The following is a 43,448-nucleotide window of genomic DNA, read 5'->3' as shown; positions in this document are numbered from 1 at the left end:
ATCACTCCGGGCTTTCTCGTCTTCAGGAACCGCTGCGGGACATCAGAACGTCTGGTTCATCTCGCGCGTCGTGTGGAACGTCACCTGAGGCCAGTGCTTCATCGTGGTCTCGAGGTTGTAGATCGACGTGGCGAGGTAGACCTGGTTGCCGTTGACGTCGGTCGCGAGGCGCGCGCCCTGCTCAGCCTCGAACTCGCGCTTAGTCTTGTCGTCGGGGAACGAGAGCCAGCGCGCCGTCGAGACGTCGGTGGACTCGTAGAGCGCATCGACCTTGTACTCGTCGGCGAGGCGCTGCGCGACGATCTCGAACTGCAGCTGACCGACGGCGCCGAGGAGGATGTTGCCGAATTCGCCGGTGAAGACCTGAATGGCGCCCTCTTCGCCGAGCTCCTGCAGGCCCTTCTGGAGCTGCTTCGCCTTGAAGGGGTCCTTGCTGCGCGCGGCGCGGAAGAGCTCCGGCGCGAAGTTCGGGATGCCGGTGAACTGCAGGCGCTCGCCCTCGGTGAGCGTGTCGCCGATGTGCAGCTGCCCGTGGTTGTAGATGCCGATGATGTCGCCCGCCACCGCGTCGGTCATGATGACGCGGTCCTGCGCCATGAACGTGAGCGCGTTGGGGATCTTCATCTCGCGGTCCTCGCGGCAGTGCTTCACCTTCATGCCGGGCTGATAGCGGCCCGAGCAGACGCGGAAGAAGGCGATGCGGTCGCGGTGGCGCGGATCCATGTTGGCCTGGATCTTGAAGACGAACCCGGTGAAGGGCGTCTCGGTCGGCTCGACCATGCGCACGCCGGCGTCGCGCGGCTGCGGCGCGGGCGCCCAGTCCACGAGAGCGTTGAGCACGTCCTCGACGCCGAAGTTGTTCACGCCGGAACCGAAGAAGACCGGGCTCTGCTCGCCCGCGAGGAACTTCTCGAGCGAGAAGGGTTCGGTCGCGCCCTCGACGAGCTCGATCGACTCGCGCACGTAGGGCATCTCCATCGGATAGAGCTCGTCGAGCTCGGGGTTGTCGAGCCCCTCGATGAGCTCGCGGTCGGCCGTCAGGCGGTCCTCGCCCGGCGTGAAGCGCACGAGGTGGTTCTTCAGCAGCGAGAAGACGCCTCTGAAGGTCTTGCCCATGCCGATCGGCCAGGTGATCGGGCAGCACTGGAGCTTGAGCACGTGCTCGATCTCGCTCAGCAGGTCGAGCGGATCGCGCACCTCGCGGTCGAACTTGTTGATGAAGGTGATGATCGGCGTACGGCGCATGCGGCAGACCTCAAGGAGCTTGATGGTCTGCGCCTCGACGCCCTTGGCCGCGTCGATCACCATCACCGCCGCATCGACGGCCGTGAGCACGCGGTAGGTGTCTTCCGAGAAGTCCTCGTGGCCCGGGGTGTCGAGCAGGTTGATCACGTGGTCGCGGTAATGGAACTGCATCACCGAGCTCGTCACCGAAATGCCGCGCTGCTTCTCGACCTCCATCCAGTCCGAAGTGGCGTGGCGGGAGGCCTTGCGGCCCTTGACGGCGCCGGCCATCTGAATGGCGCCGCCGAAAAGCAGAAGTTTTTCCGTGAGCGTCGTCTTGCCGGCGTCAGGGTGGGAGATGATGGCGAAGGTGCGGCGTTCTGCAACGTCCCGCACGAGCGCCGGATTGGGACTCGTCATGCGTGGAGAGCGAGAAAAGGAGGTTTGTCCGGCGCCTGCGGAGAGCGCCGGGAGGGGAAAGGCGCTCATTTTAGTCGCAAATTCCGCGGGTTCCGGGCGAACGGGGCGCCCGGGCGGCGCCCCGAGAAGTCGTGCGGGACCGCACGAAACAATTCGTTACCGGCGTCATTAGAATGAAGCCGTTTGTGCATCCGCATCAGAGGATTACTTTCGATGAGCTACTTCCCCTCCTGGAAGCTGAAGACTTCCGGCATCATCGCGCCCGACGAACGTCTCTCGGCCGGGCAGACGCTCGCGCTCGGCGTGCAGCACGTCGTCGCCATGTTCGGCTCCACCGTTCTCGCGCCGCTTCTCATGGGCTTCGACCCGAACCTCGCGATTCTGATGAGCGGCCTCGGCACGCTCATCTTCTTCGTGCTCGTGGGCGGGCACGTACCGAGCTACCTCGGCAGCTCCTTCGCCTTCATCGGCGTGGTGATCGCGGCGACGGGCTACGTCGCCGGCTCCGGCCACAACCCGAACATCCCGGTCGCCCTGGGCGGCATCATCGTCTGCGGCCTCATCTACTGCGCCGTCGGCCTGATCGTCATGAGCACGGGCGTGAAGTGGATCGAGCGGCTCATGCCGCCCGTGGTCACCGGCGCCGTGGTCGCCGTGATCGGCCTCAACCTCGCCCCGACGGCCGTCAAGAGCGTCGGTCCGACGGACTTCGACGCCTGGATCGCCATCCTCACCGTGATCTGCGTGGGCGGCGTGGCCGTCTACACGCGCGGCCTCGTGCAGAAGCTCCTCATCCTCGTGGGCCTCGGCCTCTCCTACGCGATCTACGCCGTGCTCACGAACGGCCTCGGCCTCGGCGCGCCGATCGACTTCGCCAAGATCGGCGAGGCGGCCTGGTTCGGCATTCCACACTTTGAGACCCCGGTCTTCACGACCTCGGCGATCACGCTCATCGCCCCGGTGGTGATCATCCTCGTGGGCGAGAACCTCGGCCACATCAAGGCGGTGACGGCCATGACGGGCCGCAACCTCGACCCGTACATGGGCCGCGCCTTCCTCGGCGACGGCATCGCGACGATGTTCTCGGCGAGCTTCGGCGGCACGGGCGTGACGACCTACGGCGAAAACATCGGCGTGATGGCCGCGACGCGCGTCTACTCGACGCTGCTCTTCCCGGTCGCCGCGGTCTTCGCGATCATCCTCGGCTTCTCGCCCAAGTTCGGCGCCGTGATCCAGACGATTCCGCAGCCGATCCTCGGGGGCACCTCGATCGTGGTCTTCGGCCTGATCGCCGTCGCGGGCGCCCGCGTCTGGGTGGTGAACCACGTCAACTTCGGCGACAACCGCAACCTGATCGTCGCCGCCGTGACGCTCATCCTCGGTGCGGGCGACTTCACGATCCACCTCGGAAACTTCACCCTGGGCGGCATCGGCACGGCGACCTTCGGCGCGATCATCCTCAACGCGCTCATGGAGCTCGGTGAACGCTGGGTGAGCGGCACCCCCGAACCCGAACCCCACGAAGCGCAGATCGAAGAGAAGCAGGACTGACGTCCCCGCTTGGCCTCCCTTTTGAAGGCGAAGCCCCCGGACCGCGCTGCGGCGCTCCGGGGGCTTCGCCGCTTCATCGGCCGCGCTTCAAGCCGGCGAAGGCGGCGCCGAGCGCCGTCTGCGAGGGCTTGCCGGCATCCTCCTTCCTGCCACCCCGACGCGCACCGCGCGCCGCGCCCGGCTGGGGACCGGCCGCGCCGTCCGAGCGCATCGAGAGCGAGATGCGCTGGCGCGGCACGTCCACGTCTAGGACGGTGACGCGCACGACCTGCCCGACGCGCACCTCGTCGCGTGGATCCTTGACGAAGTGGTCGGCGAGCGCGGAGACGTGCACGAGGCCCGAGACGTGCACGCCCACGTCCACGAAGGCACCGAAGGCGGCGACGTTGTTGACGACGCCCTCGAGCTTCATGCCCGGACGCAGGTCCTCGATCGTCTGGATCTCGTCCTTGAACTCCGCAGTCTTGAACTCCGCGCGCGGATCGCGCTCGGGCTTCTCAAGCTCGCGGATGATGTCGATCACCGTGGGCGCGCCGAACTTGTCGTCGGCGAAGTCCTGCGGGCGGATGCGGCGCAGCAGCGCCTCGTTGCCCATGAGTTCGCGCACGCTCCCGAGGCCGAGCTGCCGGGCCATGCGAGCGACGAGGCCGTAGGACTCGGGATGCACGCCCGTGCCGTCCAAGGGGTTGGCGCCGCGGTGGATGCGCAGGAAGCCCGCCGCCTGCAGGAAGCGTGCGGCGCCGAGATAGGGCACCGACTTCAGGGCCTCCCGGTCGCGGAAGGCGCCGTTCGCCTCGCGGTAGGCGACGATCTCCTGCGCGACGCGGCGCGTGAGGCCCGCCACGTGCGAGAGGAGCTGCGGGCTCGCCGTGTTGACGTCCACGCCGACGAAGTTCACGCAGTCCTCGACCACGGCCGAGAGACGGCGCTCGAGCTTCTGGTGGTCCACGTCGTGCTGATACTGGCCGACGCCGATCGCCTTCGGGTCGATCTTGACGAGCTCGGCGAGCGGATCCTGCAGGCGGCGCGCGATCGAGACGGCGCCGCGGTAGCTCACGTCGAGTCCGGGGAGCTCCTCGCCCGCGAGCTCCGAAGCGGAGTAAACCGAGGCGCCCGCCTCGCTCACGATGACGCGCACGCACTTCGCCTCAGGATGCTCGCGGAACACCTCGCCCACGACGGCGGAGGTTTCGCGGCTCGCCGTGCCGTTGCCGATCGCGACGAAGGCGGCCTTGTAGCGCGTGACGAGGGCGGCGAGCTTGAGCTTGGCCGTCTCCTTCTCGCCTTCCGAGCGGTGCATCATCAGCACGTCGTGGGCGAGCACGCGGCCCGTGGCGTCGATCACCGCGGTCTTCACACCGGTGCGGAAGCCCGGATCGAGCCCCACGACCGTGTGGTGCCCCGCAGGGGCGGCGAGAAGCAGATCCCTCAGGTTGTCGCCGAAGACGGTGATCGCCGTGTCTTCGGCGCGCTCGCGAAGCTCCTCGAGCAGGTCCGTCTCAATGGCGAGGCGCGACTTCACGCGCCACGTCCAACGCACGACCGAGAGGAGCCACTCGTCGGCGGCGCGCCCCGTGCGGCGGATGCCGAGCGCATCGGCGAGCCGCGCCTCGGCCGGATGGGGCGTGAGCGCCTCCTCCTCGGGCGAGAGCCCCACGGCGACGGAGAGAAACCCCTCGCGGCGGCCGCGCAGAACGGCGAGCGCGCGGTGCGAGGGGATCTTGTCGAGCCGTTCGCGGTAGTCAAAGTAGTCGCGGAACTTCTCCGCCTTGTCCTTTTCGGCCTCGACCACGCGGCTCACCAGTTCGCCGCGGTTCGCCATGAAGGCGCGCAGCGCCTCGCGCACCTCGACGTCGAGGCTGAAGCGCTCGGCGAGGATGTCGCGGGCGCCGTTGAGCACCGCGGCGGCGTCGGCGAAGCCCGCCTCGGCGTTGACGAAGGCGGCCGCCTCGGCGGCGGGATCGAGCGAGCGGTCGGCGAGAAGCCGGTCGGCGAGCGGTTCGAGCCCGGCCTCGCGGGCGATGACGGCGCGCGTGCGCCGGCGGCTCTTGTAGGGCGCGTAGAGGTCCTCGAGGGCCTGCTTCGTGTCGGCCGCCTCGATCGAGGCGCGCAGTTCGTCGGTGAGCTTGCCGGCCGTCTCGACGGCGGCGAGCACGACGTCGCGGCGGTCCTCAAGCTCGCGCAGGTAGACGAGGCGCTCCTCGAGCGTGCGCAGCTGCGCGTCGTCGAGTCCCCCCGTCGCCTCCTTGCGGTAGCGGGCGATGAAGGGAACGGTGGCGCCGTCGTCGAGCAGTCTGGCGGCGGCCTCCACCTGATGCGGCCGGCAGGAGATCTCTTCGGCGATGCGGGCGCAGATGCGCGCGGGAAGCATTTCTGTCATGGATGCGTGCGGGTGTTGCGGAGGACAAGAAGCGCCCGGGAGGGCGGACCTCCTGCGGGCGCGTTGACGATGAAGGCGCAAGGCCTTCGAAGGGAGTGCCTGGGGGAGCGCTCAGGCCGGACGGCCGGAGGCGTGCTCCTCGATGAGATCCTCGAGGATCTTCGAGAGGATGCTGCGGTCCTTGCTCTCGTAGGCGAGGCGGCGCAGCTGCGCGAGCTGACGCTCTTCGAGCGACGTCTCGGGCGCCTCGGGCCGGTCCTCGTGATAGGTGAAGCGCACGAAAAGCGAGCCCGGCTCGGGCTCCTCGATGGTCATCGTGAAGTCAGAAGCGGGCCGCGGGCCGTCGGCCTCGACGTGCGCGCGGTAGTCACCCGCGGCGGTGAGCTCGATGCGCTCCTCGAAGACGAGCGCGCCGAAGCGGATCTCCCGGCCGAAGACGACCGACCCGGGCTCGGCGCCGACCGTCTCGGACGAGGTGATGCGCGAGCCGCTCACCTCCTCGATGTAGTGCTCGGGATGTCGGGCGAAGCCGGCGATGCCGCGCGCGAGCGCTTCACGCGTGAGCTGGAAGGGAAGCTCCGGAATGGAGGCGCGGATGATGTGTTCGTGAAACTTCATGACGCAATGGTGTCCGTTCAAAAGATTCAGCGACGCTGCGGTCCGCGCAGGCGCCCCTCGAGCCACTGGCTGTAGCGCGAGATGATGAAGCTCGAGGAGAAGTAGACGAGCGCGATGAAGGCGTAGCCCTCGATGAAGTAGGGGCGCCAGTGCGCGTCGCCCAACGCGAGCTTGAGGCTACCCGTGAGGTCGTACATCGACACCACCATCACGAGCGAGGTGTCCATGAAGCAAGAGAGCAGGCTGTTGACAAAGGCCGGGATGATCGCGACCAGAGCCTGAGGCAGGATGACGTGCACGTAGCACTGCCGCTCGGTGAGGCCGAGCGAGCGCGCGGCGGCGAACTGCCCCCGGGGAATGGTTTGCAGGCCGCCCCTCACCGTCTCGGCCGTGTAGGCCGCCTGGAAGAGCGTGATGCCGACGGCGACGCGCCAGAAAGCGTCCGCCTTGAGCCATTCGGGCAGCAGGAGCGGGAAGACGAAGGAGGCGACGAAGAGCACCGTGATGAGCGGCACGCCGCGCACGAGCTCGATGTAGCCCGTGGAGAGCGCGGAGACGATCGGCAGCCGGCTGCGGCGCCCGATCGCGAGGAGGATGCCGATCGGCGAGGAGGCCGCCATGCCGAGCAGCGTGAGGATCACCGTGAGCGGAAGGCCGCCCCACATGTCCGTGCTGATCGGCTCGAGCCCGAAGACGCCGCCGGTCATCAACGTGAAGAAGACCGCGAAGGCGGCAACCCAACCCCAGAGGATGAACCGCGCGCCGCGGCGCGTCCAGAGCGCGGGCAGCGCGCTGACGCAGAGCATCAGCACGATGAGAATGGTGGCGACGGCCGGACGCCACTGCAGCTCATAGGGGAAGCGCCCGAAGATGATGAGGCGCCACTTTTCGGCGACGAACCCCCAGCAGGCGCCCGAAGCGCGCCGGCAGGCGTCGAGGTCGGCCTGCCAGACGGCGTCCCAGACGGCCCACTTGAAGACCCAGGCGCACGCGAGGAGAACCGCCGCGCCGAGAACGACCGAGACGATCCCGGCGGGAATCGAATAAAAGCAGCTGCTGCGGATCCGCTCGAGGACTCCGCCCGGCACGCCCACAACCTGTACTTCCGGCATGTCGGACTCCTTTACTGCGGCGCGCGCATGATGCGCGCGTTGAAGCGGTTCATCACGAGCGAGATGACGAGGTTCACGGTGAGGTAGACCGCCATGATGAGGCAGATCACCTCAAGCGACTGCCCGGTGACGTTCATCACGGTCGTGCCGACGTTCACGAGGTCCGGATAACCCACCATCACGGCGAGCGAGGAGTTCTTCGTGAGCGTCATGTACTGGCTCGAGAGCGGCGGAACGATGAGGCGCATCGCCTGCGGGAAGACCACGTAGCTCACCGTCTCGGTGCGGCGCAGGCCGAGCGCGGCCGCGGCCGCCCACTGTCCCGGGCGCACGGAGAGGACGCCCGCGCGGACCACCTCGGCGATCATCGCCGAGCTGTAGAGCGTGAGGCCGAGCCAGAGCGTGAGGAATTCCGGCGTGAGCTGCGCGCCGCCCGACATGGAGAAGCGCGTCGCCCGCGGATGGTTCCAGCCGAAAAGCGCGCCGCAGGCGGCCCAAACGGCCACGAAGGCGAGCGCGAAGACGACGATGCCCGTCGTCGTCGCGACGAGCCCGGTCTCGCGGCGCCGCACGAGGCGCGCGGCGATCCAGGCGAAGACGAGTCCGGCGGCGGCCGCGGCCCCCGCCGCCCAAGGCGCCTGAGGCACCGCGTAGAGGAGCCCGGTCTTCGAGAGGAAGACCCAGTCGCCCAGATGGAAGGCCTGCCGCACGCCCGGCAGAAGCTCCGTCACGGCGAGGTAGAGCGCGAGGAGAAGCACGAGCAGCGGAATGTTGCGGTACGCCTCGACGTGCGCGGCGCCGAGGAGCCGCACGATGCCGTTGCGCGAGAGGCGCATGAGGCCCACCACGACGCCGAGCACGGTCGCCGTGACGATCGTGAGGGCGGAGACGCGCAGCGTGTTGAGGATGCCGACGAAGAAGGCCTTCCAGAGCGGATCGTTCGCGGAGTAGACGACGAGCTGGTCGCTGATCTCAAAGCCCGCGCGGTTCATCAGGAAGCCGAAGCCGCTCTTGATGTTCTTCGCTGCGAGGTTCGCCTCGACGTTGGCCGCAAGCACGGCGACGAAGGCGACGAGAAGGAGGATCAGCGCGGCCTGGAGCGTGTACTCGCGCCGGCGGCGCACCTTTTCACGCTCGATCCAGGCCTGGTCGCCCGGCACGATGCTGAAGGAGTCTCTGGCAAACATGGACTGCGGGAGGAGGAAAAGCGAAGAGGCCCCAAGCTGCTGACGGCTTGGAGCCCCGGAAACGAGATCCGCCCCGGCCTAGCGGGGCGGACGCCGCCTCATTTTATCGGATCGGCATGGCGTACATCAGGCCGCCGTCCGTCCAGAGCTTGTTCATGCCGCGGGGCAGGTTGAGCGGCGTGGCCGGACCGAAGTACTTCGTCCAGGATTCGCCGTAGTTGCCGACCTGCTTAATGATACGGTAGGACCAGTCCTTGTCCAGGCCGAGCATGCGGCCCATGTCCTCGCCCGAACCGACGAGGCGCATGACGTTCGGGTTCTTCGAAGTCTTGCGCATCTCATCGACGTTCGCCTGCGTCACGCCGAGCTCCTCGGCGCCGAGGAAGGCCATGAAGGACCAGCGCACGATCTCAAAGAACTCCCAGTCGCCGCGGCGCACGGCCGGCCCGAGGGGCTCCTTGGAGATCGTCTCGGGGAGGATGTCGAACTTCGAGGGGTCCTGGGCGATGGTGCGCACGCCCGCGAGGTCGGACATGTCGGTCGTGTAGACGTCGCAGCGGCCCGAGAGGAACGCGCTCTGCGTCGCTTCGGTCGTGTCGAAGACGACGGTCTTGTACTGCATGCCGTGCGAGTGGAAGTAGTCGGCCGTGGTTTTTTCGGTGGTGGTGCCCGTCTGCACGCAGACGGTGGCGCCGTCAAGCTCCTTCACGCTCTTCACGCCGAGGGACTTCGGAACCATGAAGCCCTGGCCGTCGTAGTAGGACACCGTGACGAAGACGTTCGCCGTGCCCGCGTCGCGCGTCATCGTCCAGGTCGTGTTGCGCGCGAGCATGTCGATCTCGCCCGAGGCGAGCGCGGCCATGTGCTGCGTCGAGGAGAGCGGAACGTACTTCACCTTGTCGGCGTCGCCCAAAACCGCAGCGGCGACGGCGCGGCAGGTGTTGACGTCGAGGCCCTGCCAGCGGCCCTGGCTGTCGGCGCTCGAGAAGCCCGGAGCGGACGTGTTGACGCCGCAGACGAGCTGATCCCTCGCCTTGATCTTGTCGAGCGTGGCACCCGCATGGGCGGGGGCGACGGCGGCGCAGGCCGCGAGGGCGACGGCGGCGGAGAGAAGCTTGATCTTCATTTTTTCTTCCTGATCGTGTGCGGGCCGGAGCGTCCGGTCCGGCGGACTCCGTTCCGAGGCGAAGTCCAGTTCAAGGTGCCGTCCGGCACGGCGGCACGGCGGCGGATCCGCGCGTCCGCTCCCGCAGGAGCGGATGAACGGCCGGTCGTGCGAGTGTACACAGGAAACGGCGCCGGCGCGCCCGGGCGCGCCGCTCTGGAGTTCTTCCGGGAGGCGGACGGTTCGGAGGCCAACGGACATAAAATACCGCCAAAAAACAGGTGGTTAATAGTCCATTCATGCTAAAATTCATGATCTGCGTCTAATCCAGGCGGTCCTCCTTCGCCGCCGGACGCCTCCATCAACAACCCTGCTCCTGCCTATCCTGCCTATGAATTCCCTGCCGCAAGTCGTCGGCCTGATGTGCCTCGTCGTGCTCAGCGCCTTCTTCTCCTCCGCCGAGATCTCCCTCGCATCCGCGTCGAAGACGCGCCTGCAGACGCTCGCCGACGACGGAGACCGACGTGCGGCGATGGTGCTTGAACTGCAGTCCCATCCGGGACAGTTCTTCTCGGCCCTGCAGGTGATGATCAACGCCACGGCGCTGCTCGGCGGCGTGATCGGCGACGCGGCCTTCTCGCCCTTCTTTTCCTGGCTGTTCGCGGAGGTTCTCCCCGGCCGGGACATGGGCAACGTGAGCTTCATCCTCTCGTTCATCATCGCCACGGCGCTCTTCGTGATCTTCGCGGACCTGCTGCCCAAGCGCCTCGCGATCGCCCGTCCCGAGGCGATCGCCATGTTCGTCGTGCGCCCGATGAACGTCATCATCAAGCTGCTCCGCCCGATCGTCTTCGTGCTCGAGCGCCTCTCGGACGCCTGCATCCGCTCGCTCGGCATGCCCACCAAGCGCCAGGAGACCATCACCTCCGAGGACATCCTCGCGCAGGTGGGCGCGGGCACCGCGGCGGGCGTGATCGCCCCCGAGGAGGAGACGGTGATCCAGAACGTCTTCGAATTGGAGAGCCGCCTCGTTCCCTCGGCCATGACGGCGCGCGAGAGCATCGTCTACTTCACGCTCGACGAGACCGACGAGAGCATCCGCGCGAAGATCGCCACCGTGCCCTACAACCGCTTCCTCGTCTGCGACAAGGACCTCGACCACGTCGTGGGCTTCGTGGACTCCAAGCACCTGCTGCGCCGCGTGCTCGAGGAGCGCCCGATCGTCTTCCAGGACCCCGAGCTCCTGCAGGGCGTGCAGTTCATCCCCGACTCGCTTACGCTCTCCGAAGTGCTCGACGTCTTCCAGCGCACGCACTCCGACTTCGCGGTGATCCTCAACGAGTACGCGCTCGTCGTGGGCATCATCACGATCAACGACATCATGTCCACGGTGATGGGCGACCTCGTCACGAACGAGGACGACGTGCAGATCATCCAACGCGACGACGACACGTGGCTCGTGGACGGCGCCACGCCGATCGACGACCTCGAGCATGCGCTCGAGATCGACGAGCTGCCCGAAGACAGCGCCTACGAGACGGTGGCGGGCTTCATGATGTACATGCTGCGCAAGATTCCGAAGCGCACCGACAAGGTCGTGCTCGCCGACTACACGTTCGAGGTGATGGACGTGGACAACAACAAGATCGATCAGGTGCTCGTCACCCGCACGAAGAAGAAGCCTGCGGAGAAGCCCGCGGAAAAGCCCGCCGACGCCGGCTGATCTCTCGGGACCCTCGTGCTCAAGAAAAAAATCCCGCGCCGGCCGGTAGGGCCGCGCGGGATTTTTCATGGGTGCGCCCGAAGCGCCGTCACTCTTCGGAGACGCGCTTGCGGCGGGTCGAGGTCGAGCTCTTCTTCGCCGGGGCGGCCTTCTTCGCGGCCGTGCGGCGCGCGGGCTTCTTCTCCTCGGCGGCGGCCTCCGCGGGGGCGGCCGTCTCCTCGCCCTCCTTGGACTCCTTCTCGCGCTTCTCGAACTCGAAGCCGACCGTCTTCTTCTTCGGATCCCAGACGAGGTAGGCCTTGAAGGGCCGGTTGGTGCGCTTCGAGATGAAGTCGTTGATGAGCGGCGTGCGCCCTTCGGCGAGCAGCGTAGCGATCTCCTCGTGGGAGATCGTGCGCTGAAGGATGGTCTTGCCCATGCGGAAGGTGCACGTGCGCGGTTCGTTCACGGCGTGCTCGCAGACGTAGGTGTCGTTGATGTCCACCACGCGGCCGCGGCAGAGCGGGCAGTCGCCCACGACCGGCGCCGAGGCGAGCTCGGTCGCGTCGATCTCGGGACGCTCCTCAAACTCGAAGCGCAGCCCCCACTCGCCCGTATCGGGATCCTTCGCGAGCACGAGTTCGCTCTCGAAGGGGAAGCCGCGGCGGCTCACGAACCCCGAGAGGGGCCCGATGCGGTGGTTGGCGAGAAGTTCCTCGACCTCTCCCGCCTCGAACGCGCGCCCCGAGGGATGCTTGGGGAGCGAAAAGTAGCACGCGGGGTTCGTGCAGGCGAAGCGCCGGTAGTTCTCGACGATCTCGCCGCCGCAGGCCGGGCAGCGGTTCTTGAAGTGGATCGGATTGACGATCGGCACGCTGTCGCCTTCGTACTGCTTGGCGACGGCGACCATGTTCTTCGTCATCTCGCGGATTTCGGCCATGAAGGCGTCGCGCGAGCCCTCGCCGCGCTCGATCTGCGCGAGCTTGTACTCCCACTCGGCGGTGAGCCGCGGCTGCGTGAGCTCGTCGATGCGCAGGCCGCGCACGAGTTGCATGAGCTGGAAGGCCTTGGCGTTGGGCACGAGCACGCGCTCTTCGCGGCGCAGGTACTTCTGCTCGATCAGGCCCTCGATCGTCTGGGCGCGCGTCGCCGGCGTGCCGAGGCCTTTTTCAGCCATGGCGTTGCGCAGCTCGCCGTCGTCGAGCTTCTTGCCGGCGGACTCCATCGCCGAGAGGAGCGTCGCGTCAGAGTAGCGCGCGGGCGGACGGGTCTGGTCGGCCGTGGTCTCGATGCGCTCCGTGAGGACGGTCTCGCCGTTTGTGACGGGCGTGAGGTCGCTCTGCGTGCGGCCCACCTTGCCCGCGACCTCGAGCCAGCCCGGCTTCACGAGCACCTTGCCCTCGGTGAGGAAGGTCTCCCCTTCGACCACCGTGCGGCGGGTGGTGACGTTGAATTCGGCGGGCGGATAGAAGACCGACATGAAGCGGCGCACGACGAGGTCGTAGATCTTCTGCTCGGGCTCGTCGAGGTCCTTCGGGATCTCGCCCGTCGGGATGATCGCGAAGTGGTCGGAGATCTTGCTGTTGTCGAAGACGCGCTTGTCGCCCGGCTTCACCCAGCCGTTCGTGAGGATCTGCGCGGCGAAGCCGTCGTAGGCGGCGAGCTTCTGCAGGTGCGAGAGCGTCTCCTTCACCGTCGGCGCGTAGTCGTCGGGGAGCGCGCGCGAGTCGGTTCGCGGATAGGTGAGGACCTTGAAGCGCTCGTAGAGGCGCTGCGCGAGGTTGAGCGTCATCTTGGCGGGGAAGCCGAAGCGGCTATTCGCCTCGCGCTGCAGCGACGTGAGGTCGAAGAGCGCGGGCGAGCTCTGCGTGGAGCGCTTGCTCGTCTCGGTGACGACACCCTCGCGGCCGCGGCACTTCTCGACGATCGCCTCCGCGTCGGCGGCGTTCCAGATGCGCTCGGCCTTGAGTTCGGCGGGGGCGCCCTTCGTCTTCGTGAAGTCCGGGTCGATCCAGACGCCCTCATAGGTGCCCTGCGCAGCGTGGAATTCGGCGTGCACCTCCCAGTAGTCGCGCGGCTTGAAGTGCGTGATCTCCTCCTCGCGCGCCACGACGATGGCGAGGGTCGGCGTCTGCACGCGGCCGACGGTCGTGAGGAAGAACCCGCCCTCCTTGGAGTTGAAGGCGGTGAGCGCACGCGTGCCGTTGATGCCGACGAGCCAGTCCGCTTCGGAGCGGCTGCGGGCGGCGGCCTCGAGGGGCTTCATCTCCTCGTCGGTGCGCAGCGTCGTGAAGGCCTTCTGGATGGACGCCTTCGTCATCGACTGCAGCCACAGGCGGCGGATGGGCTTCATCGTCCCGGTCGCCTGAATGATGTGGCGGAAGATGAGTTCGCCCTCGCGCCCCGCATCGCATGCGTTGATGATGTCGGTGACGGTGCGGCTGCGGATCTTCTTGGCGAGCCCCTCGTACTTGGCCTCGGACTTCTTGAGCGGCTGCAGTTCGAAATAGGGCGGCAGGACCGGCAGGTTGGCGAAGGACCAGCGGCCGCGCTTGACGTCGTATTCCTCGGGGGCCTTGATCTCGAGAAGATGGCCCACGGCGGAGCCGACGATCATGTCGTCGCGCTTCCAGAAGTCGCCGTCCTTCTTGAAGCCGCCCAGCGCGCGTGCGATGTCGCCGGCGACGGACGGCTTTTCTGCGATGACCAAGGTCACAGCCATGACTCTGTACTCCTCCCGACGGATGCTTTCGCCCGGCGTCCACGGGGTAAATTCTTAAGTGTCCGCGCGTTCAGGGCCGGTTCCTGAAGCACGCGCATTATGTCATTTTTGGCGATGCGGATTAGCCGAGCCCGAGATCCGCGCAGGTCTCCACGAGGAGCGCCCCCTCGCGGATGATCCGGTTCCCGCCCTTGGCGAGCGCAGCGTGGATGCTCCCCGGGACGGCGCCCACGGTGGCGCCCGCCTCGGCGGCGCGGCGCGCCGCATCAACGGACGGGTCGCCCAAGGACGCCTCGACGAGAAGAAAGACGGGGGCGGTCGCGGCGAGAAGCCCCCGGGCCCGCGCGGTGCTCTCCTCCGTGCGGCCGCTCCCGGGCGCCTCAGCCGAGAGCAGAAGCCCGCCCGCGTCGAGAATCCGCCGCTGCAGCCCCTCGAGCCCGCGGATCGCCCGCGCGCAGCCCGTGACGAGGAGCGCCACGGGAGGGAGCGCGCCGGGAGCGGAGAGCGCCCCGGAGAGCGCCGCGGCCGAGACGCCCCGCGCCATCAGCGCGGCGACTACCGCACCACTCTTCGCCGCCGCCCGGCCGAAGTCCTCCGCGTTCCTCAGTCCCTCTTCGTCGGGGTCCTCCGTACCGCACAGGGCGAGAAGCGGACGGCGCGCGAGAAGCTCCGCCGGACCGCAGGCGTAGAGGACTAGCGGCGCGGCGCCCGCGGCGACGAGCCCGCCGGGGAAGTCCGGGTCGGCGATCGTGAGGAGCCGGGCGTTCCTAACGTCCGAGAGCCAGGCGAGCGCTCCCTCGACCTCCTCGTCGTGCGCCCCGCGGGCGGCCGCGCGCACCCCTTCGGCCGCAGGCATGCCGATCAGGCGCGCGAGGTCGGTGAGCGGGGCGCCGAGCGCCTCCTCGACGCCGCCGAAGGCGCGGATGAGCCGCAGCGCCGCGGGCACGTCGAGCCGATCAACAAGCGAGAGCGCGACCCAGGCGGCCGCTTCGTCTTGGCTGAGGGTGTCGGGCACCATCGCTTCTCCCTGATGAGGACGGCGCACGGACGGGGCGCCGCTATAATCCTTGACCTTTCAAATACTTCGTCCTCCCGGACCCGCCGGGAAGGAGCGCATCCGTGGCCAAGCTTCCCGTTATACAGTACCCGCATCCCGTGCTCGCCGCGAAGGCCGAGCGCATCGAAGTCTTCGACGAGGACCTCAAACGCCTCGCCGCGGACATGGCGGAGACCATGTACGCCGCTCCGGGCGTGGGCCTCGCCGCCAATCAAGTGGGCGTGCTGCGCCGCATCGTCGTGATCGACGTCACCGACGACAAGACGGGACTCCTCGTGCTCTGCAACCCCGAGATCATCGAGAAGAGCGAGGAGCTGCAGGACCACGAGGAGGGTTGCCTCTCGCTCAAGGGCCTCTACGAGCACGTCAAGCGCCCGGCGCAGGTGCGCGTGCGCGCGCAGAACGCCGACGGCAAGACCTTCGAGCTCGACTGCTCGGGGCTGCTCGCCGTGTGCGTGCAGCACGAGCTGGACCATCTCGACGGCGTGGTCTTCATCGACCACCTGTCGCTGCTCAAGAAGCAGCGCGCCTGCACGAAGCTGCGCAAGCTGCGCCGCGAGGAGCGCGAAAAGGAGAAGGAAAAGGAGCAGGAACGCGCGCGCTGAGCCCCCTCAGGCCGGATGCGCGTGGCAGTGCGTCGCGATCCAGCGCGCGTACGTGCCCATGAGCGCCGGCGGCAGCTGGTGCCCGAGGCCGTCCACGGGGATGAGCTTCGCGCCGGCGACGAGCCGCGCGGTCTCCTCGCCCGCGGCGAAGGGCAGCAGCGGATCATCCGTGCCGTGAATCACGAGGGTGGGCGTGCGCAGCTGCCGCATCGCCTGCGCGCGGTTGCCGCTCGCGAGGAGCGCGACGAGCTGACGGCGGGTCGCCGCCGCGTCGAAGCCGATCCGCGGCGCGGAGCTGAGCGCCTCCTCGAGCTCCGCGGCGTCGGGCCGGTACCTGGGACCGGCGAGCGTCGTGAGCACGGTCGTGAAGTGGCGCCGCAGCGCCTCAGGACTCGCCGCGTCGCCCGAAGCGGAGACGGCCGCCACGGCGCGCAGCCGCCCGAACCCCGTCCGGGGATTGCCCACTGCCGAGGAGATCGAGGTGAGCGTGGCGACCCGGTTCGGACACTGGCAGGCGAAGACCTGGGCGATCATGCCGCCCATGGAGACGCCCGCGACGTGCACGCGCCGCAGCCCGAGATGGTCGAGCAGCCGCTCGAGGTCGAACGCCATGTCCTCGAGCGCGTACTCCCCGGTCACCTGCAGCCCGAATACGGTGCGCACGATGGCGTGCAGGACGTCGCCGCGCCCCACCCGCCAGGCCGTCATGCGCGAGGAGCGCCCCGAGTCGCGGTTGTCGGGCGTGATCACCTGAAAGCCCTCGGCGAGCAGCCCCGACACGATCCCTTCGGGCCAGGCCTCCATCGAGAGCCCGAGCCCCATGAGCAGCACCACGGCGGGCGCGAGCGGATCGCCGAACCGCCGGTAGGCGATGCGCACGCCGCCGTTGTCGAAATACTTCATCTCTTGCACAGCCTCGCTCCTACCCGGTGATACGCTTCGGCGCTCGGTTCCGGGGCCCCACTCCGCGGGGCTTTTAGAATATTGCACCGTTCACTCCCCCTCCCGACAGAATCATGAGAATCATCTTCGCCGGCACGCCGGACTTCGCCGCCGAGGCGCTCCGCGCGCTCGCCGCAGCCGGTCACGACATCCCGCTCGTCCTCACGCAGCCCGACCGTCCGAGCGGCCGCGGCATGAAGCTCACGCCGTCCCCCGTCAAGGTCCTTGCCGGGGAGCTCGGGATCGAAACGGCCACGCCGCTCACGCTCTCGGCGAAGAAGGACCCCGAAGGCGCCCCCCTGATGCACGAGCGCCTGCGCGCGCTCGAGGCCGACCTCCTCGTGGTCGCCGCCTACGGCCTCATCCTGCCGCAGGCCGTGCTCGACTGCGCCCGCGGCATCGGCCGCCGGGGCGACATCCGCGCGCTCAACATCCACGCGAGCCTCCTGCCGCGCTGGCGCGGCGCCGCACCGATCACCCGCGCGATCGAGGCGGGCGACGCCGAAACCGGCGTCGGCCTGATGAAGATGGAGCTCGGTCTCGACACGGGTCCGGTCGTGCGCGAGGCGCGCACGCCGATCCTCCCCGACGACACGACCGCCTCCCTTACGGAGCGGCTCGCCCGTCTCGGCGCGGAGCTCCTCACGAAGGCGCTCGAGGAGGCGGACGAACTCGACTCGACGCCGCAGAGCGAAGCGGGCGTCCTCTACGCCGCCAAGATCATGAAGGCGGAGAGCCGCATCGACTGGACCGCGGACGCCGCGCTCCTCGCGCGCCGCATGCGCGCCTTCACGCCGTTCCCCGGCCTGCAGTTCGAACACGCCGGAAGTCCCGTCAAGGTCTGGGCGGCACAAGCCGTCGAGGCGCCTGAAGGCGCCGCACCCGGCACGGTGCTCTCCACCGACGGCGCCCTCACGGTCGCCTGCGGCCGCGGCGCGCTCAGCATGACGGTCCTGCAGCGCGCGGGCAAGCCCCGGATGCCCGCCCCCGCCGCTCTCCAGAGCCTCGGTATCCGGACGGGCGAGGTGCTCCAATGACCAATCCCCGCGAAAAGGAATCCTCCGGCGAAGGCCGCGCCCTGCAGCTCCCGCTGCGCCGGCTCCTCACGCTCGCGGCGCAGGCGCGCCGCCGGATGCGCGAAGGCGCCTCCTTCGCCTCGGCGCTCGACGCCGAAGCGGCCGACCTGCCCCCAAACGCCCGCGCCGCCCTCCAATCGATCCTCTACGACCTGCTGCGCAGCAAGGCGCTCGTCGAGGCGCTGACGCGCCGGCTCCTCGAAAGCCCTCCGCCCGGTCCGGTGCTCGGGCTCATCGAGGCGGCGCTCGCGCTCCTCGTCGCCCGCCGCTACAGCGACTTCACGCTCGTGAGCGAGGCGGTGAACGCCGCCCGCGCGGGCCGGCGCACCACCCGCTTCGCCGGCCTCGTCAACGCCGTGCTCCGGCGCTTCCTGCGCGAGCGCGAGCCGCTCCTCGCGCTCTGCCGCCGCACGCCCGAAGTGCGCTTCAACGCGCCCGCCTGGTGGATCGAGCGCGTGCGCGCCGCCCACCCGGACGAGTGGGAGTCGATCCTCTCCATCGCCGCGCACCACGCGCCGATGACGCTGCGCGTGAACGTGCGCCGCACCACGCCCGAGGCCTACCTCGAGCGGCTCGCGGCGGCGGGCATCGCCGCCCGCCGCGTGGGTCCTGAGGCGGTGCTGCTGGGAAAGCCCCTGCCCGTGCAGGAGATCCCCGGCTTCACCGAGGGCGACGTCTCAGTACAGGACGCGGGCACGCAGCTCGCCGCACATCTCCTGCCCGTCGCTCCGGGCGACCGGGTGCTCGACGCCTGCGCGGCACCGGGCGGCAAGACCGCGCACATTCTGGAGCGCACCGACTGCCGCGTCACCGCGCTCGAAGTGGATCCGGAGCGCGCCGAACTCATCCGCTCGACCCTTTCGCGCCTCGGCCTCTCGGCCGAGGTCCGCGCGGCCGACGCCGCCCGCACGGAGGAGTGGTGGACGGGCGAGCCCTTCGACGCGGTGCTCCTCGACGCGCCCTGCACGGCGAGCGGCATCGTGCGCCGGCAGCCCGACGTGCCCTGGTCGCGCCGGCCCGAGGACATCCGGCGGCTCGCCGCCGAGCAGAAGCGCCTCCTCGACGCGCTCTGGCCGTGCCTGCGCCGCGGCGGCAAGCTTCTCTTCTGCACCTGCTCGATCTTCCCCGAAGAGGGGCCGCGGCAGATCGAGGGGTTCCTCGCGCGCCGCCCCGACGCCCGCCTCGTTCCGCTCCGTGCGGACGGTGCAGGTATGATGAGCCTGATTCCGACGGAGTCGGGCGACTGGTCGCCGTCGGACGAACTGCCCGCCGTTCACGACGGCTTCTTCTACGCGCTTCTGGAGAAGCGGTGAGTCCGCTTCACGAAGTCCTCCGCATGCCACGCCTCCGCGCCCCCGCCCTCGCCGAGCTCACGGCGCCGCTGATCCTCTCCGCGGCGCTCTTGGCGTCCGGTCCGGCCTCGGCCGCGAAGGCGGAGCTCATGAGCGCGGCGCTCACGCTCGACGAACCGGGCGAGCGGCCCGGGCTCTTCATCGAGGCGCACTACGAGTTCGACCTGCCGATGCCCCTCATCGACGCCATGCACCGCGGCATCGCGCTCTACTTCAAGTATGAGTTCGGCCTCTCGCGCGAGCGCTGGTACTGGCTCAACAAGGACGTCGCCGAGAGCACCTTCAACATCCGGCTCGCCTTCAATCCGCTCACCCGCCGCTACGCGGTCTCCTACAGCGGCATCTCGCTCAACTTCGACACGCTCGACGAGGCGCTGCCCTACATCAAGAACATCCGCCGTTGGCGAGTCGCCGCAAGCGACGCGGCAGCCGGATCGAACTATCAGGCCGAAATCCGCTTCTCGCTCGACACGGGCAAGCTCCCCAAGCCCATGCAGGTGACCAACCACGATTCGGGCGACTGGACGGTGGAGAGCAGCTGGGAGCCCGTCGCCATTCCCGAGGACGTCCGCAGGGCGGCCGGAGAATAGAGCATGTCGTCCTGGCTGCGCGGACTCTTCATTGCCTCGCTCGTCCTCGCGTGCATCTCGCTCTTCATGCTCGCCGCAACGAGCTCGGACTCCACGCTCTTCGAGCGGTGGTTCCCGGTGCTGCTCGTCGTCAACCGCGCGATCGCCGTCGTGCTCTTCGCAATCGTCGCCTCGATGGGGCTGCGGCTCTGGCAGCGCTGGCGCAACCGCGAGTTCGGCGCGCACATGACGTGCCGCCTTGCGCTCTCCGCGGCGGGCCTTGCGCTCGTTCCGTGCCTGCTCATCTACTTCGTCTCCTCGGTCTTCATCTCGCGCTCGATCAACTCCTGGTTCGACGTGCGCGTCGAGAAGGCGCTCGACTCGGGCGTGACGATCACCCGGGGACTGCTCACGCAGCAGCAGCATGAGGCCGAGGCGACCGCACGCAACATCGCCGGTCTGCTCGTCAACACGCCCGCCTCGCTCATCATGACGGACCTGCTGCACATCCTCGAAGGGCGCCCCGGGCTCGAGGCGCTCGTCTTCCTGCCCAACGGCACGGCGGTCGCCGCGGCGGGCTCGCGCATCAACGTGCTCATGCCCGATCTGCCCACCTCGTCGCAGATCCAGCTCGTGAAGACGGCGGGCATCTACAGCGTGATCGACGGCGACTTTGAGAACTACGACGCGCTGCGCTCAGGGAAGCTCTCCATCCGCGTGATCGTCCCCATCCAGAACACGCCGGAGAACGATGACCGGACGACGGGGGGCGCCGCCGCGGTGCCGCTCACGAGCACGCCGGGTCTTGAGATGCGCCGCCAGCAGCTCTACCTGCAGATCATCCAGCCCGTCGCCGAAGAGACGGCGCAGAACGCCGCCGTGCTCGTCGCGGGCTACCGCGACTACCAGACGCTCGTGCTCTCGCGCGCCTCGCTCCAGAGCGTCTACGCGAGCACGCTCTTCCTCGTGATGCTCCTCGGCGCGCTCGGCGCCTTCGCCGTTTCGCTCGCCTTCGCGCGCCGCACGGTCGCGCCGGTGCTGCAGCTCGAACAGGGCACGCGGCGCGTCGCCGACGGCAACTTCCAGCCGATCAAGGAGTTCACCGGTAACGGCGAGATCAACGTCCTCACGCAGTCCTTCAATCAGATGATCCGCGAGCTCGCCGAGTCGCGGCGCATCATCGACGAGCAGCGCCGCAGCGCCGAACAGGCGCAGGCCTACCTCGAGCGCGTGCTCGCCAACATCTCCTCCGGGGTCGTCGTGCTCGACCGCGACGACCGGGTGGTCACCGCCAACGACGCCGCCCGCGGGATCCTCGGCGAGCGCACGTGCACGGCCGGCGCGTCCTTCAGCGACGCCGAGCCGATGCTCTTCTCGGCGGTGAGGAACGCCCAGCTCTCCCTCGGGTTCGGCCCGGACTCGAACACCGCGGGCTTTGAATTCCAACTCGAGCGGGGCGAGGAGACCGTGCCGCTCTACCTGAAGATCTCGAAGATGCCCTTCGGCAAGGACGGCTCGGGCCTGATCGTGGTCTTCGACGACGTCTCGAAGCTCATCGAGGCGCAGCGCGCCACCGCCTGGGGCGAAGTCGCGCGCCGCCTCGCCCACGAGATCAAGAATCCGCTCACGCCGATCCAACTCGCCGCCGAGCGGCTCGTCTACCGGCTCGAGCCCAAGCTCACCGACGACAAGGACGCGGAGATGCTCGAGCGCACCGTGAACACCATCACGACTCAGGTGGACGCACTCAAGCAAATGGTGAACGACTTCCGCGCGTACGCAAAGCTCCCCGAGGCGAAGCTCGCTCCGCTCGACCTCAACCAATTCCTTCTCGGCATCGCGCAGCTCTACCATGAGGCCGGCATCGACCTGCGGCTTGATCTGGAAAAGTCCATTCCCCTCATCGAGGGCGATCCGGCGCAGCTCCGGCAGGTACTGCATAATCTGATTTCCAACAGCGTCGACGCCGCCGAGGGCAGCGATCCGAAGATCGTCATCGAGACGCGCTGCATCAAGACGGAGCGGGAGATGAGCGCCGTGCGGCTGCACCTGCATGACAGCGGCATAGGTTTCGGCGAAAATATTCTTGCGCGCGCCTTCGAGCCCTACGTCACGACCAAGCCCACCGGCACCGGCCTCGGCCTGCCCATGGTCAAGAAGATTCTTGACGAGCATCGTGCAGTCATCCGCCTCTCGAACAGAACGGATCCGACGGGCGTGCTCATTCTCGGCGCTCAGATCGACATCCTTTTTGAACACCTCGCCCCTGGGGGAATCCAGCCTCGGAATGCGGCGCAGGCGCCCACTGACGACAGCAAAGCAACATGACGGAAATCCTCATCGTCGACGACGAGATCGGCATCCGGAAGATCCTTTCGGAAATTCTGATCGAAAACAACTACCGCATCGCCGCCGCTGCGGATGCGGATGAGGCGCGCAAGCTCGTCGCCGAACGTCACTTCGACCTGGTCCTGCTCGACATCTGGATGCCGGGCACGGACGGTCTGACGCTGCTCAAGGAGTGGAAGTACGCCGGAAGGCTCGACTTCCCCGTCATCATCATGTCCGGCCACGGCTCCCTTGAACAGGCGAACCAGGCCCTTGAGAACGGCGCGATCGAATTCATCGAAAAGCCGATCTCCCTGAGGCTCCTGCTCGACTCGATTCAGCGCTCGCTCGCGAAGTGGGCCATGCTCCAGCGCGCACGCGCCGAGGAGCAGCAGAACAAGCGCGCCCGCCGCCGCTCGGATCTGCCGCGCCTGCGCATGCCCGTCTTCGAAATCAAGGAGTACGGCCTCACGCTCGACTTCAACCGCCCCTACCGCGAAGTGCTCTTCGAGTTCGAGCGCGCCTACTTCCGCTCGGTGCTCATGCACATCCACCAGTCGATGGCGGACCTCGCGCGCCACGCCGGCATGGAGCGCACGCACCTCTACCGCAAGCTCCGGGCGCTCGACCTCAACATCGACGAACTGCGCAAGGAGGCCCGCAGCCGGGCGGAGCGCACGGGCGGCTCACGCGCCTCCGCGCAGTCCGGGAATACGGAGGTGCGGGTGGTGCGGCCGCTGGACGGTCCGGAGGTGTCCCTGCCCCCTGCGGGCAGCCGGGCCGCCTCAAAGAGCACGGACCCGGAACGCGCCAGCGCCATCGGCCTCCCGACCGGATCAACGCTCGACAACTTCCTCAACGACAAGTAGACGACCCGCCGGCCGCCGGCCTCCTCCTCCAAGGACGGCCGGCGCTTTTCTTTCATGAAGATCCTCATCATCGGCGCAGGCCGAATCGGCAGCTCCGTCGCCGAAAGCCTCGTCTCCGAAGCGAACGACATCACCGTCGTCGACCAGCATTCGGAAAACATCAGCTATCTGCAGTCGCGCTTCGACCTGCGCGGCATGGTGGGCGACGCACTCTCGCCGAAGCTTCTCGAGGAGGCCTCGGCGAGCGACACCGACATCCTGATCGCCGTCACCTCAAGCGACGAGACAAACCTCGCCGTGTGCCTGCTCGCCTCGCGGATCTTCAACATCCCGACGCGCATCGCGCGTGTGCGCAACGAGGAGCTGCGCGGCTACCCGCGGTTGCTCAAGGAGGAGGGTTTCGGCGCGACCACCATCATCTGGCCCGAGCTGGCGCTCACGCACTACCTCGTGAAGCTCATCGACATCCCCGAAGCGCTGCAGGTGCAGGAGTTCGCCGACGGCCGAGTGAGCCTCATCGCCGTCAAGGCGCAGGAGGGCAGCCCCATGGTGGGCGGCCCCATCAGCGAGCTCAATGCGCACATCCCCCACGCCTGCGCGCGCATCGCCGCGCTCTTCCGGCGCAACCAGTGCCTCTCGATCAATGCGCGCACGCTGATTGAGGCGGGCGACGAGGTGATCTTCGTCGCCGACACGCGCCACGCGCGGCTCGTCACCACGCAGATGCGCCGGCGCGCGAGCGCGACGCGCAGCCTCATCATCGCGGGCAGCCCCGCGATGAGCTCCGGCATCGTGCGGGCGCTCACCGAGGGCGACGAGCTCACGGGCGCCGCACCGACCTCGATCCGCGTGATCGAGGCGAACCGCCGGGACGCCGAAAACCTCGCCCTCGAGCTCGAGGGACGCGCAATGGTGCTCGACGGCGACTTCGACGACGAGGACACGCTCCTCTCGGCGGGCGTGGAGAGCTGCGACCTCTTCATTTCGCTCTCGGACGACGATGAAAACAACATCCTCTCGGCACTGCTCGCCAAGAAGCTCGGCGCCAAGCGCACGATCGCGCTCGTCAACCGCCGCATCTACGGCGAGCTGATCGAGGGCTCGCGCATCGACGTCACGGTCTCGCAGACCCAGGCGGCATTGGACGAGCTCATCCGCTACGTACGCCGCGGCGACGTCACCGCGGCCTACTCGCTGCGCCACGGCGTCGCCGAAGCGATCGAGTTCGTCGCGCACGGCACCCGCTCGAGCTCGCGCGTGGTCGGCCGGAAGCTCAACGCGCTCAAACTCCCCGCGGGGTGCACCGTCGCGGCGCTCATCCGCGGCGACGGCGATGAGACGAAGGTGCTCCTCTCGGACTTCGACTTCGAGGTCGAGCCCGAGGACCGCCTCATCATCTTCGTGCCCAACCGGCGCCTGATCCCCACCGTCGAGGAGTTCTTCGCGGTGGACGTGGGTTTCTTCTGAGGAAGGTCCGGCGGAAATGCTCAACACGCTCAGGGTGCTGCTCTTCCCGGTGCTCAACGCGCTCGGCCCGGTGCTCGCCGCGTTCGGCGCGCTGATGCTCGCGCCGGCCGCCTACAGCTGGACCGAGGTGGACGGCGCCGTCATGGACTTCCTCTGGGGCGCGGGCGTCACGACCCTCTCGGGCGTGCTCCTCTTCCTCATCTTCCTGCCCTTCCGCCGCGAGATGACCGCGCGTCACGGGTTCCTGCTCGTCTCGCTCTCCTGGGCGCTCATCGCGGCCTACGCGACGATTCCGCTGCTGCTCAACATGCCCGGGAAGAGCTTCGCGGAGATGTACTTCGAGACGATGTCGTGCCTCACGACCACGGGCGGGACGGTCCTCACGGGGCTCGACCACCTGCCCCACTCGATCAACGGGTGGCGGTGCTTCCTCTCCTGGCTGGGCGGCATGGGCCTGATCGTGCTCTCCGTGGCGATCCTGCCGCTCCTCGGCGTCGGCGGCGCGCAGATCATGAAGGCCGAGACGAGCGGTCCGCTCAAGGAGTCGCGCCTCACGCCGCGCGTCGCGGAGACCGCCCGGGCGCTCTACCTCATCTATTTCGGCATCTCGTTCGTCTGCGCGGTCGCCTACCACTTCGCCGGCATGCACTGGCGCGACGCGATCCTGCACATGATGACGACGGTGAGCCTCTCGGGCATCACCGCGCACGACGCGAGCTTCGGGTACTTCAGCAGCGACGCGGTGGACCTCGTCGCCGTGGTCTTCATGATCATCTGCGGGTGCAACTTTTCGCTGCACTTCGTCGCCTGGCGCCGCCGCAGCCCGTTCGCCTATCTGCGCGACCCCGAGGCGAAGGCCTGGGTGGAGCTCCTCGCCGTGCTCATCGTCTTCGCGACCCTCGTGCTCTATGCGCGGGGCGTCTATCCGAACCTCTACGAGGCGTTCGTGAACGCCGCCTTCTCCGTAACGAGCGCCGCTTCGACGACGGGCTTCGCGACGGTGGACTGGTCCGTGTGGCCGCTCGGGCTTCCGGTCGTCCTGCTCCTCTCCTCGGCCGTGGCGACCTGCGCGGGCTCGACGGGCGGCGGTCTCAAGATGATCCGCGTGATGATTCTCATCAAGCAGGCGCAGCGCGAGTTCACGCACCTGCTCTATCCGAACGCGGTGACGCCGCTCACGGTGGGCGGCAAGCACATCTCCAACAAGATCGCCTTCGCGGTGCTCTCCTACACGCTCCTCTGGGCGTTCTCGGTGCTGGGCGGCACCCTCGCGCTCCTCGCCACGGGCGCCCCGCTCCTCGAAGCGTGCTCCGCGTCGATCGCGAGCATCACGAACCTCGGCCCGGGCATGGGCGCGGTGGGGCCGGTGGGGACCTTCCAGGGACTCACCGACCTGCAGCTCGGCATTCTCACCTTCCTCATGCTCGCGGGCCGACTCGAGATCTTCACGGTCTTCGTGCTCTTCACCCGCGCCTTCTGGAAAAGCTGACCGGCAGGGCGGCGCCTCAGCGCCCGAGCTTCGTCCACATGACGGGCTTGTCGTGCCGGATGGCGCGCCGGATCATCTCCTGGAGCGGCACGATGCGCTGATAGAGCCGCACCGCATCCTCGCGGTGACGGTTCTTTTCCTCCTCCTCGCGGTCCGCCTCGCGCGCACGGATCTCGTCGTCATACGTGCCTTCACGCAGCCGGCGCTCGCGCTCCGCTTCGAGGGCCGCCGCCTTCGCCTTGTCCTCGGCCGCGGCGGCGTCAAGACGGGCGAGCACGTCGGGCAGATCCTCGGCGGCGAACGCCCCTTCGTCGCGGAAGGGCTCGTTGATCGACTTGAAGATCCTTTCGGCCGTCTCGCGGAAGAGGATGAAGGGCCCCGTAGCGACCGAACTGAATTGAATCAGAGACATGCGTCCACCTTTCTCTTGCGTTTAGACCGGTTTGCGGTCCTCAATTTGTTCCGGAGTCAATATTTCTGATGATAATATTCCGGAACGCAAATTTCATTGTATCGGAGCCAGATACCGTGCCGACCGGCATATGCATCATCGCCCACGCCCCGCTCGCGTCGGCGTTCAAGACCTGCGCCCAGCACATCTACAGCATGACGGGCGACAGAAAGGCCGAACGCGTGCTCGCCTACGACGTTCCCGCCGGCGTGGACATGACCGAGGGCGTCGCGTACGCGCGCCGGCTGATCGGCGAGCTGCTCGCGCACGCCGACGGCGTCGTGGTCTTCACCGACCTCACGGGCGCGACGCCGGGCAACATCGCACGGCAGCTCTTTGAGGACGGGCGCGTCTACGTCGTGAGCGGCACCAATCTCCCCGCGATCGTCTCCGCACTCTCCGCCGCGCCCGACGTTCCCGCCGGCCGCGTCGCCACGATGGCCGAAGCCGCTGCACGCGCAAGCCTCAGCTCGCTCATCGACCGCTGCGATTGACCCTCCCCCATGCTTCAGCAGACGCTCACCATCCGCAACAAGCTCGGGCTGCACGCCCGTCCCTCCGCCCTGCTCGCCAAGACCGCGGGCCTCTTCAAAAGCAGCATCACGCTCACTTCGGGCAGCCGCTCCGTGGACGCCAAGTCGATTCTCGGACTGATGACGATGGCGATGCCCTGCGGCACGGAGCTCACCATTTCGGCCGAAGGCCCCGACGAGAAGGCCGCCCTCGAGAGCATCGTCGAGCTCTTTGAAAACCGCTTCGGGGAAGAAGAATGACGCAGGCCATGAATCCCGAAGACGAGAAGAAGGTTGAAGAGGCCGAAGCCGTCGTCGAGACGCCCGCCCCCGTCGAGGAGGCCCCGCGCCTCAAGGGCCTGCGTGTCTGCCCCGGCGTCGCCCGCGGCATCGGCCTGCAGCTGAGCGCGAGCGACCTCGAGATTCCGCAGTTCCCGATCGACCAGTCGGATGTGCGCGGCGAAACGCAGCGCCTGCGCATGGCCGCCTCGTCCGTGGACAAGCAGCTCTCGGCGCTCTCCGAAACGCTCGAGGACGACGCGCCCGCCGAGGCCGCGGCCTTCCTCGACGTCTACCGCATGATCCTCAAGGATCCGACGCTCATCACGGAGACGGCGCGCCTCATCCGCGAAAAGCTCGTCAACGCCGAATGGGCGCTGTCGCTGCGCCTCGAGCAGATCCGCCGCGACTTCGAGCAGATCAGCGACGCGTACCTGCGCAACCGCTTCGAGGACATCACCGACGTCTTCCAGCGTATTCAGCGCGTGCTCGCCGGCCGGCGCTCCGCGACGAGCCTCCTCGAAGCCGAGGAGCTCGAGGACCAGGTGATCCTCGTCGCCGACCAGCTCGGCCCCGCGGACATGCTGCAGCTGCGCGAGCGCGACGACCTCGACATCGTCGGCATCGTGATGGAAACGGGCAGCGTCACGAGCCACTCGGCCATTCTCGCCTCAAGCTTCGGCATCCCGACGCTCGTGGGCGTTGAAAACGCCCTCGAGCGCATCGGCACGGGCCGCGAGATCCTCGTGGACGCCGACGCGGGCGTCGTGAACCTCTCGCCCTCCGACGAGGAGCGCAAGGCAGCGGCGCGCGCCATGCGTGCGCTCCGGCAGAAGAAGCGTAGCCTCGTGAAGCTGCGCGGCGAGGCGGCCGTGACCCGCGACGGCGAGCCCGTCGCGCTCTACGCCAACATTGCGCTCCCCGAAGACCTCCCCGAGGTGCGCAAGGCGGGCGCGGACGGCGTCGGTCTCTTCCGCACGGAGTTCCTCTTCCTCAACCGAGAGGACCTGCCGGGCGAGGAGGAGCAGCTCGACGCCTACCAGCGCGTGATCCGCGGCATGCGCGGACGCGTCACCACCACCATCCGCACGGCCGACCTCGGCGGCGACAAGATGCTCTCGCGCGAATCGCTCGCGCTTCTCAAGGGCGACATGGACGAGGAGGCCAATCCCGCGCTCGGACTACGCGCGCTGCGCTTCTCCTTCGCCCACCGGCGGCTCTTCATCCAGCAGCTGCGCGCCCTGATGCGCGCGGCCACCGCGGGCGAGGTGCGCCTGCTCCTGCCGATGGTCTCGTCGCCGGAGGACGTGCATGAAGTGCGCGCCTGCATGAAGGAAGCCGCCGCCGAACTCGAGGCCGAGGGGGTCAAGTTCCGCAGCGACATTCCGCTCGGCGGGATGATCGAACTCCCCGCGGCGGTCGCGGTCCTCGCGGACCTGCTGCCGCTTCTCGACTTCTTCTCGCTCGGCACGAACGACCTCGTGCAGTACACGCTCGCCGTGGACCGCACCAACGCGAACGTCTCGCGCTATTGCGACGAATGCCACCCCGCGGTGCTGCGCTTCATCGCCGAATCCATCCGCCGCGTCACCGCCGCCGGCAAGGAGATCTCCGTCTGCGGCGAAATGGCCGGCCGCGCGGACATGGCGCCCTTCTTCATCGGCCTCGGCTGCTCGGCGCTCTCCATGGACCCCGCGCACATTCCCGCCGTCAAGGAGCGCGTGCTTGCGCTCAACGCCGAGGAGTGCGAGGTCTTCGCCCGAGGGCTGCTGCGGCGCCGCACCGCCGCGAGCGTGCGCGAGGCGCTCAGCGAATTCGCCCAAAAGACAGCCGCGCAGCCCGAAGAGACGCCCGCAGCCCAATCCTGAACACGCCGTCCCGAGGACCCGAAATGACCAATCTGTACGACAAACCGCTCTCCGACGATGAATTCGTCGAGCTCGGCGAACTCCTCGCCGGCATCGAGGAGCCCTATGAATCGATGGAGCCCGACCGCATGGACGGCTTCCTCACGGCGATCGTGCTGCTCCCCGAACCGGTCGCGCCGAGCGACTGGATGCCGCTCATCTTCGACGAGGAGGGCCGCTCCGAAGCGGCGCTCGCCGACCCGAAGGCGCAGGAGCGCCTCGAGGATCTCGTCTACCGGCGCTACCGCGAGATCGAACGCACGCTCGCCGCCTGCAAACCGCTCGACCCGATCGTCTACGACGTCGAGGACGAGCGCGGCCGTCCCTTGGGCGGCTACGAAGCGATCGCCGCGCTCGAGCCCTTCGCGGCGGGCTTCCTCGAGGCGATGAACCGCTGGCCCGGCCTGCGCGAGACGGAGAACGACCTCGTTGAGAGCGCCCTCATGGGGGTGCTGCGCCATCTGCCCGAGGAGCTTGCGGGCGACATGCAGGAGGTGAAGGAGGAGCTCGAGTTCGAGAGCCCGCTTGAAAACCTCAAGCAGGCGACCGAGGATCTTGCGGAGAGCGTCGCCGAAATCGCCTCCGTCACCCGCGGCTTCAAGGCGCGCGAGGAGCGGCCCGCACGGCGCGCGCCGGCTGCGCACCGCCCCGGCCGCCGCTGATTCAGCCCCGCTTCGCGCCGGCACTCTGCGGCGCGAAGCGCATCACGGCCCAGACGAGCGCGAGCACGGGCAGCCCGATGGCCGCCGTGCCAATGAAGAAGCCCGAATAGCCGAGCGTCTCTACCGCCACACCTGAGAAGCCCGCAAGGAACTTCGGCAGAAGCAGCATGACGGAGCTGAAGAGCGCGTACTGCGTGGCGGAGTATCCCGCGCTCGTGAGTCCCGAGAGATAGGCGACGAAGGCCGCGCTGGCGAGTCCTGCCGCGAGGTTGTCCGCCGACACGGTTACCACGAGGAAGGCGAGGTCGGGGCCGATCCCGGCGAGCACGGAGAAGAGCAGGTTCGTGAGGCTCGAGAGGAGCGCGCCGACGAAGAGCACCCTCAGCACGCCCCAGCGCATCGCCGCGGCGCCGCCCGCGAAGGCCCCGAGCAGCGTCATCACCACGCCGAAGACCTTGCTCACGGCGGCGACCTGCTCCTTCGTGAAGCCCATGTCCTGATAGAAGGGGTTCGCCATCACGCCCATCACGACGTCGGAGATGCGGTAGGTGGCGATGAGGGCGAGCACGCAGACGGACATCCAGCCGAAGCGCCCGAAGAAGTCGAGGAAGGGTTCGGCGAGCGCCCGGCGCAGCCGCTCCGTCCAGGATCCCGGTGCACGTTCCGCGGCGCAGCGCGGCGCAGCAACCGTGGGTTCGGGCGAAAGGAGCGTCGCCGCAACGCCCACGAGCGCCGAGGCGCTCATCACGGCGTAGCTCGCCGTCCAGGCCGCTGGCAGATACCCCGGCGCGCCGTGCGCCGCCCAGGCGGCCAGCGCGAGCGCGCCCGCCCCGGCCCAGATCATGCCGAGCCGGTAGCCCGTCTGATACATCGCCGCATAGGCGGCCTGTCTTTCGGCGCCCGCCGACTCGATGCGGTAGGCGTCGAGCGCGATGTCCTGCGTCGCCGAGGCGAAGGCCGCGAGGAGCGCGGCCGCGGCGAAGGGGACGAGCCCCGCCTGCGGGTCGAGCCAGGCGAGCGCCCCGAGCGCGCAGACGAGGAGCGCCTGCGCGGCGAGGAGCCATGCCCGGCGCCGGCCGAGCGCCCGCGTGAAGACGGGAATGGGCATGCGGTCCACGAGGGGCGCCCAGACCCACTTGAAGCCGTAGATGAGCCCCACCCAGGAGAAGAACCCGATCGTCTTCAGGTCCACGCCCGCCTCGCGCAGCCGGAAGCCGAGCGTGCCGATCACAAGGAGAAGCGGCAGCCCCGAGCTGAAGCCGAAGACGGCCATGCGCAGCGCCCCGGGCTCGGCGTAGACACGCCACCCGGAGCGGCGCCCGGCCTCCGGAGCGGGCGCCATCAGCGCGCGCCTCCGCCGAGAAGCGTCTGCGCGCCGTCAAGCCAGCGCCATTCGCCGGGCGCGAGGTCCTCGGGCAGCGAATACGCCCCGACGCGGATGCGGTGGAGCGCGGCGACGCGGCTGCCGCAGGCGGCGACCATGCGCTTCACCTGGTGGTACTTGCCCTGCGAGATGACGAGCTCGAGCACGTTGGGGGCGAGCATGCGGGCGGACTTCGCGGCGACGGGCTTCGGATCGTCGTCGAGGACGACGCCCGCCATGAGCTTCGCGCAGTCCGCGTCGGTCAGCGGGCGGCAGAGCCGGGCGACGTAGACCTTCTCCACGTGCTTCTTCGGGTGCGTGAGCCGGTGCAGCAGCGCCCCGTCGTCGGTGAAGATGAGGAGCCCCGTCGTGTCCCAGTCAAGGCGCCCCACGGGCTGCACGCCGCGCTTTCTGAGGGGGCCGGGCAGCAGTCCCATCACCGAAGGATGGGCCGAGGGCTTCATCGAGCACTCGTAGCCCGCGGGCTTGTTCATGGCAATCACGACCTTTTCGCGCACGGGCCAGACCTGGCCGCGCCAGACGAGCTCGAGCCCCTCGGGGTCGAACGTCTGGTCGGGGTCCATGCAGGCGGTCCCGCCGATCGAGACGGCGCCCGAAAGCACGGTCTGACGGCAGTCGTAGCGCGTCCCGAAGCCCTGGGAGAAGAGAATGTCGGCGAGCGTCTTCATCACAATCGTCGGTCCTTATAGCGTGACGTCGTAGTCCACCCAGAGCGGGGCGTGGTCGGAGAACTTCTCCGCGGCGTAGATGTCCGTCGCGCGGGCGAGCGCGGCGATGCCGGGCGTGGCGAGCTCGTAGTCGATGCGCCAACCGACGTTCTTCGCGCGCGCCTGACCACGCTGGCTCCACCAGGTGTAGCGCTCCGGCCGGGGATCCAGGCGGCGGAAGACGTCCACCCAGCCCATGTCGTCGAAGAGCCGGTCGAGCCAGGCGCGCTCCTCGGGCAGGAACCCGGAGTGATCGAGGTTGCCCTTCCAGTTCTTGAGGTCGATTTCGCGGTGGGCGATGTTCACGTCGCCGCAGAGCACGACCTCGCGGCCGGCCTCCTTGAGCGAAAGCAGATGGGGCGCGAAGCGCTCGAGAAAGCGGTACTTGGCGGCCTGGCGCTCTTCGGACGAACTCCCCGAGGGGAAGTAGGCCGAGATCACCGTGAGGCGGCCGAAGTCGGCTTCGACGTAGCGCCCCTCGGCGTCGAACTCCTCGTCGCCCCAGCCCGTACGCACCGCCTGCGGCGCGATGCGCGTCCAGAGGCCGCAGCCGGAGTAGCCCTTCTTCTTGGCGCAGTGGAAGAACCCTTGGTAGCCCGGAAGTCGGCGGATCTCCTCGGGGAGGTCCGCCTCCTGGGCCTTGAGCTCCTGCACGCACAGCACGTCGGCGTTCTGCCGGGCGAACCAGTCGAAGAACCCCTTTTTGGCGGCCGAACGGATGCCGTTGGCGTTGAAGGTGAGGATGCGCAGCATGGTCGTCGTCTCGGAAGGATGAAATGAAGTTCGGCCGGCCGCGCCGGAACAAGTTTCTATAATTTCCGGATTCATTCCCGCGGGCTGCGGACGATCCGCAGACTTCGGCCGTTGGAAAAGACTGAAGATTCTAGCCGCCCGCCGCATTCAACCCCACGTTCTTTCGAGCCCTTGTCATGCAAACGACCAAGCAGCAGTTCATCGAATTCGCTCTCGACGCGGACGTCCTCCGCTTCGGTGAGTTCAAGACCAAGGCGGGCCGCCTGTCGCCCTACTTCTTCAACGCCGGCCTCTTCAACACCGGCGCCCTGCTCGACCGCCTCGGCGCCTTCTACGCGCAGACGCTTCTGGCGGCGCGCGACGCGGGCCGCATCGAATTCGACATGATCTTCGGGCCGGCCTACAAGGGCATTCCGCTCGCCGCGAGCGTGGCGATGAACCTCGCGCGTCTCGGCTGCGACGTGCCCTGGGCCTTCAACCGCAAGGAGGCGAAGGACCACGGCGAAGGCGGCACGATCGTGGGCGCGCCCCTCAAGGGCCGCGTCGTGATCATCGACGACGTCATCTCCGCGGGCACCTCGGTGCGTGAGTCCGTGAAGATCATCGAGGCCGCGGGCGCCGTTCCCTCGGGCGTGCTGATCGCGGTGGACCGCCAGGAGCGCGGCGGCACGGCCGACGCCCCCACGGAGAGCTCCGCCGTTCAGGACGTTGAGAAGACCTTCGGCCTGCACGTCGCCTCGATCATCAACCTGCACGACCTGCTCGCCTTCATGGACGGTCCGTCCGAAAAGGCGAAGGCGGTCGCCTCCTTCCGCCCGGCGGTCGCGGCCTACCGCGAACGCTACGGCGCCTGATCCGGACGGCTTCTGCGCGGGGACGGTTCCACGTGGAACCGTCCCCGCGCCGCCTGCAAAAAAGCCCGGGAATCCCCTCGAGGGACCCCGGGCTTCTTCATGCCTCAGCGGACGGCGGAGCGTCAGCCGGCGATGCGCTTGCGCAGCAGCGCGTTGAGCTGGCCCGGGTTGGCCTTGCCCTTCGTCGCCTTCATGCACTGGCCGACCAAGGCGTTGAGCGCCTTCTCCTTGCCGGCCTTGAACTCATCGACGGACTTCTGGTTCTTCGTGATCACCTCGTCCACGATCGCCTCGAGGGCTCCCGCGTCGGAGATCTGCTTGAGGCCCTTCGCCTCGATCACGGCGTCCACGTCCTTGCCTTCGCCCGACCAGAGCGCGGTGAAGACCTCGCGCGCGCCCTTGTTGGAGATCGTGCCGTCGGCGATGCGGCCGATGAGCTTCGCGAGAAGCGCGGGCGTGACGGGCGCGGAGGCGAAGGTGAGGCCCTCGGTCTGATTGACCGCGGCGGCGACTTCGCCCATCACCCAGTTGGCGGCGATCTTCTTGTCCTTCACGCCGTCGGCGACGGCGACGTAGTAGTCGGCGATGTCGCGGCCGCCCGTGAGGATGGTGGCGTCGTACTCGGAGAGGCCGAAGTCCTTCATCAGACGGACGCGCATTTCATCGGGCAACTCGGGCATTTCGCTCTTCACGCGGGCGATCCACTCGTCGCTCACCTCGAGCGGCAGGAGATCGGGATCCGGGAAGTAGCGGTAGTCCATCGAGTCCTCCTTCGTGCGCATCAGACGCGTCTCGCCCTTGTCGGGGTCATAGAGGCGCGTCGCCTGCACGATCTTGCCGCCGCCCTCGATGATCTCGATCTGGCGCTCGACCTCGTAGTTGATCGCCTCCTCGAGGAAGCGGAAGGAGTTGAGGTTCTTGATCTCGCAGCGCGTGCCGAACTTCGTCTCGCCCATGGGGCGCACGGAGACGTTGGCGTCGCAGCGGAAGTTGCCTTCCTGCATGTTGCCGCGGGACATGCCGAGCCAGACCACGAGCGCGTGGAGCGCGCGGGCGTAGCCCACGGCCTCCGCAGCCGAGCGCAGCTCCGGTTCGGTCACGATCTCAAGGAGCGGCGTGCCGGCGCGGTTGAGGTCGATGCCGGAGTGGCCGTGCACGATGCCGTGGACGGACTTGCCGGCGTCCTCCTCTAGGTGCGCGCGCGTAAGGTTGATCGTCTTCATGTAGGGCTCGCCGTTCTTCGGCTCGACGGCGAAGGTGAGCTTGCCGCCCACCACGATCGGCAGCTCGAACTGGCTGATCTGGTAGCCCTTCGGAAGGTCGGGATAGAAATAGTTCTTGCGGTCGAAGACCGAGTGGTTCGCGACGCGCGCCCCGATCGCGAGGCCGAAGCGGATCGCGCGCTCGACCGCACCGCGGTTGAGCACCGGGAGCGCGCCCGGCAGGGCGAGGTCCACGTAGCAGGCGTTCACGTTGGGCTCGTCGCCGAAATGGCAGGGCGCGCCCGAGAAAATCTTGGAATGGGTCGAGAGCTGAACGTGCGTCTCAAGACCGATGACAACTTCCCACTTCATTTTTGACAGCATCCTTTCCTGATCGCGCGGTTTCTCAATAACCCGCCGGGCGGCGCTGGTGCCAGTCGGTGGCGCGCTGCCAGGCGTGGGCGAGCTGCAGGAGGCGCGCTTCCGTGAAGTGCTCGCCGAGCAGCTGCAGGCCGATCGGACGGCCGTTCGAGTGGATGCCGCAGGGCATCGCCACGCCGGGCAGGCCGGCGAGCGAGGCGGGCACCGTGTAGAGGTCCGAGAGGTAGGCCGAGACCGGATCGGCGTTGGCGCCGAAGTCGTAGGCCGTGCCCGTCGAGACCGGGCAGGCGATCGCGTCCACGCGACGGAACGTCTCGTGGAACTCCTGGGCGATCAGGCGGCGCACGCGCTGCGCCTTGAGGTAGTAGGCGTCGTAGTAGCCGTGCGAGAGCACGTAGGTGCCGATCATGATGCGGCGCTTCGGTTCGGCGCCGAACCCTTCGTCGCGCGAGCGCTTCATCATGCTCTCGATGTCGGTGTACTCGGCGGCGCGGTGGCCGTAGCGCACGCCGTCGTAGCGCGAGAGGTTCGTGCTCGCCTCGGCGCAGGCGACGACGTAGTAGACCGGGACGCCGAGCTTCGCCATCGGCAGCTCTATGTCCACGATCTCGGCGCCTTCACGGCGGTAAAAGTCGAGCGCCGCGTCGATCGAGGCGCGCACTTCGGCGTCGAGCCCCTCGCCCATCCAGGAGCGGGGCACGCCGATGCGCATGCCCTTCACGGGCTTCTCGAGATCGCGCGTGAAGTCCTCGGCGGGCATGTCCACGCTCGTCGAGTCCCAGGGGTCGTGGCCGACCATGGAGCCGAGAACAAGCGCGCAGTCCTCGGCCGAGTGCGCGAGAAGGCCCGCCGTGTCGAGCGACGAGGCGAAGGCGATCATGCCGAGGCGCGAGGGACGCCCGTAGGTGGGCTTCATGCCCGTGACGCCCGTGAAGGAGGCCGGCTCGCGGATGGAGCCGCCCGTGTCGGTGCCGGTGACGATCGGCGCGAGGCCGGCGGCCACCGCGGCGGCCGAACCGCCCGAGGAGCCGCCCGGGACGGCGTTGGCGTCCCAGGGGTTGCCCACGCGCCCGTAGGCGGAGTTCTCATTGCCCGAGCCCATCGCGAACTCGTCGCAGTTGAGCTTGCCGAGGCAGACCATGCCGGCCGCCTTGAGCTGGCGCACGACCGTGGCGTCAAAGGGGCTCATGTAGCCCTCGAGCATGCGGCTCGCGGCGGTGGAGGCCCACTCCTTGGTGACGAAGATGTCCTTGTGGGCGATCGGCACGCCCGCGAGAGGACCGGCCTTGCCTTCGGCGATGAGACGGTCGGCGGCCTCGGCCTGCTTCAGGGTCTCTTCGGGACGGACGTCGAGGAAGGCGTTGAGGGACTTGTGCGCCTCGATGCGCTCAAGGTAGCCGCGGGCGAGCTCGACGGCGGACACCTCGCGGTTCATAAGCCGCCGGGAGAGCTCGGCGACGGAGACGAATGCATTTTCCATGATGGCGTATCTCTTCTCGGAGAGCGTTATTCGATCACCTGCGGCACGAGGAAGTACCCCTCGGACTGCTCCGGGGCGTTCTTCATGTTCTCGGCGCGGTGATTGCCTTCGGTGACGAGGTCTTCGCGCAGACGCTCGACGCCGTCGTGCGGATTGGGCATCGGCTCGACGCCGTCGGTGTTGACGGAGCGGATCTCCTCGATCATCTGGAAAATGTCATTGAGCTCGTCCTGCATGACTTTGATCTGCTCTTCAGAAATGTCGATGCGGCCGAGATCTGCGATGCGGCGGATGTCGCCAGCGCTTAAAGGCATAGTGGCGTCTTCAGGAAACTGGAGGAATGAAATCAAGGGGACGACGGAAGGGGATCCGTCGGGCGGGTTCTCGTAACAACCCAACACACATGGCCCGCCGGTGGCGCCGGGCGGGCAACTCCTTGATGAAGGTGAGTTAGTTTATCATTGGTAGTTTGTGCGTGCGGCGCCTTCCAAAGCCTTGGGGCGCCCGTCTTCTGCCTGCCCGCGCGGGGCGATTTCACAGCGAAAAAACGATGTTCGGATTCTTTCGTAACTACTTCTCCAACGATCTCGCGATCGACCTCGGCACGGCCAACACGCTGATCTACGTTCGCGGGAAGGGCATCGTCCTCAACGAGCCGAGCGTCGTGGCGATCCGCCAGGAAGGCGGTCCCAACGGCAAGACCACCATCCACGCCGTGGGCAAGCAGGCCAAGCAGATGCTCGGCCGCGTCCCGGGCAACATCAGCGCCATCCGGCCGATGAAGGACGGCGTGATCGCCGACTTCACCGTCACCGAGCAGATGCTCAAGCAGTTCATCCGCATGGCGCATCCGTCGAGGCTCTTCGCGCCGAGCCCGCGCATCATCATCTGCGTGCCGTGCGGCTCCACCCAGGTCGAGCGGCGCGCCATCAAGGAGAGCGCCCTCGCCGCCGGCGCCTCCGAGGTCTACCTGATCGAGGAGCCGATGGCCGCCGCGATCGGCGCGGGACTTCCCGTCAACGAAGCCGCCGGCTCGCTCGTGGTGGACATCGGCGGCGGCACGACCGAGGTGGGCCTCATCTCCCTTGGCGGCATGGTCTACGCGGGCTCGATCCGCGTGGGCGGCGACAAGTTCGATCAGGCGATCATCAACTACATCCGCCGCAACTTCGGCATGCTCATCGGCGAGCCGACCGCGGAGCTGATCAAGAAGAAGATCGGCTCGGCCTTCCCGGGCTCGGAGATGATGGAGATCGAGGTGAAGGGCCGCAACATCGCCGAAGGCGTGCCGCGCACCTTCACCGTGCACTCGAACGAAGTCCTCGAGGCGCTCTCCGAGCCCCTCAACCAGATCGTGGTCGCCGTCAAGAACGCCCTCGAGAAGACGCCGCCCGAACTCGGCGCGGACATCGCCGAGCACGGCCTGATGCTCACGGGCGGCGGCGCGCTGCTGCGCGACCTCGACCAGCTCCTCAAGGAAGAGACCGGCCTGCCCGTGCACGTCGCCGAAGAGCCCCTCAACTGCGTCGTGAAGGGCTGCGGCATCGCGCTCGAGAACATGGACAAGCTGCGCACCGCCTTCGCCGTCGGCTGATCCCGCAGATGGCCTACGGTGCGCCGCCGCTCTTTCGTCAAGGCGTCTCCGCGAGAGCGCGCTTCCTCTTCTTTCTGATGCTCTCCCTGGCGGCCATCCTCGTGGACGGCCGCCTCAAGGCACTCGACGGCGTACGGAGCACCATCGTGAGCTTCACCTCCCCCGTGGTGGAGGCAATCGGCATGCCCGCGCGGTGGGTCGGGAGCGCCGAGGGCTACTTCATGAGCAAGCGGCGCCTCAACGAGGAGGTGCAGCGCCTCTCGCACGAGAACCAGCTCCTGCAGCTCAAGGCCGCCCGCTACGAGGAGTTCCAGCAGGAGAACGAGACGCTGCGGCGCCTCATCTCCGCCGTCCCGCGCACCGCAGACAAGGTCGCCACGGCCGAGGTGATCGGCCGCATCACCGATCCGTTCTCGCGGCGCATCCAGCTCAACATCGGCGCGCGCGAAGGCCTCGCCGTCGGCATGCCCGTGATCGGGCCCTTCGGCGTCCTCGGCCAGGTCTCGCGCGTCGTGAACCGCCTCTCCGAGGTGACGCTCATCAGCGACCACACGCTGAGGATCTCCGTCGTCAACCGCCGCACCGGCGCCTTCTTCATTCTCGCGGGCACGGGCGAAGACGAGCTCTCGGTGCTCTTCGCGCTCCCCTCGGCCGACATCCGCGCGGGCGACGAGCTCGTCACCTCCGGGCTCGACCACCTCTTCCCGAAGCAGATTCCCGCCGCGGTGGTGCTCGGCGCGGGCTACCAGCCGGGCGAACCCTATCAGCGCGTCACGGCCCGGCCCGCCGCCGACCTCGGGAGCGTGCAGTTCGCCACGGTCGTGCTCACCAATCCCAATCCTGCCGCGGAGCTCGATGAGACCGCGCCCGCCTCGCGTTTTGAAAGGAGGTCCCGTCGATGAAGGGCGACTCATCCATCCCCTCGCTCGAGCAGGAACCCGGCGCCGGGCGCCTCGCGCACCCCGCGTCCGGCTGGTGGGTGCTCTTCACGTTCCTCGCCGCGTTCGTGCTCAGCATCTCCACGGCGCAGTGGTTCTGGATGCCGAACTTCCTCGCGCTCACGATCGTCTTCTGGACCCTGCGCCAGCCCGAGAGCGCCGGCATGACCGTCGCCTTCTGCTGCGGCATCCTGATGGACGTGATCAACGGATCGGTCCTCGGGCAGCAGGCGCTCGCCTTCGTCACGCTCTGCTACTTCACGACGACGCTCGCGCGCCGCATGGCCTGGTTCAACCTCGTCGGGCAGAGCCTGCACCTGCTGCCGCTCCTCCTGCTCTCGCAGGTCCTCGTGATGCTCGTGCGCCTCTGGTTCGACGGCCTGTGGCCGGGCTGGGAGTGGTTCCTCTCGAGCTTCACGGGCACGCTCATCTGGCCCGTCTGGTCGAAGCTCCTCGTGCCGCGCGAATCCCGCGCGGTTTCGCTCTGACCCGCCGCCTCGACGGAGACTGAGGCGATGGCGCTCGAATCCCTCGAATTCAAGGAGGCCGACAAGGACGTCGGTCCGTTCCGCCGCAGGCTCGTCTTCGCCTTCGGCCTGGTGGTGCTCTGCCTCACGATCCTCCTCGGACGCCTCGCCTGGCTGCAGATCATCCGCCAGGACGCCTATCAGCAGCGCGCCGAGCAGAACCGCACGGTAACCACGACGACGCAGGGCTCGCGCGGGCTGATCTTCGACCGCAACGGCACCCTGATCGCGGGCAACCGCCTCGCCTGGTCGCTCGAGATCACGATCGACCAGACGGCCGAGCCGGTGGACCGGCTCATCGACCGGCTCTGCGCAGTCATCACCATCACGCCGGCGGACAGACGGCGCTTCCGGCGGCTGCGCGAGGACCTCAACCGCTACGACGGCATTCCGATCCGCACCGACCTCACCGACGAAGAGGCCGCGGTCTTCACCGGTCAGCGCTGGCGCTTCCAGGGCGTGGAGCTCAATCAGCGCGAGCACCGCATCTACCCCCTGAAGGCGCTCGGCAGCCACATCACCGGGTACGTCGGCTCGCTCTCGCTCGCCGACAAGTCGCGCCTCGAGGCCGAAGGGCTCCTCGAGCTCTATCAGGGCGAGCGCGAGATCGGCAAGGTGGGGCTTGAGCGCAGCTACGAGAACGACCTGCACGGCACGCCCGGCCACGAAACCCTTGAGATCACCGCGGGCGGGCGCTCCGTGCGCACGCTCGACCTCGTTCCGGCCCGCCCGGGCAAAAACCTGACGCTCACGGTGGACATGAACCTGCAGCGGGTCGCCGAGGAGGCGATGAAGGGCAGAACGGGCGCCGTGATCGCGATCGAGCCGAAGACCGGAGGCGTGCTCGCCTTCGCGTCGCTCCCCACCTACGACCCGAACCTCTTTCCGGGCGGCATCGACCCGGACTCGTGGAACTACCTCACCACGTCGCCCGAAAAGCCGCTCCTCAACCGCGCGATGCGCGGCATCTACCCGATCGGCTCGACCTACAAGCCTTTCATGGCGCTCGCGGGCCTCGAGCGCGGCGCCGTGACGGCCGACTACATGCTCAACGACACGGGCGTCTTCCAGGTGGGCAACCACAAGTTCCGCGACGTCACGGGCTCGCCCAAGGGGCTGCTCAACCTGCGCCGGTCGATCGCCATCTCGTCCGACATCTACTACTACTGGCTCGCCACGCAGATCGGCGTGGACGGCATCTACGACTTCATGCGGCAGTGGAAGTTCGGCCAGAAGACCGGCATCGACCTCGTGGGCGAACAGCAGGGCAACCTGCCCAACCGCGAATGGAAGGAGCGGCGCATCAAGGAGCCCTGGTACCTCGGCGACACGCCTTCTCTCGGCATCGGCCAGGGCTACAACGCCTTCACGCTGCTGCAGCTCGCCCACGCCACGGCGACGCTCGCCAACCGCGGCGTCGTCATGACGCCGCACCTCGTCGCCTCCGTCGAGGATCCGATGACGGGCGAGGAGCGCCGGATCGACGCGGAGCCCGAGGGACGGATTCCGCTCAAGCCCGCCAACATCGACGTCGTGATCGCCGGCATGGAGGACGTGACGCGCATCGGCACGGCGCGCACCGTCTTCCAGGGCGCGCCCTACAGCGCCGCCGGGAAGACCGGCACCGCGCAGGTCGTGAGCATCGCCCAGGACGCGAAGTACGACGAGAAGAAGGTCGCGCGCCAGCACCATGACCACGCGCTCTTCATCGCCTTTGCGCCCGCGAAGAACCCGCGCATCGCCCTCGCCGTCCTGGTTGAGAACGGCGGCTTCGGCGCGCGGGCCGCGGCGCCCGTGGCGCGCACGATGATGGACTACTGGCTCACGGGAGAGAACACGCTCGGCCTGCCGCCCCCGAAGGGCGTGCCGCTCGTCAAGCCCAAGCAGGAGCCCAAGCGCTCCGCCTCCGCAAGGTGACCCGCGATGAAGAACGAATTTGAACGCCTCGGAGCGCTCTCGGGCCGGTGGCTCCTTTCGCGCGTCATGCGCTTCGACATCATGCTGCTCGCCATCGTGATGTGCCTCGTCACGGCGGGCTTCATCACGCTCTTCTCGGCGGGCTACTCCTTCCCTTGGCGCATCGAGGACCAGATCCGCAACATCGTCGTCGCCGCCGCCGCCATGTTCGCCGTCTCGCTCGTGCCGATGAAGTGGATCGAGCGGATTTCGCTGCCGTGCTTCATCATCGGGTGCCTGCTGCTTCTCGCGACGGCCGTCGTCGGCGTCACGGTCAAGGGGGCGACCCGCTGGCTCAACGTCGGCGTGCGCATCCAGCCCTCGGAGCTCATGAAGCTCGCCGTGCCGATGATGCTCGCCTGGTACTACTGGAAGCGCGGCGACGCCGTCACCTGGTGGGACCACTTCGCCGCGCTCGCCCTGCTCGCCCTTCCGGTCGCCTTCATTCTCAAGCAGCCCGACCTCGGCACGTCGGTGCTCGTCACCATCGCCGGGCTCTCGGTGATCTTCTTCGCCGGCGTGAGCATGAAGCTCGTCGTGGCCTGCGCGTGCCTGCTCGTCCTCTCGCTGCCGCTCATCTGGACGCTCATGCACGACTACCAGCGCGAGCGGATCATGACGCTCCTCGACCCGACGCTCGACCCGCTCGGCAAGGGCTTCCACATCCTGCAGGCGCTCATCGCCATCGGCTCGGGCGGCCTCACGGGCAAGGGGTGGATGGAGGGCACGCAGGCGCACCTCGACTTCATCCCCGAGCGCACGTCGGACTTCATCTTCGCCGTCTTCGGCGAGGAGTTCGGCTTCGTCGGCGCGGCGCTCCTGATCGCGACGTACCTCGCGCTCGTCGCCCGGAGCTTCTACATCGCCGCGTACGCGCCGACGCGCTACGCACGGCTCCTCGCGGGCGCGATCGGCGTGATCTTCTTCACCTACACCTTCGTCAACATCGGAATGGTGAGCGGCATCCTGCCCGTGGTGGGCGTGCCTCTGCCCTTCATGAGCTACGGCGGCACGGCGCTGCTGATTCTCGGCATCTGCACGGGCATCCTGCTCTCCATCTCCGCGGAATCCAAAGACTAGGAGGCGGCCGGACCATGCGGCGCAGCAAACTCATTCTTCAGACCGCCATCGCCGGAGCGGCGCTCGCACTTGTTCTTTCTGGATGCTCCACCGGCTCGCGCTACTACGGCAACGACGGGCCGCCCGCCGTCCTCACCGGCTCGGGAGCACAAAGCGCCGAACCGCGGGTGGAGCCCTTCCGCACGGCGGCGAACAAGCCCTACACGGTGCTCGGATCGCGCTACACGCCGATCACCACGGACTCGCCGCTGCGCGAGCGCGGCACCGCCTCCTGGTACGGCAAGCAGTTCCACGGCAACAAGACCTCGACGGGCGAGATCTACGACATGTACAAGGCGACGGCGGCGCATCCGACGATGCCGCTGCCCTCGTACGCGCGCGTGACGAACCTCGAGAACGGCCGCTCGATCATCGTGCGCGTCAACGACCGCGGCCCCTTCCTGCACAACCGCATCATCGACCTCTCCTACGCGGCCGCGAAGACGCTCGGCTACTCGAGCGCCGGCACCGCCCGGGTGGAGGTCTCGCGCCTCACCTGGGATGAGATCCGCTCCGGGTCGTGGCGAACGGGCAAGAACTCGACCCCGGTCACGGCACCCACGTGGACCGCTCCCGCGGCCAATGCGGGCATCAGCGCTCCGCAGGCGGGCTGGGGCGTGCAGATCGGCTCCTTCTCGCAGGAGGCGAACGCGAGGAGCTACGCCGCGCATGCGCAGGCGGTGCTTGAAGCGGCGGGCGACGCGCATACGGTGCGCATCGTGCGCGACGGCGCGCTCTGGCGCGTCGTCGCCGGCGGCGGCCTGACCCGCGACCGCGCGGCCGAGGCGGCCCGCTCCGTCGGCCAGACGCTCGGCGTGAGCGCCTTCAGCATCCAGAAGTAGTCCGCCGGGCATAGGATTGTCGGGCCAAACCGCGGCGCCGAAGGCGCCGCCAAGCAGAGGTTTCAGCAACGTCAATAACCCCTGCCTAAAGGCAGAGGCTTGAAAGAGCCTTTATTGACTAGCCT

General features: G+C 68.1%; 37 protein-coding genes. 21 read left to right on the top strand and 16 right to left on the bottom strand.

Annotated features, from left to right (window positions below; genetic code table 11):
* Positions 1-42 precede the first annotated feature (42 nt).
* The gene (locus ACT6Y9_RS00715) at positions 43-1,644 is read right to left on the bottom strand and encodes a peptide chain release factor 3 (RefSeq protein WP_295477126.1); all 1,602 of its coding nucleotides are present in this window, start codon (positions 1,642-1,644) and stop codon (positions 43-45) included.
* A 213-nt stretch (positions 1,645-1,857) separates the two neighbouring features.
* On the opposite strand from ACT6Y9_RS00715, the gene ACT6Y9_RS00710 reads away from it, so the two are divergent.
* Positions 1,858-3,195, top strand: coding sequence for a solute carrier family 23 protein (locus ACT6Y9_RS00710; protein ID WP_295477124.1), 1,338 nt, complete (start codon positions 1,858-1,860; stop codon positions 3,193-3,195).
* Positions 3,196-3,268: 73 nt separating this feature from the next.
* Here the strand turns inward: ACT6Y9_RS00710 and ACT6Y9_RS00705 are convergent, their stop codons facing one another.
* From ACT6Y9_RS00705 to ACT6Y9_RS00685, 5 genes are all read right to left on the bottom strand, one after another.
* The gene (locus tag ACT6Y9_RS00705; protein WP_443743159.1) at positions 3,269-5,575 is read right to left on the bottom strand and encodes a Tex family protein; all 2,307 of its coding nucleotides are present in this window, start codon (positions 5,573-5,575) and stop codon (positions 3,269-3,271) included.
* 111 nt (positions 5,576-5,686) lie between these two features.
* On the bottom strand, positions 5,687-6,193 hold the full coding sequence (locus ACT6Y9_RS00700) for an AtaL-like protein (RefSeq protein WP_443743158.1): 507 nt from the start codon (positions 6,191-6,193) through the stop codon (positions 5,687-5,689).
* A gap of 26 nt (positions 6,194-6,219) precedes the next feature.
* Positions 6,220-7,305 (bottom strand): amino acid ABC transporter permease, encoded by a 1,086-nt coding sequence (locus tag ACT6Y9_RS00695; RefSeq protein WP_443743157.1) that lies wholly within the window; start codon positions 7,303-7,305, stop codon positions 6,220-6,222.
* A gap of 11 nt (positions 7,306-7,316) precedes the next feature.
* Entirely contained in the window at positions 7,317-8,492 is a 1,176-nt protein-coding gene (locus ACT6Y9_RS00690) for an amino acid ABC transporter permease (protein ID WP_295477116.1), read from the bottom strand.
* Between the two features lie 103 nt (positions 8,493-8,595).
* Positions 8,596-9,618 (bottom strand): amino acid ABC transporter substrate-binding protein, encoded by a 1,023-nt coding sequence (locus ACT6Y9_RS00685; protein WP_295477114.1) that lies wholly within the window; start codon positions 9,616-9,618, stop codon positions 8,596-8,598.
* Between the two features lie 370 nt (positions 9,619-9,988).
* Between ACT6Y9_RS00685 and ACT6Y9_RS00680 the strand changes: the two genes are divergently transcribed.
* Positions 9,989-11,320: a hemolysin family protein gene (locus tag ACT6Y9_RS00680; RefSeq protein WP_443743156.1), complete on the top strand. Its 1,332-nt coding sequence runs from the start codon at positions 9,989-9,991 to the stop codon at positions 11,318-11,320.
* An 88-nt stretch (positions 11,321-11,408) separates the two neighbouring features.
* Here the strand turns inward: ACT6Y9_RS00680 and ACT6Y9_RS00675 are convergent, their stop codons facing one another.
* Together ACT6Y9_RS00675 and ACT6Y9_RS00670 are read right to left on the bottom strand one after the other, a co-directional pair.
* Complete coding sequence (locus ACT6Y9_RS00675) at positions 11,409-14,021, bottom strand: DNA topoisomerase III (protein ID WP_443743155.1); 2,613 nt, start codon at positions 14,019-14,021, stop codon at positions 11,409-11,411.
* 121 nt (positions 14,022-14,142) lie between these two features.
* Positions 14,143-15,039, bottom strand: a complete 897-nt coding sequence (locus tag ACT6Y9_RS00670; protein WP_443743154.1) for a DNA-processing protein DprA — start codon at positions 15,037-15,039, stop codon at positions 14,143-14,145.
* Positions 15,040-15,140: 101 nt separating this feature from the next.
* Here ACT6Y9_RS00670 and def point away from each other — a divergent pair, with 101 nt between their 5' ends.
* Positions 15,141-15,683: a peptide deformylase gene (gene def, locus ACT6Y9_RS00665; RefSeq protein WP_295477105.1), complete on the top strand. Its 543-nt coding sequence runs from the start codon at positions 15,141-15,143 to the stop codon at positions 15,681-15,683.
* A 6-nt stretch (positions 15,684-15,689) separates the two neighbouring features.
* Here the strand turns inward: def and ACT6Y9_RS00660 are convergent, their stop codons facing one another.
* Positions 15,690-16,586, bottom strand: coding sequence for an alpha/beta fold hydrolase (locus ACT6Y9_RS00660; RefSeq protein WP_443743153.1), 897 nt, complete (start codon positions 16,584-16,586; stop codon positions 15,690-15,692).
* Between the two features lie 113 nt (positions 16,587-16,699).
* Between ACT6Y9_RS00660 and fmt the strand changes: the two genes are divergently transcribed.
* From fmt to ACT6Y9_RS00625, 7 genes are read left to right on the top strand one after another with little or no spacing between them, the layout of a single operon-like run.
* Positions 16,700-17,662, top strand: a complete 963-nt coding sequence (fmt, locus tag ACT6Y9_RS00655) for a methionyl-tRNA formyltransferase (RefSeq protein ID WP_295477101.1) — start codon at positions 16,700-16,702, stop codon at positions 17,660-17,662.
* Positions 17,659-19,014 (top strand): 16S rRNA (cytosine(967)-C(5))-methyltransferase RsmB, encoded by a 1,356-nt coding sequence (gene rsmB / locus ACT6Y9_RS00650; RefSeq protein ID WP_443743152.1) that lies wholly within the window; start codon positions 17,659-17,661, stop codon positions 19,012-19,014. The genes fmt and rsmB overlap by 4 nt, the downstream gene beginning before the upstream one ends.
* Before the next feature lie 23 nt (positions 19,015-19,037).
* Entirely contained in the window at positions 19,038-19,643 is a 606-nt protein-coding gene (locus ACT6Y9_RS00645) for a DUF4390 domain-containing protein (RefSeq protein WP_295477097.1), read from the top strand.
* A gap of 3 nt (positions 19,644-19,646) precedes the next feature.
* Entirely contained in the window at positions 19,647-21,950 is a 2,304-nt protein-coding gene (locus ACT6Y9_RS00640; RefSeq protein WP_443743151.1) for an ATP-binding protein, read from the top strand.
* Positions 21,947-22,819 (top strand): response regulator, encoded by an 873-nt coding sequence (locus tag ACT6Y9_RS00635; protein WP_295477093.1) that lies wholly within the window; start codon positions 21,947-21,949, stop codon positions 22,817-22,819. Before ACT6Y9_RS00640 ends, ACT6Y9_RS00635 begins: the two co-directional genes overlap by 4 nt.
* A gap of 54 nt (positions 22,820-22,873) precedes the next feature.
* Positions 22,874-24,286, top strand: coding sequence for a Trk system potassium transporter TrkA (trkA, locus tag ACT6Y9_RS00630; RefSeq protein WP_295477091.1), 1,413 nt, complete (start codon positions 22,874-22,876; stop codon positions 24,284-24,286).
* 16 nt (positions 24,287-24,302) lie between these two features.
* Complete coding sequence (locus ACT6Y9_RS00625; protein ID WP_443743150.1) at positions 24,303-25,775, top strand: TrkH family potassium uptake protein; 1,473 nt, start codon at positions 24,303-24,305, stop codon at positions 25,773-25,775.
* 16 nt (positions 25,776-25,791) lie between these two features.
* On the opposite strand, the gene ACT6Y9_RS00620 is transcribed toward ACT6Y9_RS00625, so the two are convergent.
* Complete coding sequence (locus ACT6Y9_RS00620; protein WP_443743149.1) at positions 25,792-26,187, bottom strand: DUF1840 family protein; 396 nt, start codon at positions 26,185-26,187, stop codon at positions 25,792-25,794.
* 116 nt (positions 26,188-26,303) lie between these two features.
* Here ACT6Y9_RS00620 and ACT6Y9_RS00615 point away from each other — a divergent pair, with 116 nt between their 5' ends.
* The 4 genes from ACT6Y9_RS00615 to ACT6Y9_RS00600 are packed head-to-tail and all read left to right on the top strand — an operon-like array spanning position 26,304 to position 29,586.
* Positions 26,304-26,720: a PTS sugar transporter subunit IIA gene (locus ACT6Y9_RS00615; protein WP_443743148.1), complete on the top strand. Its 417-nt coding sequence runs from the start codon at positions 26,304-26,306 to the stop codon at positions 26,718-26,720.
* Between the two features lie 9 nt (positions 26,721-26,729).
* A complete protein-coding gene (locus ACT6Y9_RS00610; RefSeq protein WP_443743147.1) occupies positions 26,730-26,999 on the top strand; it encodes an HPr family phosphocarrier protein in 270 nt (89 codons plus the stop codon).
* Complete coding sequence (gene ptsP / locus ACT6Y9_RS00605) at positions 26,996-28,885, top strand: phosphoenolpyruvate--protein phosphotransferase (RefSeq protein WP_443743146.1); 1,890 nt, start codon at positions 26,996-26,998, stop codon at positions 28,883-28,885. Before ACT6Y9_RS00610 ends, ptsP begins: the two co-directional genes overlap by 4 nt.
* A 23-nt stretch (positions 28,886-28,908) precedes the next feature.
* Positions 28,909-29,586 (top strand): YecA/YgfB family protein, encoded by a 678-nt coding sequence (locus tag ACT6Y9_RS00600; RefSeq protein ID WP_295477079.1) that lies wholly within the window; start codon positions 28,909-28,911, stop codon positions 29,584-29,586.
* 1 nt (position 29,587) lies between these two features.
* Here the strand turns inward: ACT6Y9_RS00600 and ACT6Y9_RS00595 are convergent, their stop codons facing one another.
* Genes ACT6Y9_RS00595 through ACT6Y9_RS00585 form a run of 3 tightly spaced genes read right to left on the bottom strand, consistent with a single transcriptional unit; the run spans position 29,588 to position 32,430 of the window.
* The gene (locus ACT6Y9_RS00595; RefSeq protein WP_443743145.1) at positions 29,588-30,928 is read right to left on the bottom strand and encodes an AmpG family muropeptide MFS transporter; all 1,341 of its coding nucleotides are present in this window, start codon (positions 30,926-30,928) and stop codon (positions 29,588-29,590) included.
* A complete protein-coding gene (locus ACT6Y9_RS00590) occupies positions 30,928-31,638 on the bottom strand; it encodes a 16S rRNA pseudouridine(516) synthase (protein ID WP_295477075.1) in 711 nt (236 codons plus the stop codon). The genes ACT6Y9_RS00595 and ACT6Y9_RS00590 overlap by 1 nt, the downstream gene beginning before the upstream one ends.
* Positions 31,639-31,653: 15 nt before the next feature.
* Entirely contained in the window at positions 31,654-32,430 is a 777-nt protein-coding gene (locus ACT6Y9_RS00585; RefSeq protein ID WP_443743144.1) for an exodeoxyribonuclease III, read from the bottom strand.
* 176 nt (positions 32,431-32,606) lie between these two features.
* On the opposite strand from ACT6Y9_RS00585, the gene pyrE reads away from it, so the two are divergent.
* Positions 32,607-33,284 (top strand): orotate phosphoribosyltransferase, encoded by a 678-nt coding sequence (pyrE, locus tag ACT6Y9_RS00580; protein WP_443743143.1) that lies wholly within the window; start codon positions 32,607-32,609, stop codon positions 33,282-33,284.
* Between the two features lie 122 nt (positions 33,285-33,406).
* Here pyrE and gatB read toward each other — a convergent pair whose 3' ends face one another.
* From gatB to gatC, 3 genes are read right to left on the bottom strand one after another with little or no spacing between them, the layout of a single operon-like run.
* On the bottom strand, positions 33,407-34,858 hold the full coding sequence (gene gatB, locus ACT6Y9_RS00575) for an Asp-tRNA(Asn)/Glu-tRNA(Gln) amidotransferase subunit GatB (RefSeq protein ID WP_295477069.1): 1,452 nt from the start codon (positions 34,856-34,858) through the stop codon (positions 33,407-33,409).
* Positions 34,859-34,892: 34 nt separating this feature from the next.
* The gene (gene gatA / locus ACT6Y9_RS00570) at positions 34,893-36,347 is read right to left on the bottom strand and encodes an Asp-tRNA(Asn)/Glu-tRNA(Gln) amidotransferase subunit GatA (protein ID WP_295477067.1); all 1,455 of its coding nucleotides are present in this window, start codon (positions 36,345-36,347) and stop codon (positions 34,893-34,895) included.
* Positions 36,348-36,373: 26 nt separating this feature from the next.
* On the bottom strand, positions 36,374-36,661 hold the full coding sequence (gene gatC, locus ACT6Y9_RS00565; protein ID WP_295477065.1) for an Asp-tRNA(Asn)/Glu-tRNA(Gln) amidotransferase subunit GatC: 288 nt from the start codon (positions 36,659-36,661) through the stop codon (positions 36,374-36,376).
* A gap of 236 nt (positions 36,662-36,897) precedes the next feature.
* On the opposite strand from gatC, the gene ACT6Y9_RS00560 reads away from it, so the two are divergent.
* From ACT6Y9_RS00560 to ACT6Y9_RS00535, 6 genes are read left to right on the top strand one after another with little or no spacing between them, the layout of a single operon-like run.
* Entirely contained in the window at positions 36,898-37,941 is a 1,044-nt protein-coding gene (locus ACT6Y9_RS00560; protein WP_295477063.1) for a rod shape-determining protein, read from the top strand.
* Between the two features lie 8 nt (positions 37,942-37,949).
* Complete coding sequence (gene mreC / locus ACT6Y9_RS00555; RefSeq protein WP_295477061.1) at positions 37,950-38,843, top strand: rod shape-determining protein MreC; 894 nt, start codon at positions 37,950-37,952, stop codon at positions 38,841-38,843.
* Complete coding sequence (mreD, locus tag ACT6Y9_RS00550; RefSeq protein WP_443743142.1) at positions 38,840-39,367, top strand: rod shape-determining protein MreD; 528 nt, start codon at positions 38,840-38,842, stop codon at positions 39,365-39,367. The genes mreC and mreD overlap by 4 nt, the downstream gene beginning before the upstream one ends.
* A 27-nt stretch (positions 39,368-39,394) precedes the next feature.
* Positions 39,395-41,323, top strand: coding sequence for a penicillin-binding protein 2 (gene mrdA / locus ACT6Y9_RS00545; protein WP_443743141.1), 1,929 nt, complete (start codon positions 39,395-39,397; stop codon positions 41,321-41,323).
* A gap of 6 nt (positions 41,324-41,329) precedes the next feature.
* The gene (gene rodA, locus ACT6Y9_RS00540) at positions 41,330-42,442 is read left to right on the top strand and encodes a rod shape-determining protein RodA (RefSeq protein ID WP_443743140.1); all 1,113 of its coding nucleotides are present in this window, start codon (positions 41,330-41,332) and stop codon (positions 42,440-42,442) included.
* 14 nt (positions 42,443-42,456) lie between these two features.
* Positions 42,457-43,323, top strand: a complete 867-nt coding sequence (locus tag ACT6Y9_RS00535; protein WP_443743139.1) for a septal ring lytic transglycosylase RlpA family protein — start codon at positions 42,457-42,459, stop codon at positions 43,321-43,323.
* The last annotated feature ends 125 nt before the right edge of the window (positions 43,324-43,448 follow it).

Source organism: Sutterella sp. (genome assembly GCF_052272535.1).
Taxonomy (GTDB): Bacteria; Pseudomonadota; Gammaproteobacteria; order Burkholderiales; family Burkholderiaceae_F; genus Sutterella.
Note: the sequence above shows the minus strand (reverse complement) of the source record. Positions and strands in the feature narration are given on the sequence as shown.

Excerpts from the sequence above, each read along its gene's own strand:
- ACT6Y9_RS00685 (WP_295477114.1), bottom strand. The coding sequence starts at position 9,618 with ATGAAGATCAAGCTTCTCTCCGCCGCCGTCGCCCTCGCGGCCTGCGCC.
- ACT6Y9_RS00625 (WP_443743150.1), top strand. The coding sequence starts at position 24,303 with ATGCTCAACACGCTCAGGGTGCTGCTCTTCCCGGTGCTCAACGCGCTC.
- ACT6Y9_RS00670 (WP_443743154.1), bottom strand. The coding sequence starts at position 15,039 with ATGGTGCCCGACACCCTCAGCCAAGACGAAGCGGCCGCCTGGGTCGCG.
- gatA (WP_295477067.1), bottom strand. The coding sequence starts at position 36,347 with ATGGAAAATGCATTCGTCTCCGTCGCCGAGCTCTCCCGGCGGCTTATG.
- ACT6Y9_RS00585 (WP_443743144.1), bottom strand. The coding sequence starts at position 32,430 with ATGCTGCGCATCCTCACCTTCAACGCCAACGGCATCCGTTCGGCCGCC.
- ptsP (WP_443743146.1), top strand. The coding sequence starts at position 26,996 with ATGACGCAGGCCATGAATCCCGAAGACGAGAAGAAGGTTGAAGAGGCC.
- trkA (WP_295477091.1), top strand. The coding sequence starts at position 22,874 with ATGAAGATCCTCATCATCGGCGCAGGCCGAATCGGCAGCTCCGTCGCC.
- mrdA (WP_443743141.1), top strand. The coding sequence starts at position 39,395 with ATGGCGCTCGAATCCCTCGAATTCAAGGAGGCCGACAAGGACGTCGGT.
- ACT6Y9_RS00640 (WP_443743151.1), top strand. The coding sequence starts at position 19,647 with ATGTCGTCCTGGCTGCGCGGACTCTTCATTGCCTCGCTCGTCCTCGCG.
- mreD (WP_443743142.1), top strand. The coding sequence starts at position 38,840 with ATGAAGGGCGACTCATCCATCCCCTCGCTCGAGCAGGAACCCGGCGCC.
- ACT6Y9_RS00590 (WP_295477075.1), bottom strand. The coding sequence starts at position 31,638 with ATGAAGACGCTCGCCGACATTCTCTTCTCCCAGGGCTTCGGGACGCGC.
- ACT6Y9_RS00695 (WP_443743157.1), bottom strand. The coding sequence starts at position 7,305 with ATGCCGGAAGTACAGGTTGTGGGCGTGCCGGGCGGAGTCCTCGAGCGG.
- ACT6Y9_RS00595 (WP_443743145.1), bottom strand. The coding sequence starts at position 30,928 with ATGGCGCCCGCTCCGGAGGCCGGGCGCCGCTCCGGGTGGCGTGTCTAC.
- ACT6Y9_RS00700 (WP_443743158.1), bottom strand. The coding sequence starts at position 6,193 with ATGAAGTTTCACGAACACATCATCCGCGCCTCCATTCCGGAGCTTCCC.
- rsmB (WP_443743152.1), top strand. The coding sequence starts at position 17,659 with ATGACCAATCCCCGCGAAAAGGAATCCTCCGGCGAAGGCCGCGCCCTG.
- ACT6Y9_RS00620 (WP_443743149.1), bottom strand. The coding sequence starts at position 26,187 with ATGTCTCTGATTCAATTCAGTTCGGTCGCTACGGGGCCCTTCATCCTC.
- pyrE (WP_443743143.1), top strand. The coding sequence starts at position 32,607 with ATGCAAACGACCAAGCAGCAGTTCATCGAATTCGCTCTCGACGCGGAC.
- ACT6Y9_RS00660 (WP_443743153.1), bottom strand. The coding sequence starts at position 16,586 with ATGAAGTATTTCGACAACGGCGGCGTGCGCATCGCCTACCGGCGGTTC.
- ACT6Y9_RS00715 (WP_295477126.1), bottom strand. The coding sequence starts at position 1,644 with ATGACGAGTCCCAATCCGGCGCTCGTGCGGGACGTTGCAGAACGCCGC.
- gatC (WP_295477065.1), bottom strand. The coding sequence starts at position 36,661 with ATGCCTTTAAGCGCTGGCGACATCCGCCGCATCGCAGATCTCGGCCGC.
- ACT6Y9_RS00705 (WP_443743159.1), bottom strand. The coding sequence starts at position 5,575 with ATGACAGAAATGCTTCCCGCGCGCATCTGCGCCCGCATCGCCGAAGAG.
- ACT6Y9_RS00635 (WP_295477093.1), top strand. The coding sequence starts at position 21,947 with ATGACGGAAATCCTCATCGTCGACGACGAGATCGGCATCCGGAAGATC.
- mreC (WP_295477061.1), top strand. The coding sequence starts at position 37,950 with ATGGCCTACGGTGCGCCGCCGCTCTTTCGTCAAGGCGTCTCCGCGAGA.
- ACT6Y9_RS00610 (WP_443743147.1), top strand. The coding sequence starts at position 26,730 with ATGCTTCAGCAGACGCTCACCATCCGCAACAAGCTCGGGCTGCACGCC.
- ACT6Y9_RS00600 (WP_295477079.1), top strand. The coding sequence starts at position 28,909 with ATGACCAATCTGTACGACAAACCGCTCTCCGACGATGAATTCGTCGAG.
- ACT6Y9_RS00675 (WP_443743155.1), bottom strand. The coding sequence starts at position 14,021 with ATGGCTGTGACCTTGGTCATCGCAGAAAAGCCGTCCGTCGCCGGCGAC.
- ACT6Y9_RS00690 (WP_295477116.1), bottom strand. The coding sequence starts at position 8,492 with ATGTTTGCCAGAGACTCCTTCAGCATCGTGCCGGGCGACCAGGCCTGG.
- ACT6Y9_RS00710 (WP_295477124.1), top strand. The coding sequence starts at position 1,858 with ATGAGCTACTTCCCCTCCTGGAAGCTGAAGACTTCCGGCATCATCGCG.
- ACT6Y9_RS00560 (WP_295477063.1), top strand. The coding sequence starts at position 36,898 with ATGTTCGGATTCTTTCGTAACTACTTCTCCAACGATCTCGCGATCGAC.
- ACT6Y9_RS00535 (WP_443743139.1), top strand. The coding sequence starts at position 42,457 with ATGCGGCGCAGCAAACTCATTCTTCAGACCGCCATCGCCGGAGCGGCG.
- ACT6Y9_RS00680 (WP_443743156.1), top strand. The coding sequence starts at position 9,989 with ATGAATTCCCTGCCGCAAGTCGTCGGCCTGATGTGCCTCGTCGTGCTC.
- fmt (WP_295477101.1), top strand. The coding sequence starts at position 16,700 with ATGAGAATCATCTTCGCCGGCACGCCGGACTTCGCCGCCGAGGCGCTC.
- rodA (WP_443743140.1), top strand. The coding sequence starts at position 41,330 with ATGAAGAACGAATTTGAACGCCTCGGAGCGCTCTCGGGCCGGTGGCTC.
- gatB (WP_295477069.1), bottom strand. The coding sequence starts at position 34,858 with ATGAAGTGGGAAGTTGTCATCGGTCTTGAGACGCACGTTCAGCTCTCG.
- ACT6Y9_RS00645 (WP_295477097.1), top strand. The coding sequence starts at position 19,038 with ATGCCACGCCTCCGCGCCCCCGCCCTCGCCGAGCTCACGGCGCCGCTG.